This window comes from Enterococcus sp. AAFC-DPL-5182, from assembly GCF_058216605.1.
Genome location: NZ_CM177101.1, coordinates 1,384,115 through 1,441,785, shown reverse-complemented (window position 1 = coordinate 1,441,785; position 57,671 = coordinate 1,384,115). Strand labels below are relative to the sequence as shown.

Sequence of the window (57,671 nt, the reverse complement as noted above, 5' to 3'; positions counted from 1 at the left end):
CATTGAAAGAGCGTCAGCTCCATCACTTTCAGAAGTCATTCCCAAAATATCTTGATAAAAACAATGATGCTCTGTTTTGTCTTCTACACGTAGCTTAATACGATCAAATCGTACGCCTGACGACAAGCTTGAGTATAAAACTTTACTTCGTTGTATCAAGGGCTGTATATCAAGTAATTCAACTTTTTCTTCCCCTTGTTCTATAGAACCTTGATAACTAACTTCCAGTTCATTCCCCTCTGGATCTTCTAAAAACACACTCTTTCGTTGACCTTTTTGTACTGATTTATAGATAGGATAATTATGTGCTGTAATTCTTCTTAAAAGACTACCAAACTCTTCTTCTGTTGGAATCAACAAAGAAAAGCAGACCGATTTATCAGAGACTTCCAATCGATCTTCTTCAGAATCTATTTCTTCTAATATCAATAAACGACTCTCTTTTTCTTGCGAGCCGAAAATAGATAGATTATTCTCTTCCAACTTTAAAACAAACCCCAACACATTTTTGTAAAAGCTAACCATTTTCTCTACATCTTTTACTCGAAGTGCAACCGTTTTTATATATACATCTTCTGATAATTGAAACTTTTCCATTCGTCTTCCCCCTCCGAATGTCTCCCTACTTTTATTCTAAACATCTCCAGTGATTTCAGCAAGTAAATGCTCTTTTCAAAAAAATAACAAATATAGGAAATTTTTGAGAAATTGTATTTTTATTCTCCTATACCAATTCCAAAATTGAAAGGAGTTTTTACATGCCAAGATAATCTATATTACCTTATAAAAGGTATCTCGATTAGCATACAACTGATCCAGTTAATCATTGAAAACAAAAAAAGATGCAGAATATCTAATTCATACATCTTTTAGCGCTAATAATTAGAGATATTTCTTAGTTATAAATGGCCTTGATCGGATCCATTCTAGATGCACTAATTGCAGGAATAATCCCAAATATAACACCCGTAAGGATAGATACCACTGTTGATATAGCAAAGATTGCCGGTGTCATTACTGGTACAATATCGACGAAACCACCGACTAAAGTTGAAAGGAGATACCCTAATCCAACACCGATCAAACCTCCTAGCAAAGTAATAAACGCTGCTTCTAAAAGAAACTGCATTAAAATCATCCGAGGCTTTGCCCCAATCGCTCTGCGAATACCAATTTCGCGTTTTCTTTCAGTTACAGAAACATACATGATATTCATCACACCAATTCCACCAACTAAAAGAGAAATTGCCGTAACAGCCATTAAGAACATTGTCATACCACCAATTGCCTCTTCCATTTGCTTCTGATTTTTCTGTTCTTGATCATTTTCTTTAAAAATCCCTTTTACATCAGGATGTCTTTCATTTAAAATAGCAACAGCTTGGGCAATGACCGCTTGTTTATCAGTGCCTTCTTTTAATTTGAAATTAATACCACTGATTGATTTCGATGTTGCAAGTTTATTGTATGAACTTCTCGATACAAAACTACTAGACACTGTGTTCCAATCAATAGACATTGCTTCAGAATTATCCAGCGATTCATAATTAAACGGTTCTAAGATACCAATTACTTTGTACATGTATCCATTGATTGAAACAGCTTTTCCAATCAATTCACCTGGGTCATCCATCTTTAAACTCGTGTCAAATATTTCATGATTTAGAATAATCACATCTTTGTTGATATCACGTTCATCAAAATCTCGCCCATATTTCACGTTATTTTGTCCTCTATTCGATGTAACCATCAAATTTGCTTTGGCTCCAAAATAATCCAACTGAGTTGATAGATTATCGCCCATCACACCATCACCATATTGAGGATAAATAGATTCAATCCCCTCAATATCTCTGACTTTTTTCATATCCACTCTAGAAAAACTGTAGTCTGGTTCTTCATACGACATCATACCATTCGAGCTTTCATCTTGCATTGTATAATGCAACTTAACAACATCTGTATTCATCACACTGGTTGCCGACATTACTTGCTTTTTCATACCTTCACCTAATGTTGAAATCGTCACAACGGAGGCAATCCCAATAATGATGCCGATCATTGTTAAAAATACCCTCAGTTTGTGGGCTCGTAAGCTTAATAAAGTGCTAATCAGTAAATTTGAGATCATCGAATCACCTCTTCTTCAAGAAAACGTCCATCCTTCATATGAATGACTCGAGTAGCATATTTTTTCATGTCGCTATCATGGGTAACCATTACGATTGTTTTTCCTTGTCGATTCAACTGCGTCAATAACTCCATGATTTCCGTCCCTGTTTCACTATCCAATGCACCAGTAGGTTCATCAGCCATGATCAAAAGCGGATCATTTACTAAAGAACGCGCAATTGCTACACGCTGTTGTTGTCCACCAGATAATTCATTTACTTTTGCTTTTGTTTTTTCACCTAAACCAACTAACTCTAAATATTTTTCAGCAATCTTACGTTTTTCTTCATTGCTTTTTTTCCCTTCATAAACACAAGGTAATTGTACATTTTGGCTAACATTCAATGAATTGATCAGAAAGAATTGTTGAAAAATAAAACCAAGATACTCATTTCGAAACTCGGATTTTTTATTCTCTGAAAGCTTAGAAACATCTTCTCCTTTAAAAAGATAATTGCCATCGGAAACTCGGTCTAGAAAACCGATAATGTTCATCAAGGTAGTCTTTCCACTTCCTGATTTTCCCATGATCATAATAAATTCACCTTCATTGATAGTCAAATCCAATGATTTTAAAACGTGCAATTTTTCTTTTCCGACTGGAAAATATTTATTGATTGCTTGCATCTGAATGAGAGGTCGCGGGCTTTGTTCTTCTTGTATCATATGAGCTCCTCCTATTCTTTAGCTGCTGGTACTGTTTCTCCTGATTCTTCATTACTGTCACCGATCAAATCACCTTCTTTGACTTCTTTCTTAGAAGAAACAATGATTCTATCAGCAGACTCCAAACCAGAATTAACAACTGTTTGATCCCCTTTTTCTTCACCTATTTGAATATCGCGACGGATCACTGACCCAAAATCATTAACTAAAACATATTTTTTTCCGTCCTGATCATGAATTGCTTTTTTAGGAACTTCAATAGGTTTATTATCTCCTAGGTTAACAGTTGCTTGCATATGATAGCCATTTTTGATTCCTTCTAAGCTATCAAGAGATAGTTTTACATTATAAGTAGACATTGACGCATCCGCACTATTCCCTTCACTCTGGTTTTGATTGGCTTGTGCTTCCGGCGGATTATCGTCAATATATGAAATCTTCCCTGTAACAGTTGTTCCACTTGAAACCACTGAAAGATTTGCTTTTTGATCTACTGCTATTTTCATTAAGTCTTTTTCGTTTACTTTTCCAGCAACATATAAGCCGTCTGATGTCAGACGAAGAATTGGTGCATTCTCGTCTTTGACTTCTGGTATCGAAACCCGTCCTTTGAATTTTGCTTTTGTTGAAACAAACTGTTTTGCTGATAAATCAGCAATCGTTTCATTTGAAAAGAGAATTTCTTCATCTACACCATCAACTTCTGCTTGGTGTTGTTCATCGATAGCAGCGCCTGATGTCGTTCGCTCTTCTTCTTTTGTTTTATTAAAGTTATCAATCGCTCGATTCCATTTATTATAAATATTCTGTTTTTTTGTTGCAAGTTTGCTTAACGTATTATTTTGTGCTTCAATTTCCTTTGTTATTTCTTTATCTTCATACGTAAATAGTTCTGTTTCAGGTTCGACAACATCGCCATTTTTCACTTTGATTTCAGGAGTACTTGTCATTTTTGTATCTTTTGAAAATGCTTCAGCCTGTTCTGGCTGTACCACACCATTGATGTATACTTGTTCAATATCAGGAACTTCGAAATACTCGATTCCTAAATCTTCAGTTGCTGTTTTCTTTTCAGGTCCAGCCTCTTTTTTTCCTCCCAATAAACCTGGAAGAATAAAGATCCCAATAAGTACTACTACAACTATCCCTATAATGATCATTGTTCTTTTTTTCATCACTCTTCTCCTCATCTCCTTTTTTCGTTTCATAAAGCTACATCATTTTAATAACTTTAGATATCCTACTCTTTCATTTAACCATTATTCGCTATATCATACAACTTACATTTTTGTAATTAGCTGAAAAGTCTGAATTTTCGTTTTTTTTACAAATAAAAACACTGAATTAAAAAGAATAAATTCTTTTATTTCAGTGTTTTCATTTTTCTCTTATTACTATTTACAAATTCCATTCTTCAACCAACCTAATTTGGTCTTAAAATCATCAACTAGCTGTTCAATATTATATTTAGGATTTTCTTCAAGTTGGCGATATCCTTCTGCGATTGAAGAATAGACGGTATTCATAATCATCTGCATTAACATCTTGAATTCGTGTTCGTCCTGAATACATATTTCAGAACGATCAATCAGTTTATACAGTTCATGCCCATGACGTTTTTTTTGCCTGTATGCCCCTTTTTCATCATTCCTTGTAAATTGAGGAGAAACTCGATTAGTTGCCTGATAATCCATATTCATAAAAAAATTTTGATAGAATGACACATGTTCTCCAGTCAACACATCAAAAATTACTTTTGTAAAATATACTTCCATTCCCTTAAATAGATCGCCATCAGCTTCTTTAAGATATTTTTCAATATTTTTTTTACGTTTTTGTCGCAACAATTCAAAATAATAATAATATAGATCTTCTTTATCCTCAAAATATTGATAAAAACTACCACGGGGTATCTCGGCTAGTTTCACAATATTGGCGATTGATGCCCCTTTCAAAGAGGTTCTGGAAAATTCACTTGAGGCTGCCTCTAACAGTCTCTGCTGTTTCTCTTCTGTTAAATGAAAAAACGTCTTTTTTGGCATCTATTGCATCCCTTTCTTTTATATGACAAAGCGTCACATGACACCTTGTCATTATATCACTATGTTATGAAAAAACAATAGAAAAGATGAATTCTTTATTTTAATAATCTTTTTGAAACAAAAAAATAGTGAAAAAGCCGACTTTGTTTCAGGTCTTTTCCACTACCTCATTTACTGTCTGTTTTACATCTCTAACCACTTTTTCAAATGATTGATTTCCATCAATTATATAGTGATTTGAATAAGCAATCACTTTATTTATATTATATGAATCTTGATCATACAGCTCTCCTCGTTGTTTTAGAATCTCTGCATCATCTTGTCTACTTTGTAATCTTGATAATACATTTTTTTTAGATACATCTAAAAAAATCGGAATAACCATGCAGCCAAATTGTTTTTCGATTTCTTGGAATCCTTGAAATGTTAATACATCATACGCATAGTGATTGGATGTTTTTTGAATCAATTCCTCAATTCCTACACCGTACTGATTCCCGTGATACGTATCATATTCTGCTAAAGCTCCATCATTTAGTAGTTTCTCAAATTGTTCTTTCGTTTCAAAATAGTAATCAACACCATTTTTTTCGTCATTTCGGATTGGGCGAGTTGTATGAGATATCACTTTATAATCTGATGGAAAAACTGCTTCCGCTACTTTAGTTTTCCCTGAGCCGCTAGGACCAATAATAACAAAGAATGGATGTTTTAGTTCGCTTATCATCAATGATTATTCCCCCTCAATAAACTCACTATACAACAATCAGTATTTCGCTTCAATAAAAAAAAATAAGCAATCATGAGGATAAATCCAGTCATAATTGCCAGCAAAATCATTTATTTAACAATTTCCTCACTCAAATCAATGATCATCATAATTAAATCGCTTAAACTTAAAGTACACATCAACTTTAAGTCACTTACAATCGATTAAGCTTAATGATCACTCACTTTCACTACCGTGAGCGTTTTCTTTTATGATAGATGGTCCATCCTATTTCTAGTCATTCAAATTTATTTTTACAATTTCTAAAAATTAAAAACCTAATATAGTAAAAAATAGCTTTCAATTTGTTTTTTATATGATATAATTACATAAATAGTATTTTTTTTAATACTCTTCATGCATCTTCTAACAGCACTAAACTTCCCCAAGCTTTGATGTGTTAGAGGATGCATGTATTTTTAAGGGATAACGATAAAAGCATACAAACCAACTAATGCTGCTGCAACACCTAAAACCATTTTTCATTCCTCCAATCATTCAAATAGTTAAAAGTTATTCTATCAATAAGTAACTTCTACCACTCCATACTATCAAATGATTTGGCGGAAATAAACAACAATTTGATTATATTGCATAAAAAACATAAAAAAGGGCTTATTTTTTTAATAATCGAATTTTATCTAGTAATTCTTGATTTTTATATCATACGTGCAATTTTTAGGAGTGAAACATATGAATATAGGCGAAACATTACGTTTTTTTAGAAAAAAATTACACCTTACACAGAAAGAAATGTTGGACGATCATTTAGACCCTTCCTCCTATTCTCGAATTGAACATGGAAAACAAATCATCCGAATCGATACGTTAGCAGAAGTTTTAAAAAAATTATCTCTTTCTCCTGAAGAATTTTTTTCACGGGTTTCTTTAGATAAAGAACAAAAAAAGTTTAGAGAGCTATTTTATTATTGCGCTGAACATTTAGATAACCAAACTACGAAGCAAAAACTAATTGATTACTATCTCAAATTAGCCAAATTTCAACATAACTTAAAAGAATTTTCGAATTATATTGTTATCAAAGTTTATTTTTCCCAATATTGGAAAGAAATCCCTCCTCTCACTGGTGAAGAAGTTCAAAAAATTGTTGATTATCTGCTAAAGAAGGATTATTACCAACAATATGATTATCTAATCCTGGCAAATACAATTAGATTTTTTAGTATAAAACAACAAGATCTAGTTCTTTTTCGAGCCCTTCCCATTGCTGACGAATCTCTACGGGATCCGTTGACTATAAACTTTGCTTATAATATGCTAACTAACTTAATTTCGTCTAGAATTCATGCTAAGGACTACGAGGGCGCCACAAAATATTTAACCATGGCAAAAAAGCAAGACAAGGCAGGAAAAAACTATCATTTTCGGATGAATCTTCAGTATTTAAACAATTTACTTGAATATTTAGTAACCGGAGAACATCAATACATGGAATATATTTATGATTTTATTAAATTACTCGAAAACATTGGCGATATTCATCAAGCTGAAATCTTAAAAAAAGAGGTAACATACTTAACTCACAGTAACTTTGCCCTGATTAGTAAAAATGATTTTCCGAACGGCTTATTTAAATGTTGAGTTTACTAGTATCTCTTATACAATTATAAAACAGAGCTGTAATTTAGAAAAAGATTCTAAATTACAGCTCTGTTTCGATTTTTATTTCAAATTTTGTCCATTCGTTTCAATCACTTGTTTGTACCAGTTAAATGATTTTTTCTCATAGCGATTCATTGTACCTTCACCATTATCATCTAAATCAACATAGATAAAGCCATAGCGTTTACTCATTTCACCTGTTGAAGCACTCACTAAATCAATACAGCCCCACGGTGTGTAGCCCATTAAATCCACACCATCTTTGATTGCATCTGACATCGCTTCAATGTGACGACGTAAATAATCAATACGATAGTCATCTTCTACATAAAAATTTTCGTCTACTTTATCGATTGCACCTAAGCCATTTTCGACAATAAATAAAGGTTTTTGGTAACGATCGTACAATTCGTTTAAAGCAATTCTCAACCCTTCAGGATCGATCTGCCAGCCCCATTCACTTGCTTCTAAGAAGGGATTGCGAACGCCCCCTAATAGGTTTCCAACTACCGTATCTTCCTCTACAGCCGTTTCGTTGACTGCAGAAGACATGTAGTAACTAAATCCGATATAGTCTACTGCATATTTTTTCATTAATTCTAAATCATCTGCGCCCATCTCCAACTCAGACACACCATATTTATCAAACATGCGTTGTTGGTATGCAGGATACTCGCCACGAACTTGAGCATCTGTACAATAGAAATTGAATTCTTGATTTTGAGCCAGTGTTGCCATTTGATTGATTGGATTTGCATCAATACTATATGTTGTTGCATAAATGATCATACAGCCAATTTGCATATCAGGATTGATTTCATGCCCAATTTTAACAGCTTTAGCGCTAGCTACAAATTGATTATGCCATGCTTGGAAAATATTTTGATAATCTCCTGCACCTGTTGCTTTGACCATTCCTTGGCTTAACGCAGGAAAATGGAATGCAGAATTGATTTCGTTGAATGTCATCCAATATTTCACTTTTTTACCATAACGAGTTAAAACAACTGTGGCATAATTTTCAAAAAAGTCGATCATTTTACGATTTTTCCAACCACCGTATTCTTTTGCTAAGTGCAATGGCATTTCATAATGAGAAATCGTGATCACAGGCTCGATTCCATGTTTCAAACACTCATCAATCACTTGATCATAAAACTTTAAGCCTGCTTCATTTGGTGTCGCTTCATCACCTTTAGGGAAAATTCTAGCCCAAGCAATTGAGAAACGATAACATTTAAAGCCCATTTTTGCAAATAACGCAATATCTTCTTTGAAACGATGATAATGGTCGATCCCGCGATGGTTAGGATAAATAAATTTGTCCTCATCGATTTCCCAATTAAACGTATCACTACCTAAAATTTGAAAACGTTGTTTGCCACCTGGCATTGCATCTGCAACTGACAATCCTTTGCCATCTGAGCGATAAGCTCCTTCTAGTTGATTGGCTGCAGTCGCACCACCCCATAAAAATCCATCTGGAAATACTGTTGTTTTGTTTGACATATGTTTTTCCTCCTAAATTTAAAAGCGTAATGATTTGGTTTGTATTACTGAAATATAGGAAAATTAGTTTATGACGTTTTTGGTCACAAGCTGATTTTATCTTTTTTCCGAGATACGGCTCTTAAAGCTAGACAGCTTAAAAGCTTGTTGAGCTAAAATCAATTAACGTACGATTGCTAAGAAATCTTCTCCATGTAAAACATCTGCTTGATCCATATCTAATACATCTAAATAGTCACCACTATTTGTAACCACAACAGGTGTCACCACAGGATGCCCTGCCGCTTTGATTTTTTCAATATCAAATTTTACTAACAGATCTCCTTGCTTGACTTTATCCCCTTGTTTTACTGCGATTTCGAATCCATCCCCATCCATTTCAACTGTGTCCATACCAATATGCATTAATACTTCTGCACCATCTTCTGTTGTGATCCCAACTGCATGTCCAGTTGGAAATAGTGTTGTGATCTCTCCATTAGCTGGAGCATAAAGCTCACCTACTGTTGGTTCGATTGCAATACCTTTACCTAAAGCGCCTGAAGAAAATACTTGATCTTCAACTTTATCTAAAGGAACGATTGTACCTGTAATTGGGCTTGTTAAAACTATTTTATCATTTTTGTTGCCATTTTGTGCATCTAAATTAGAAACGTCGTCTTTAGTAGATGCTTGACTGCCATCTTCTGGTTTATCTTCAAATTTTAAAATAAATGTTAAGACAAAAGCAATCACAAATGCAATCACAGTTCCAATGACAGCTGCTATCAATCCTGAAGTATCTTTTGTATCTTGTGGAATAAAGCCTGGTAAACTCAACAAGCTAATTAAACCAAATACATAGTTTTGAACGTGACTGAAACCGATAAATGCTCCACCGACCGCTCCACCGATACAAGCAGCAATAAATGGTTTTTTAAGTGGTAAAGTGACACCATAAACAGTTGGTTCTGTAATACCAAAAACTGATGTGATTGTTGAAGATAGCGCTAAACCTTTTAATTTCACATTTTTTGTCATAAAGAAGACTGCTAATGCAGCTCCGCCTTGGGCTAATACAGCTGGTAAAAGCATTGGTGCCATTGTATCCACACCACCACCTGCTGCTGAAAGGTTTAACAACATGATTGGAACAAAGCCCCAATGCATGCCGAACATTACAAAGACTTGCCATAACCCACCCATAACTGCACCAGCAATAATTGGGCTGATACCGTAAATACTATCGTATCCTTTTCCTAGTAAATCACCTAAAATCGTTCCGATTGGACCAATTGCAATAAAAGTAACTGGTGCCATTACAAGGAATACAGCCAAAGGTACACAGATAATTTGTAAGAAAGAAGGAATTACTTTCTTAAAGAAACGCTCAACATGACTTTGAACATATACAGCTAGAATAATTGGAATAACAGATGATGTATATGCACTAGCACCAATGATCACTGGAATTCCAGCAAAGCTTAATGTTTGTCCAGCCAATGCAGTAATACTTGGATGAACAAGTGCCATTGCTAAACAGACTGCTAAAAACTCATTTGTTTTGAATTTCTTCGCAGCAGTAAATGCTAGAAGAATTGGTAGAAATGTAAAGATACCATCTGCAATAGCAAAAAGAACAACATAAACGCCAGATTCAGCTGTCAACCAATTTAATGTAACCGCTAAAGTTAAAAACCCTTTTAAAACTCCGGCTCCAGCCATTGCCCCTAAGAAAGGAGTAAATATAGAAGAAATGATGTCAATCAGTTGATTAAAAATGTTTCCTTTAGGACCTTCCTCTTTTTCTGAATCATCATCACCTAAACCACTATGAGCCATTAATTCTTTATAGACATCACTAACATGACTACCGATCACGACTTGATACTGACCGCCGCTTCGAACAACTTGGATCACATCTGGATCTTGATTTAGTTTGTCAGTATTCGCTTTTTCTTCGTCTTTTAATTTGAAACGTAAGCGAGTTGCACAATGAACTACACTATTAACATTTTCTTCTCCGCCGACTAGCGTCAAAACGCGTTCAGCTATTTCTTGATTTTTACTCATTTTATATGCCCCTTTTCCTTAATTTTTTATATAAAAAAACCTAAACTGAAAAAACAATGATTTTACTATACTTAAAAAAACATAAATATAGATAAATCCGTTGTTTTTTCAATCTAGGTTTTGCCTGCTAAACAGTAACAATCCGCTTCGATTGAAAGTTGAATTTTTTAATAAAAATAAATGCTACGCTTTTTTTTCTCCAGCTACTCGCTGAATATGAATCGTCAAATAAATTTGTTCTGCTTTATCGATGGGCTTTTGATATTTCTTGACTAGATAATCATTGATTCTTTGTACTGATTGAAATGCTTTTGGATACTTACTTTGAATCAACTCATAAAGAAAATCATCTTCTTCATCGTGTGCTTCATTTTGCAAATAGCGTTGAGCAAAATACTGTAAGTGCGTTACAATTCTTTGATAATTCAGTGAATCTTCATCAAACGGTTTGCCAAAATAACGGCTAATGATCGTAAGAATGTCTCTTACCATTTCGGTAGCTGACATTGTCACTTCCATATTTCCATTTGCCTGCTCACTGTTTACAATATGAAATGCAATAAATCCTGCTTCACTTTCCGAAAAATCAATATTTAATTTTTCTTTGATCAGTGCCACACCTTTTCTAGCAATAGCAAATTCTTTAGGATAAAACTTTTTTGTTTCAAACATCAGTGGATTAGGCATTTCAAGTCCTTCATTGGCCCTCATGATCGCATAATGAATGTGATCAGTCAGCGTCAAATAGATATTAGACGAAAGCTCGATCCCTAATTCCTCTTCTGCAATATCCACAATTTTTTTAACGATCTCCACTTCTTCTACAGGAATATCTGCAAACAACTGCTGAAACTGTCCTGAAGTGATCGAGTCTTTAAGAACAAACTCTTTTTCAATAAAAGTTGGATCGATTACATCACCGATTTTTTTTTGAAACGCTAGTCCTCGGCCCATACAGACGATTTCTTCACCTGATTCATTTTTTGTCATAACGACATTGTTGTTTAAAATTTTTTCAATATACATGATGAACCTCACTTTTACAAATACAAATGAAAAAAACCTAGAATCCGCCCAAACAAACTGATATGGAAGATTCTGGTTTTGCCTGCCGAACAGTAACAATCCTTATTACATGCACAGCATAACATTAATCTCATTCATTTGCAACCCTTTTCAAATAAAACAAATAAGAATTTTTTTTAGACAAACATTAAGAATTGTCAAAGCCAGATTGCAAACTCCCTTAAAAAGCGTTACAATCTATCCCATAGTTTTAAAAAAATACATATTTTCAAAGGATGAGCTACATGTTTGAATCAATTTCTACTCCTGATTTTGAAACACTTTACACTGAAAATCAACTTAATGTCATCGATATTCGTGAAACTGAAAGCTTTTTGCAAGGTCACTTAGCACATTCAATGTCACTCCCTGCTACTGTTTTACCAAATATGTTAAAACAGCTGAATAAAGAGAAAACTTATCATATTATTAGCTACACTGGTCGTCGTTCTGAAGTTATTGCATCATTTATGGCCTCTAAAGGTTTTCATGCTGTCCATGTAATTGGTGGAATGCAACAACTATCAACTGCATCTTAATAAAATAGAAGAAGGTAGTTCAACAATCTTTCGTTTCAAATAACCTTCTCTTTAGTATCATTTATTCTATAAGTGTGGATCAAAACTGTTTTTTTAGTTTTGATTCGCACTCTTTTTTATGAAATTTAGGAAAAATCATTGATTTTCTTACTTTTTATTAGTAAAATAGTTTTTGTTTATAAATAATGATACTTAGGTATTCAAAGGAGACTTTACATGTCAAAATTACTTGTTGTTAAAGCACACCCTCTTACAAAAGAAGAATCTCGCTCTGTTCGTGCATTGGAAACTTTTTTAGAAAGTTATCAATCTCAAAATCCAACTGATGAAATCGACGTTCTTGATGTCTACGCTGATTTCGTTCCAGAAATCGATGAAGAACTACTTTCTGGTTGGGGTGCATTGCGCACTGGTACTGAGTTTACTGCCCTAAATGAAAGTCAACAAACAAAAGTTGCACGTTTCAATGAACTAACAGATCAATTTCTTGGTGCTGATAAAGTTGTCATTGCCAATGCTTTATGGAATTTAAATGTACCCACTCGCTTAAAAGCTTGGGTCGATACAATCAATGTAGCTGGAAAAACGTTTAAGTATACCGAAGAAGGTCCTAAACCTTTGACAAGCGGCAAAAAAGCATTACACATTCAATCTAATGGCGGTTTCTATGAAGGACAAGATTTTGCTTCTCAATATGTAAAAGGAATTTTGAACTTCATCGGTGTTTCTGAGGTCGATCAATTATTTATTGAAGGAATCGATCATCATCCAGAAAAAGCTGAAGAGTTATTAGGTGCTGCAATGGACCAAGCAACGACATTAGGTAAAACATTTTAAGAAAAAAATCAAAGTGAGTGGGACATGACTTTACGAGTCATATCCCGCTCACTTTTCCTCTGTATAAACGTTGAGCTCAGAAACAACTCATTCGAAAATTTGCTTCTGTCTCATTCTTTCTATTCAAGTTTTTTTAGTTCTTCTTCCTCATGATACAAACTTGATACATCTTTATACCATTCAAATATATGCGTAATGATGACCTTAGCTGCAGCATAGACAGGTATTCCCAGAATAACCCCTACGACACCGAATAACTTTCCAGACGTCAATAGCACGACTAAAATCGTCACAGGATGAATGTCTAACTGACTTCCTAATACTAATGGTGAAATCACTCGACCTTCAATGGTTTGTTCGATAACAAAAACAACTAGAACCTTGGCTAATAAAACAGGACCTCCTACAATTCCTAAAAAGATAGCTGGTACCATTGCCAAAAATGAACCTAGGTATGGAATCAAATTAAGGAATCCTGCTGTAATACCCAGAGTGATCGCATAATCCAATCCAATAAATGAAAAACCTAAAATAAACATTACAGCTACAGCAAAAGCGACCGTTAATTGACCGCGAATATAAGAAGAAACTTGTGAATTCACTTCTCCTAATACTTTCAATGTAGGTTTCCGCATTTTATTCGGTAAAAATTTCATCAAATAAGGTGCCAATTGCTTTCCATCCTTTAAAAGATAGAATAAGATAAACGGCATTGTGATGATCGCCACCACAACTGTTGCAACCGCTCCAACAAAGCTTCCTAATCCTTGAACAGTGAAAGTGGAAATATTACGAATAATATCTCCCAAGGAACTAATCAATTTGTCCCCCATATCTTCTAATTGACTACGAAACTGAGCAAAAAAAGGATCGCTCAAAATCTCTTGCATCTTTTTATCGATCGTGTCAATATATTGAGGAAAATGATTCCCAAAACTAACCGTCTGTTCTTGAATTTTAGGAACGATTACGACAAGACCCCAAATGATCAACGCAATTACGATGATAAATAGTCCGATAATGCTCCAAATCCGAGGTACTCGTTTTTTCTCTAGATAATCAACCACCGGATTCATTAAATAATATAAAATTCCCGCCATAATCAGAGGCAAACCTACGACACCAATAAATTGCCAAACTGGTTTGAATAAATAGGACACTTTTGTAAAAACCAGTAAAATCAGCAAGATCAGTAAAATAATCAACAATGTCGTCACAACTTGATTATTCAAAAACCAACGCCAAAACCAAGAAAATCGTTTATCTTTCCCTTTTTCTTGTTCCATTTAATCACACTCCACGCGATACATATTCTATTATTGATCCAACTTTGATCGTTGGAAAGTCACTAGGAGTCAGATATAACCCATTAACGATGGCATCTTCTTGAGGTACATCTGCAAAGACTAGCGTTACATGGGCAATACTATTTAAATTATTGTTTGCGAATGATCCGACATAATTGATAGAATATTCTTTTGCATCGATCTTTAACAGATCACCTTTTTTTAATTCTAAAGATTGAGTTTCTTGAAATTTTTGAATCACAGAATACTCTTTTAACCCATCTGTGGCAGTTTCACCAAAAAGTATGACCATCGGCTCTTTTTCATCTAGTGCATGAGTACCAATCTCAGTAACTACAGCTTTCATAAACATATCGCTCCTTCTCCAATTAATCAATCTTTATTATAACATATAACTTTTTTTCTTATTCGATAATTTAGTCTTTCCGAATTACAAAAAAAGATGAACAAGAATTTAAATATCTTGTTCATCTTTAAGAGTCAAACCCTATTAATCTAGTTAAATAATTATGATAAAATCGTCACTGCAACTTGTCTCCTACCCCAATTGATGCATTGAGATACATCTGAAAAATGAAGATCGATAATATTGCCCTTGATTGCGCCACCAGTGTCACTCGCAACAGCTTCTCCATATCCTTCAACATACAGTTTCGTTCCCAAAGGGATTACACTAGGATCAACAGCAATAGCCATTGGGTCCACTCTTAAATCCTGTCCCATAGCAGTCAAGTTGCCTCCACCGATAAATCCTTCATTACAAGAATACGCTGTAGCTTCCATCATCATCGTTTGTCCATTAGGTTTAGCATTTTCAGCTTTTTCTTTTTCTAATTGTGCTTGTTTGTTATCAGCTTCTGCTTTTTGTTTTGCAGCTTGCTCTTTTTTTAGCGCCTCTGCTTTAGCTTTTGCAGCTTTTTCTTTTTCAATTTTATCTTTATTTAGAATATCTGCTTTTACTAATTGAAAAGCTTTGCCTTCTGTTAGTGAATAGATCATCGAGCTAGAAAAATTTTGAGCTGTTTGTTCCGACACAACTGTATAACTAGCTAAACTTTTAGTCTCACTTGTTTTATTTTCCGCTGCATATACTGGAATCATTGAGCCAGTGATAAAACAGGAAATGATAAATAAAATCGGTAACCATCTTTTCTTCATTAAATAGTTTCCTCCCTAAAATTCGTACGAGAGCAATCATAGCATGAGGCAAACCTTTAATGGTTACTATTTAATTAAAGCTAAGTTACAGTATATCCGAAAGCGTTTTAAAGGTTGTTACATTGGAAATATTTTCATTTTTCTATAGTAATACTCCATTTTATTACATTAAAGAATACTGACCTATCAAGCCTGATAATTTTTTTATCAGAAAATGAAAAAAAACATTAAATAAAGATTTTTGTTATATTTATACGTTTCAATCTAGATAAAATATTAAAAAATCTACTAAAATTGCCTTATATTACGAGTAGTTTACAAAAAATAGCAATCAAAATGATAAAAACAACTGTTATTTATTCCGAAACAAAAAGCCGATCCAAACTTAAAAACAGTTTGAACCAGCTTTGAACTTACACCTATTTAAAAAAGTCTAGAATATGAGTCCAAATTTCTTCTTTGAACACATCTTTTGGATTTCCTCCGCCGACTACTCCATAACCGATCATCGTACCGGCAACAAATAAAATAATCACTAAGGCAATCACTACTAAAACTTTCAACAAAGTCACTATAATATAGCGTGTCGAACTCATATCTATTTCCCCTCTTAATTAACTGTTGACATTTTCTTTTCTGTTGCTTTTTCGTCGTTTACTCGTTCCACTTTTGCTCCTAATTTTTGAAGTTTTTCATGGAATTTATAGTAGCCACGATCTAAATATTCTAAGTGTGATACACGTGTAATGCCTTCAGCACGTAATCCTACTAAGATCAGAGCAGCTGCTGCACGTAAATCAGTGGCTTCTACAGCAGCACCTTGTAATGCTTGAGTGCCATTGATAATGGCAATATTTCCGTCTATTTTTACATCAGCATTCATACGTTGCATTTCTTCTAGATGTTGGAAACGATTTTCAAACACAGTTTCAGTTACAACGCTTGAACCTTCTGCTACCATTTGCATTGCAGTCATTTGCGCTTGCATATCCGTTGGAAAACCAGGATGCGGTAATGTTTTGATATCTGTTGGTTTGATTACTTTAGGACCAATGACACGTAACCCGCCTCTTTCTTCACGGATAACAGCACCCATTTCAGTTAATTTAGAAATAAGTGGACGATTATGTTCAGGAATTGCTTCTTCAATCAGAACATCTCCTTCAGTCATCGCAGCTGCAACCATGAATGTTCCAGCTTCAATACGGTCTTGAACAATTGAATGTTCCACTGCATGAAGTTTCTCAACACCTTCGATACGCATCATTTCAGTTCCAGCACCGACGATTTTAGCACCCATCTTATTAAGGATATTCGCTAAATCTACGATTTCAGGTTCTCTAGCAACGTTTTCGATTACTGTCATACCTTTGGCCTTAACAGCTGCCATCATAATATTTTGAGTAGCACCTACACTTGGGAAATCTAAATAAATCGTATTTCCGATCAATTCATCCGCAATAGCTTCGATATACCCATTTTTTTGAATGATTTTAGCACCTAACGCTTGGAACCCTTTCAGATGTAAATCAATTGGTCTTTTACCAATTGCACATCCGCCAGGCATAGCAACTTTTGCATGACCATTACGAGCCAATAAAGGCCCCATAACGACGATTGATGCTCTCATTTGACTAACATACTCATAATTTGCTTCGATGCCTAAAGGCTGCGTTGCATCTATTGTGACTTGGTTCTCTTCTTCATTAAATTCAATGTCTACATTTAAGTGCTTGATTACTTGGTTCATTGTAAAGACATCAGAAAGAATTGGTACATTATTTAATGTTGTTGTTCCTTCTTCAGCTAAAAGAGTCGCTGCTAAAATTGGCAATACTGCATTTTTAGCCCCTTCGATTTTCACAGTTCCTTTTAATTGGTTACCACCATGAACAATAATCTGTTCCATTTTGTTCCCCCCAAAAAAGTTAGAATTGGATGCTTCGATCCAAAATCTTTTCTATTATACCACTATTTACCAACAAATAGTATCTTTTCTTTTTATTCGTCGATCCTTATGGAAAAAACACACTAAATAAGTTACGGCATAACGCTAGAAACTCTAGGAAAAACGAGCTCACAGTAAAGCCAATAACGATCGAAAATAAGACGATTAGTAAACGTACTTGAGTGGTTTGATGCGCTTTAAAAAACTGTTCTATTCTGATAGATTGCATCGCCCAAAAGCTAACATAGATAAACATCATATGGCAGATGATTCGAATCATTGCATCAATACCAAAAAACTGCATAAAACCTATCTCCTTTAAATATCATAGAGACAGTTTATCACACTTTTTCAAATTATTCATCCTATGGAATCCCATTTTCATTTCTTTAATCTGCAGCTTTTCTTACACCATCACTTAAAGTTACGTTCGTTATTGCAATCAGTACATTTACACACTCACTAAAACATAATAGTCACTATTTGATTTAAAAAAATTTAATGAGAAAAATCAAAGATATCTTAATTAAAATACTTCTTTCACACAAAAAAGTGCTTAACTCTTTTCTGCAAGTTAAGCACTTTTTTTACTACTATTATTAAATCCATCACGTTACATTGGTTAAATATGTTTTGACACATTGATCCGATTGATTGCTCGGTGAAGTGCAACTGTTGCACGGCGTAATTCATCCGTATTTGCATTTTCCTTCGCTTTTTCAATCATACGTTCAGCACGATGTTTTGCACGTTCTGCACGGCTTACATCAATATCTCTTTCACGTTCTGCACTATCTGCAATAATTGAAACAACGTTATCACGGACTTCCATGATACCGCCATTTACAGCGATCCAATCCACATGGGTATCAGAGTCAGTTCTTTTTACGCGAACCTCATCAATCGCTAAAGGAACGATGATTGGTGCATGTTTAGGCAAGATACCAATTTCGCCATCCGTTGTTTTTGCAACAACGATCGTTGCACGATGATCATAAACCAATCCATCAGGAGTCACCACATTGACAGTTAAACAATCCATTTCTGTGTCTCCTCCTTTTAGTAGTTCAACGTTTTAGCTTTTTCAATAACATCTTCAATTCTACCAACACTACGGAACGCTTCTTCTGGTAAGTCATCGTGTTTTCCATCAAGAATTTCTCTAAAGCCTTTGACTGTATCAGCAACAGGAACATACGAACCTGGTTGTCCGGTAAATTGTTCTGCGACGTTAAAGTTTTGTGATAAGAAGAACTGAATACGACGGGCACGGCCAACCAAGATTTTTTCTTGATCAGATAACTCGTCCATCCCTAAAATGGCAATGATATCTTGTAGCTCACGGTAACGTTGCAATACATGCTGTACTTCTGTTGCTACAGCATAATGTTCGTCTCCTACAACTTCTGGTGCTAAGGCGCTAGAAGATGAAGCTAAGGGATCAACCGCTGGATAAATACCCATTTCAGTTAAACGACGTTCCAAGTTTGTTGTTGCATCTAAATGGGCAAATGCTGTTGCTGGCGCCGGGTCAGTATAGTCATCAGCTGGTACATAGATCGCTTGGATCGATGTGATTGAGCCTTTTTTAGTAGACGTGATACGTTCTTGTAATTGACCCATTTCAGTGGCAAGAGTTGGCTGATAACCAACTGCAGAAGGCATCCGGCCTAATAAGGCAGAAACTTCTGATCCAGCTTGAGTGAAACGGAAGATATTATCGATAAATAACAGTACATCTTGACCTTCAACATCACGGAAATATTCTGCAATCGTTAAACCAGTCAAAGCCACACGCATACGCGCACCAGGAGGTTCATTCATTTGACCAAAAACCATGGCTGTTTTTTCGATAACACCAGAGTCTTTCATTTCAAAATAAAGGTCGTTTCCTTCACGAGTTCGTTCTCCTACACCCGTAAACACAGAAATACCGCCATGTTCTTGGGCAATATTATGAATCAATTCTTGGATCAACACAGTTTTACCAACACCGGCACCACCGAATAGTCCAACTTTACCACCTTTTAAATAAGGAGCTAATAAATCGATTACCTTGATTCCTGTTTCTAAAATTTCGTTACTTGTGCTTAAATCAGCAAAATCAGGAGCTTTTTTATGAATACCGCTGCGTATTGCATCTTCTGGGAATGGCTCCTCCAAGTCGATCGTATCGCCTAAAACGTTGAATACACGCCCCAACGTTTCTTTCCCAACTGGAACAGAAATTGGTTTTCCTGTATCAATAACTTCCATTCCGCGTTGTAATCCATCAGTGGACTCCATTGCGATAGAACGGATGACACCGTCCCCTAATTCTAAAGCTACTTCTAAAACAACTTTTTGTTTTTCTTCGCCGTTTTTGTAAACGACTAATGCATTATTTATATCTGGTAAGGATTGATCTAGTGAAAATTCCACGTCAACAACGGGACCGATTACTTCAACAATCTTTCCTGAACTCATGTGTCTTTCCTCCGTTTCGTTTGAAGAGGTCGCAACACTATTGAAAGTTCAACAGTGTTGTACCCTAACGAGGTCGTGATAAAAACCTGTCTTCTCTATTACTTAGTAAGAACTTCAAGCCTATCTGGCTCGAATCTTGATTGTTACTCTAGTGCAGCTGCACCGGCTACGATTTCAGTAATTTCTTGTGTAATCGCTCCTTGACGAGCCCGATTATAAGAAATCGTCAAATCACTAATGATATTTTGCGCGTTATCAGTAGCTGTTTTCATTGCTGTCATCCCAGCAGCATGTTCTGCTGTTTTGGCATCAATAATCGCACCATAAATCAAACTTTCAGCATATTGAGGTAGCAAATTATCTAAGATTGCTTCTTCTGAAGGCTCTAAAATATACTCTTGCTCATATGTTGTCGCTTCATCCGGATCTAAATCTGAAATCGGCAGCATTTTTTCTACACGAAATTGACTTGTCAATGAATTGATGTGGTGATTATAACAAACGTACAACTCATCAAACACTTCATTTTCATACATCGTAGTCGCTGTTGACACGATTTTTCTCACTTCGTCAAAACTAGGTTGATCACTTAGTCCACGAAGCTCATAGGCAACATTTATGCCGCGAGCTTTGAAAAAATCGGCACCAGTTCCACCGATTGCAACCAAGACATACTCATCTTGAGATTTATGGTCATCTGCCATCATTTTCATCGTTTGTTTTAAAATTGAACTGTTATACCCGCCAACTAATCCTTTATCGGAAGTAATGACGATATAACCTGTTTTTTTCACTGGACGTGATGTCAACATCATATGGTAGTTGCCACTTTCTGATGCTTCTTCATTGTCATATGAATCCAATTCTTCTAGATCACTTAATTGAGCCGCAACAAGATGTGTAACGATAGAACGGATTTTTGACGCATATTCTTGAAAGCTTCTAGAAGACGCTTCTGATTTTGTCAGTTTTGCACCCGAAACCATCTGCATAGCGTTAGTAATCTGACTGGTTTTTTTAGTTGAAGCAATGCGTTGTTTGATTTCATTTAATGAAGCACCCAATTCTTGTCACCTCTCTTACGCATTTTGAATTGATTCAAGTGTATCTTTTGCTGTCGATCCTTCTGAATTGGCAGCACTAAAAATTTCTTTGAATTCATTGATTGCCGCATCTAGATCTTCTGATTTTGGCAAGTCTTTTGTTGTACGGATCGTTTCAAATAATTCAGGATGTTTGCCGTCTAAAAAGTCAAACAGTTCTGATTCAAAATCTAGAATTTTTGCAACACTGATATTATCTAAAAATCCATGTGTTAAAGCGTATAAAATCACCACTTGTTTTTCGACTGCTAGCGGTGCATGTAATTTTTGTTTTAGAATTTCAACGGTACGACGACCACGGTTTAGCTTGGCTTGTGTTGCCGCGTCTAAATCAGAACCAAATTGAGTAAATGCTTCTAATTCACGGTAACTTGCTAAATCTAAACGAAGTGTACCTGCAACTTTTTTCATTGCTTTGATCTGAGCTGAACCACCAACACGTGATACTGAAAGACCGGCATCAACGGCTGGACGAGTACCTGCATAGAACAAATCACTTTCTAAGAAAATTTGTCCATCTGTGATTGAAATAACGTTTGTTGGGATGTAAGCAGAAATATCTCCGGCTTGTGTTTCAACAAATGGTAAGGCCGTCATTGAACCGCCACCTAATTCATCACTTAATTTTGCCGCACGTTCTAATAAACGTGAATGCAAATAGAACACATCTCCTGGATAAGCTTCCCGACCTGGAGGACGGCGTAATAGTAATGAAAGTTCACGATAGGCTACCGCTTGTTTTGATAAATCATCAAAGATGATCAAAACGTGTTTGCCGTTATACATGAATTCTTCACCCATCGCAGCTCCTGCATATGGCGCAATGTATAGTAATGGTGCTGGTTGAGATGCTCCTGCATTTACGATGATTGTATAGTCAAGTGCACCATAAGCTCTTAATGTTTCAACTTGGTTTCGGACAGTTGATTCTTTTTGACCGATCGCAACATAAATACAAATCACATCTTGCCCTTTTTGGTTGATGATCGTGTCGATAGCAATAGATGTTTTCCCTGTTTTACGGTCACCGATCACTAATTCACGTTGACCACGACCAATTGGTACAAGTGCGTCGATTGCTTTAAGACCAGTCTGCATTGGTTGATCGACTGATTTTCTTTGCATAACGCCTGGTGCTGCTGCTTCTACTGGACGTGTTTTATCTGTTTTGATTTCACCTAAGCCATCGATTGGTTGGCCTAATGGATTAACAACACGACCAATCATTGCTTCACCGACAGGAACTTCCATGATTTTACCAGTACGTTTTACTTTATCGCCTTCTCGAATGGTTTCAAAATCACCTAAGATGATAATACCGACATCATTGGTTTCTAAATTTTGCGCCATTCCGTATGAGCCATTAGAAAATTCAAGTAATTCTCCACTCATTGCGTTTTCTAATCCATGGGCACGAGCGATTCCATCCCCAACATATGTGACAGTCCCAATTTCTTCGACTGCTAATTCTTGTTGATAATTTTTGATCTGTTCCTTAATCAAGGCACTGATTTCTTCTGCTTTGATAGCCATTCAATTCACCTCTTTATTGTGCTGAACGTTATTTTAATAACAATTCTTGGATTCGTTCTAATTGCTTGTGGATACTACCGTCAATCACTTTATGATTGGCTTCGATAATTACACCGCCAACGATATCAGGATCGATTAGATTGATAAGATTAGCTTGTTCATAGCCTAAAAGTTTTGCTGCTTTTTCTTCCATTAACTGATGTTGTTCTTTCGTCAATGGAACGGCTGTCAATGCTGTTCCTAAAAGTAGACTTTTATGCTCGTCATAGCGTCTCTCGTATTCATCGATCATCAATAATAAATCATTCATACGTGAATAGTTATAAACGACATATAAAAAGTTTTCTATTGTTCCTTCAATACCGCTTACTAATTGCTTCATGATTTCGTCTTTTTCATACGGTTCAAGACGTACATCGCTTAAAATATCTCCTAATTCTGGAACTTCGTGGAAAATTTCTCTAAGTTTTAATAAGTCTTGGTAAATGCTGTCAGCTTCTTGCTTTTCAATCGCCAACTCAAACAAAGCTTTGCCATAGCGTTTACCCACTGTATACTTATCTAACTTCATTTGACTTACCTAAGCCTTCGATATAAGAATTGATCAATGAATCATGTGCATCTGGTGTCAATTCTTTGTTTAAAATTTTCTCTGCAATTTGTAGAGACAAGCTTGCCACTTCATCTTTGACAGATGCCAATGCTTCTTCATGCTCTTGAGAAATATCTTGACGTGCTTTTTCTCGTAAACGTGAAACTTCATCATTGGTTTCTGATAAGATTTTTTGACGGTTTTTATCTCCATTTTCTTTCGCATGTTTGATGATTTCTGCTGCTTCGGATTTAGAAGAAAGTAATTTTTGTTGACGTTCTTCTTGCATCTTAGCTGCCGCTATGCGAGATTGTTCTGCAGAATCTAAATCGTTGGCAATTTTATCTTCACGTTTTTTTAACATATCAGTGATTGCTTCCCAAGCGAATTTCTTGATTAGGAGCATCAAAATCAGAAAAGCGCCACTTACGACAATCATCGTGCCAATTGTTGTACTTGGTCCTGCTTCACCGATTACTAAATAATCTAGCATGAAGTTTCAACTTCCTTTCTCTGCAATACTTTGTGGTGATGTTGTTGATATGGTTCAGTCCACCTTATTTTTGGAGAAGCTTGATGTTTCTTTTAATAGGTTACTTCGCTCTCTTCGTTCGCCAAGTACTGCTCATCATCAGCTCTGCTATTTTGTAATAGCTACAAACTAAACTGGTTGTTTCTGGCGGTCTACCTTATTTTTGGAGAAGCTTGATGTTTCTTTTAATAGGTTACTTCTCTCTCTTCGTTCGCCAAGTACTGCTCATCATCAGCTCTGCTATTTTGTAATAGCTACAAACTAAACTGGTTGTTTCTGGCGGTCTACCTTATTTTTGGAGAAGCTTGATGTTTCTTTTAATAGGTTACTTCTCTCTCTTCGTTCGCCAAGTACTGCTCATCATCAGCTCTGCCGAAGGCAGTCGCTGTGATTCGCAGCAAAGAAAGCAGTAACGCGTGGCGTTTTAAAAACTCAGCGTCCTGCCTTCTAAAGGGATTATTTAAGCACTAATAACAATGCAATAACTACACCTAGAATAGGAACCGCTTCGATCAAGGCAACCCCGATAAACATTGTTGTTCTTAGTTGTCCAGCCATTTCTGGTTGGCGTGTCATTGATTCGATTGTTTTAGAGATAACTTTTCCGTTACCGTAAGCTGCTCCGATTGCTGCTCCGAAAACTGCGATTGCTGCTGCGATATAATTCATTATTGTTTTCCTCCTAAGAAATAGTTGTTTTTATTTATTGTTTATTCTTCGACTTCAACTTTATGAGCCATGTAAACCATTGATAATGTTACAAAAATAAATGCTTGAATTCCGCCGATAAACAATGAAAAGGCTAACCAGATCATCTCTAGCGGTATTGCTAATGGAATCGTCCAAAGCCCTACACTGGATACAAGTCCTGCAATGAGTCCAAGCAATACTTCACCGGCAAAAATATTTCCGTATAAACGTAACGCCAACGTAAGCAAGTTCGTAAATTCTTCCATCAACTTGATCGGCATTAGAAACGATACTGGACTTAAAAAGCTATTTTTAAAATACCCTTTTAATCCAAAGCGACTAACACTGAAGAAATGTGTTAAAGCAATCATGATCAATGCTAATGTCAAGGTAACCATTGGATCGGCTGTTGGGCTCTTCCAATACGTATAATCTCCAATTGCAACTTTGGTTACTAAACCAATAATATTCGCAACTAGAACGAACATAAACATCGTGAATGCTAGCAGGTGAAAATTTGTTACTTCTTTACTTGGCATATTGTCGGTAATGATACTCCGAACAAAATCAATGAGATACTCAATGACATTTTGTTTGCCTTTAGGTTTCATTTGTATATTCCTTGTGCAGTAATATACTATCCCAAAGACAATGACACATGTTAACAGAACCATTAAACAAATCGTTCCGTCAAACCAAATCGGCCCAATCTTGAAGAGTAGTGTCTTCTCTTCCAAATTATTTCACCTCTTTTCCAACAAACTTGCGAGAAGCTTACAAGGCTTCTATTTCTTAACCACACGTATCATACCACCAACGATGAATAATTTCAAAAGAATTTCATGAAAATTGGACACTTCTTTTAATGTGACAAAATATTAATAAAATAAGCGCCCATTAGTATTTGGCAGTACGAAGGTCGGTTATTGAAAAAACGATGAAAACTCATCAGTTTCCTTACACTCTACCAAATTTTTCACATAAGATAAAGCAAAGAAAACAAATATGCGAAAAAGAATAAAATAACCCTTAAATCGATTTATTTTGATGAATTATCGTAAATTATTTTTTAATGTCCGATCAATTTCACGATTGATTTCTTTACGTTTTAAATCTTCTCGTTTATCATATTGTTTTTTCCCTTTAGCTAAACCAATCAATACTTTAGCATAACCATTGCGGATATAAACTTTTAGCGGAATGATCGTGATTCCAGTATTTTTTGTCTCAGTAATCAGTTTAGCGATTTGTTTTTTGTGTAGTAATAGTTTTCTTGTTCTTAAAGGATCATGATTAAAAATATTGCCCTGCTCATATGGGCTGATATGCACATTGAGCAGGTAGGCTTCTCCATTTCTGATTCTAGCAAAACCATCTTTTAAGTTGATTCGTCCATTTCTGATCGATTTTATTTCAGTTCCTTGTAAAACGATTCCCGCTTCCATTGTATCAACAACAGTATAGTCATGCCTTGCCTTACGATTTTGGGCAATCAGTTTTCCTTCCCCTTTTGGCATACCCATTCCTCCATTTTCTATTTTTTCTTTTGTTTCTTCGTTTTTTTCTTCTTAGCTACTTCCTTATAAAATGGCTTTTTGCCCTTTTTCTTATTCTTCTTTTGGGAGAATGGTTTCTTATTTGTCTCTTTATTACGATCAGGTGTGCGTCTTTGACGGCTGTCTTGACGTTTTTTTTGTTTTGGTGCTTCAATTCTCTCTACTTCTTCCGCTTCAAGAAATTCAAAATCGATTTCTCTTGTTTCAGGATCGGCTTTGTCCACTTTGACTTTGACTTTTTGACCGATTTTCAGTGTCATACCTGTTCGTTCCCCTACTAAAGCCATGTGATTTTCAATAAAATGGAAGTAATCTTGCTTCAAGTTATTGACATGGATCAAGCCTTCAATCGTATTCGGTAATTCAACAAAAAGACCAAATCGAGTCACAGAACTAATGATACCATCATATTCTTCACCGATTTTATCTGCCATAAATTCAGCTTTCTTCATAGAATCAACTTCACGTTCTGTCTCAACAGCGCGACGTTCCATTCTTGAGCTGTGATCTGCAATATCAGGAAGATCCTGCTCCCATTTTTCTTTTAGCTTTTCTGAAACCTTTCCTTCATAGCTGCGGATCAATCGATGAACGATCAAATCCGGATAACGGCGGATTGGTGAAGTAAAGTGCGTATAATACTCAGCAGCCAACCCATAGTGACCATAGTTGTCTTCTGAGTAACGAGCTTGTTGCATGCTACGCAACAACATTGTGTTGATCACAGCTTCTTCAGGCTTATCCGCAACTTGTTCTAAAACTCTTTGTAAGTCTTTTGGCGTAATATCTGCCTTTGTCCCTTTAACTAGAATGCCTAGTACAGCTGCAAAATCAAAGAAACGCTGCATTTTTTCTTCTTTGGGTTGCTCGTGGATACGGTAAATAAATGGTAATTTCAAGTCATGGAAGTGCTTTGCTACGGTTTCATTGGCTGCTAGCATAAATGATTCGATCAACCGTTCACCCACACCTCTTGTACGAAGTAAAATATCATGAGGATGTCCTTCAGAGTCAACCAATACTTTAGCTTCACGATCTTCAAATGAAATTGCACCGCGATTCTCACGCATTTGTTCAAGAATATGGTGAAGTTCCCCCATTTCTTCAAACATCGTTAGTAATTTTTTGTAACGTTTCATTGTTTCTGGTTTTTGTTCTTCTAAAATTTCGTTGACTGCAGTATATGTCATTCGTTCGGTTGTTTTGATCACGCTTTGGAAAATATCATGTTTCACTACATGCCCTTCAGGCGTTATCTCCATCTCACAACTCATTGTAAGTCTTGGTACATTAGGGTTTAGTGAACAAATACCATTAGATAAACGTTGCGGAATCATTGGGACTACTCGATCAGTTAAGTAAACACTGGTACCACGTTCATACGCTTCTTGATCTAATTCACTGCCTTCAGTGACATAATAGGATACATCTGCAATATGCACGCCTAAGAAATAATTGCCGTTTTCTAGTTTGCGTACCGCCACTGCATCGTCTAAATCTTTGGCATCTTCCCCATCAATCGTGACGATCAATTGATCCCGCAAATCTCTACGGCCCTTGATATCGGCATCTGAAATTTCATCCGGCACTTTATCAGCTTCCGCAATTACTTCGTCAGGGAAGCTCGTTGGTATACCATGAGCCACGACGATCGATAAAATATCCATACCAGGATCATTTTTATGACCAACTACTTTTTTGACGATACCTTCTAGACTCTTTGGATATTCTTTTTCAGGATAATGCGTCACTTCTACGATGACAATACTGCCGTCAACGGGTTTGATTCCTTGTGCGGCAATATTAAAAGTTAAACCTGTCATTTTTTTATCTTTAGGAACGGCATAACCATAAAGATCGGTTTCACTCACTTCTTTTTCGTCGTAAGCAATAAATTCACCGACTACTTGTGTGATCGCACGAGTTTTGATTGATACGACTTTTCCTTCAGCTCCACGGTCTGAAAATGGATCAGCTGGCTGAACAATATCAATTACAACGATATCACCATCCATTGCAAAGTTCACTGCTTCCTTTGGAATATAAACATCTGCTTCTTCTGGATCAATAGTCACAAAACCAAACCCGCGTTCATTTGCACGAAAAGTACCTTCAATGTCGCCACTTTTTTGTGGTAAACGGATTTTTCCTTTTTTAGTGAATTCTATTGATTTTTCCCGTTCCATCGTTGCGACGGTTTGGACAAGTAATTTAAAATCTGAGCTTTTTTGCAGTTGTAAACCTTCTGCGATTTCTTCCATAGAAAAACTTTTTTTCGTATGATTTTCCATGAAAAATAGGATTTTCTCCTTGATTGTTTGTTTTGTCATTCTTTCTCCTCATTCCAAGATAATGTATTTAAAAATGCTAACACATCTTGTTCTAATTGTTTATGATCTGGTCCAATCGTCAGAACATGTCCGCTATTTGGATACCAGTTTAATGTAAATCGTGTTTGAGATAATGCTTTGGCGGTTTTATAAACACCCAGTGGATCAATCATTTCATCTTCGCCTGCTTGTCCCATAAAAACAGGAACAGTGATTTGTCCAAGGTTATTTGCGGTTCGTTCAGAAAAAGATTCAATATCTTTTAATTGAACGTAAGAGGCTTCTTTGATTTTCACCATACGCTGAGAACGTTCTTCTAATGAAACTCCTGCCATTTTTAAAACTTTATCAGCATAAAGAACAAAATTTTCTGGAACATTATTGTTTACAGGGAAAATCGGTGAGCAGAAAAAGCCACCGCCAATAATCCCTTCTAACCGATTGGTTAAAGCACTCATCGTAAAAATACCGCCCATCGAAAGACCAAACACAGCAATTTCTTGATAGCCTCGTTCTTTTAAAAATTGAACGGCCGCAATCGTATCGTCCCACCAATCCTTGGTTGATTTCTCTAAAATATCTTCTGGCGCAACAGTTGCATGACCAGAAAAATTAGGGGAATATACGGTATAATTTTCTTTTTCTAAATAACGGCTTAACATGCGAACATCATTACTACTTCCTGAATAAGCGTGCAAGAGTAACACTGCACGGGAACCATTTTGCGTAAATAATGGTTTAGGTAGACTTATTTTTTTCACTATCTAATTCACCTCATCCCCATTTTAGCACATTCTCTACTGAAAACCTTATGAAAAGAAAGATGTTCCATGAACTTTTCATAGATAATTATTCAATTTGTGTAATAAAAAAAGCCCCTCAGTATAATGAAGGACTTCAACGTTTTTACTTCGATGATAATAATACTAAAATAAATAATAGTAACATCCAAACAGCACCAATAATTGCTGTTGCGCGTTGCATAACAGCTTCAAATCCACGTGCTTTTTGTTTGCCGAACAATTTATCTGCACCACCAGTAAATGCACTTGCTGCACTGTTTTGTTTACTTGGTTGCATCATAACGGCAATAACCATCACAACTGAAAGGATGATTACAAGTGTTAAAATAAAATTATACATAGTCTATTTCTCCCTTATTCACAAAATACATCTATTATACTTTAGCATATTTTTGCTACAAATACCAGTTGTATTTGTATAACTGCGATAGTTTTCGTTTATTATTGTAAGAAAAAGAAAGCTGCGTTTTTCTTAAACTAACGCAGCTCTCTTTTTTCATGTCCTTAAAACGTCACCATATTCAGGTTTTGTATCAAATTCTTTTTTCGCAAAAGGACATAGTGGTATGATTTTTTTGTCCTCCCGTCGTGCCTTTTCTACGCCATTAAATACTAATTTTTCTGCCAATTTTTGACCTCTGTAGGTTGGATCAACAAATGTATGGTCAATGATCATCATTTTGTCTCCAGCATTTGACCAAGTCATTTCTCCTATCTCTTGATTCTCATCATTTAATAGTACAAAACGATTTTCTTCTTCTTTGATTTCCATAATTATTTTCCATCCTTCCGAATGTATTTTAAAGCTCCGCTCGGGCAAGTATTAATGACACGAATATCCTCTTCAAGCCCACCATTATCAGCAATGATCCACGGACGACGACCAACTTCAAAAACCTCTGGATTGCCAAGTACACAATTACCAATGTGCGCGCAAATCTCTTTACTATAGTAAATATCTAAATCCTCTCCAGAATATTTACGATACCCTTGTTCTAAAAGCACTTCTTCCGTCACTTGCTTATCATTTATTTTACTACCGTCCATCTTTTTTCCTCCTAATTTTAAAAGCTGAAAGAGCTCGTTTAGTCTCGAATGGAAAATAGGAAAAAATGACTGGGACGCTCTTTGTCTCATTCATTTTTTATCTTTTTCCCGAGAGACTAGCTCTTGAAGTTCGTCAGTCATAAAATTACATTCGTTTTTTATATTTTTAATATGTTGATTCTAACAATTTATATAAATAGTTGCAACTATCTTTTCTCTTAATATTACTGCTCACATCAATCATTTTTTGCCCGTAATGAAGAGAGGATCGAAACAGTATCTACTACTTCTTGTAAAACTGCACCAAACAAAGCAGGAATAATTCCCGTACTTGCAATCAGCATCAAGATCGTGCAAATCGCAATCCCGATCAGAACAGATTGTTTAGCAATTTTCATCGTGTCTTTAGAAATTTTTACTGCTGTACTAACTTTTTCTAAATCATCTTTTAAGATCACTGCATCCGCTGTCTCACTTGCCGCAGTAGCCCCATGAGCCCCCATAGCGATCCCTATATCTGCGATCGCTAAAGAAGGAGCATCATTCACACCATCCCCCACCATGATCACAGGACGCAAGGTATCTGGTATTTTCTTTAATACATCGATTTTATCTTGAGGCAAACATTCTGCATGAACCTCGGCAATTCCGACTTCTTTTGCAATATCCTCTGCGACTTTTTGATGGTCTCCAGTCAACATCAGTAAATGATTTACATGTCGTTTCCGTAACTGCTCCATTGTTTCCTTAGCTTCTGGACGTATGCTATCAGTAAACGTAATGTAACCCAAATAATGACCCTCTTTGGAAACATAGATAACCGTTTGATTTGCTTTTTCGCTCATTTTTTCTTCTGAAACAAACGCTTGCTTCCCGACGCGAATTACGCTTCCATCAATTGTCGCTTTGACGCCGGCTCCTGTTACTTCTTCTAAATTAGAAACTTTTTTCAATTTTTTTGAAGAAGTGATATGGGCTACGAGTGAGCGAGCTAAAATATGACTTGATTCTTGCTCCGCACTTGCTGCTAGTAGTAATAAATCTTCTGTTGAAATGTCACTTTCGGAGACAATTTTATCAACAGACAAAACTCCTCTTGTAATCGTCCCCGTCTTATCAAACGCAACTGATTTTGCATCTGCCATTTTTTCTAAAGTAGTCCCTGTTTTTACAACGATCCCATTTCTACTTGAACGGCTCATACCAGCAACCAAAGCAATTGGCGCTGCTAAAATTAATGGACATGGAGAAGCTACTACTAATACTTCTGCAAACCTAGTTGGATCTTTTGAAACAAACCATGCAACGCCTGCAATCACATAAGCTGTAATAGTAAATGGCACAGCATATCGATCTGCCATCCGTACAAAACGAGCAGGCTGTGCTTCTGATTCTTTTACTAGTTTTACAATCGTTTGATATTGACTATCTGCTGCGCTTTTTTCTGCTGTCATCGTTAGAGAGCTGTCACCATTGATCGAGCCAGACATCAATGAATCCCCTATTTTTTTATCCACGGGTCGTGATTCCCCTGTTAAAGAAGATTCATCTACTGCTGATGCTCCATTTGTTACATGGCCGTCAACGGGAATTATTTCTCCTGGTTTAACAACAAGATCATCATTTACAGCAACTTTTTCTACTGTAATATCCATTAATTCTCCATCGATCAACTTATGCGCTTTTTGAGGTGAATTATCCAATAGCGATTTTAATTCTCTATTGGCTTTTTTAGCCGCATAATCTTCAAGAGAATCTCCACCTGTCAACATAATTAAAATCATCAAACTTGCCCAATATTCTCCCACCGCCAAAGTTGCAATGATTGCTGTGATTGCTAAAATATCTACCCCATACCTTCCAGCTTTCAACGTTTTTATCATTTCCACTAACATTGAAAATGCCATTATAGAACCTGTGATGATGATCATACCATAAGCCCATGTTGACTGATGAAGAATAAATTCAAATATTAATGCCAAAACCCCTGTTACGATCGTAATGATCAACTTTGTTAGATGTTTCATTTTATACCACTCCTTTTGAACAGTTCCTCGCTCTTCATCAAGAGTACTCTCTGTCGAAGAAATAAAAAAGTCAAAGGGCTTAAATGAAAATGAATGTCATTCTTCATTAGGTTTTATTCTAATAAAAAAAGCTAGGACAATGTGCTGTCTTAGCTTTTCTCAGTTTAAATGACTCTTTTTTTCTTTTTGATTCGTCTATTTTCTTTTACTTTTTCAACTTCATAAATTGCTCTTGTCATAAATAATGAAATATAATTAAAAATGGAGCGACTACCAAGAATCAACGGTAGGTAGAAAAGGACATTTCGTGTAAATAATGATGTTAGCATAAAGAAATCACCAAAGAATAGGAAACAAACTAGAAAGGCAATCAACAACAAGCCAATCATGATCTGTTTTTTCAAATCTAATGGTCGCGCAGCTCTTAGTAGAACTTGGAATCCTACACAACCTGTAAGCAACACGCACATTGTAGAAACATCTTGGTGAGATAAATCAAACCAAATTCCAGCTAGCTGTAACACTAAAATATTAAAAACAACCGTTAACGCTCCTGGAACTGAAATTCTCAATATATTCGTCAAAAAATGCCCTTTGATTCGTTGATAATTCGGCTCTAATGCTAGAATAAAGGAAGGAATTCCTACTGTTAATGTATTAATTGGTGTTAATTGCAACGGAGCAAATGGATATGGTAAGAATAAAAAGATAAAGGTTACAGCAAGAATCGCTGAATAAATTGTTTTTACCATATACATCGACGCAACACGCTCAATATTATTGATCACTCTGCGTCCCTCATTCAATACTTGAATCATTGAACTAAAGTCAGAATTCAACAATACAACATCTGATACAGCACGCGCTGCATCGCTTCCACTAGCCATTGCTACACTGACATCCGCTTCTCTCAATGATAGAATATCATTTACACCATCCCCAGTCATACATGTGGTATGTCCATTTTGTTTCAGGGCTTGGATCAACTCTCTTTTTTGATAAGGTGTTACTCGACCAAAAACAGTCGTATTTTCTACTAGTTCGTTAAAATCCGCTGAATCAGAAATAGTGCTCATATCAACAAAGTTTTCTGCACCAGCTATTCCTGCCTGTCTCGCTATTTGCGATACCGTAATTGGGTTATCACCTGAGATAACTTTTAAGGTTACATCTTGTTTAGCAAAATAAGAGAATGTATCAATCGCATTCTCACGAATTGTATCCGCAATAATGAAAATTGCTACCGTTTCTTTGTGTTGCGGCAGTTTAGGGCTTGTTAATTCTTCAGAAAAATGAACTAAAATCAGGACGCGATCTCCTTGTTCGTTGTATGGAGCAAGTTTTTGACTTAATTCTTCAGGAACCTCAGAATAAATGAATTCTGGTGCCCCCATAACAAACGATCCTTTTTCTTCAAACGTGACACCGCTCCATTTCCGATCAGAAGAAAATGGAATCACCTCTTTAACTTTCCAAGCAGATTGAGATCTTGGAAATCTTGATCTTAGAACTTTCGCTGTTGCGTTTTGATCAGATAATCCTGCCATCATTTCACTCATAGCGCGCTCGATTTCACTTGCTGGAAAACCAGCTTGTGGAATCAGTTCTTTAAATGTTAAACTGCCATCTGTAATGGTTCCTGTTTTATCCAAGCAAATGGTATCCACACGTGCCAGTGTTTCAATACACGATAAGCGTTGAATCAAGGTTTGTTTTCTGGCTAAATTAGCTGCACCGACTGCAAACGCCACACTGGTCAACAGCATCAATCCTTCTGGAATCATACTGATCAGTGCACCAGAAACACCTAAAACAGTTTTAGGAAATGACTGGGTGGATTGGTACTGAGACCAAAATAACAGTAAACCGATCGGGACAATGGCAAATGTTAGTCCTTTGATCAAAAGATTCAGAGAATTCATTAGTTCAGAAGTCGAATGTTTCTCTGTTTTTGCTTCTTTTGATAATTTAGAAACAAAATTATCTTCCCCGACTGCAGTAATTTTGACAAAGCCTAATCCTGAGGTAATAAAACTTCCACTCATGATTTTGTCGCCATTTTGTTTTGTGATCTTATCTGATTCTCCAGTTAGTAAAGACTCGTCCACTTCCATTCCTTCCGCATGAAGAACGACTCCATCTGATGGAACTTGATTGCCCAATGTCAAAACTAAAACATCACCTAAGACAATTTCATCTTGAAAAATATTCGTCAGTTGGTTCTCTCTTAAAGCTGTTACTTCGGTTTTATTGACGATAGATAATTTATCGATCGTCTTTTTAGCATGTATTTCTTGAATTACACCAATCGCCGTGTTGATAATAATGATCCAAAAAAACAATGCATTTTTAGGATAACCGACAGCAAAGACTGCAACAGCTAAAAACAAGTTGATAAAGTTAAATAATGTTAGAGAGTTATCTAAAATGATCTGTTTTGTTGTTCTAGATAGATCCTCAACTTCTTTGTTGGTCTTCCCCTGAGCAAAAAGCTGTTCCACTTCTTGATTGGAAAGTCCTTTAATATCCGTAGGAATCCGAATATCAGCATTATTGATTTTTTGCACCTTTTCTTCAGATGAAAGAAACTCCTCACTATCTATATCTCTTTTTTTCCTAAACCATTTTTTCATATTTTCATTCACCTTCTTATTACTATTGTTAAATCAATTGTAGAGTACTTTATGCACTATTTCAGATAACTAGGTTAATTTTACACTTTTTTTAACCATTTGAACAAAATGAAGGTACATTAAAGTAAATTTTGGTGCAAAAAAAGAAAGGCTAAATTTTTAGTCTTTCTTTTTTATTAGATTGAATGTGATAACTTATATTGGGTTGACGCAAGAATACCTTTTCCAATCAAAATGGTTATACAAGGTTTCAACATGCTCACTCCATAACAGAGTGAGACAATTACAATGGATGATATTGTCGTTGTCATCTATATTTCAATCCACTCACTCCATAACAGAGTGAGACCTTTAGGCGAAGCTTCACCGACAGGCCCAGTCCCATTTCAATCCACTCACTCCATAACAGAGTGAGACGCAGTATCGGTTAACCTTAGGGATATCACAGAAAATTTCAATCCACTCACTCCATAACAGAGTGAGACCACAAAGCATTGACTGGACTTCTTACAAGCCTTAATTTCAATCCACTCACTCCATAACAGAGTGAGACTGTGAAAAATAATGTTTTTTCGCAAAAAAACTCTCATAATCACCAATTTCCCACATAAATCTCGAATAACATTAAAATATAATGAGGAAAAACGGAAAATTGAGACCTTTTCCTCTCTAATTTTGGTGCGGGTCTCCCAGAGATTTCATGGTCACTTGGGGTCCGCACCTGAAAATATCTATTCCCTTATTCAAGCCTTACTTCCAGAAATCATCAAAAATTGAAATTGGCATATGTCGCTTGTGTTGCGTTTTTTTATACCAGCCTTCGATCGTTTCTCTTGCCTTTTCCGATACTGCTTTTCCTTCAACATAATCATCAATATCGTCATAGGTCACCCCAAGCGCTACTTCATCTGCCACCAGCGGTTTGTCATCTTCTAAATCTGCAGTTGGAATCTTCGTATACAATTCCTCTGGTGAACCTAGTTCCTTCAATAAAGATTTGCCTTGACGTTTATTTAAACGAAATAATGGTAAAATGTCTGCACCGCCATCACCATATTTTGTATAAAAACCAGTAATATTTTCTGCTGCATGATCCGTCCCGATTACAGCACCTGCTTTTTCTCCAGCAATCGCATATTGAACAATCATCCGTTGACGTGCCTTCATATTTCCTTTATTGAAATCACTGATAGAAATGCCCGATTCTACAAGTGAAAGAACACAGGCATCAATTGCAGGTTTGATATTTACGCGCAAAGAAACATCGGGATGGATAAACTCTAATGCTTTTTTAGCATCGGCTTCATCTGCCTGTTCACCATAAGGCAAACGAACTGCGACAAACTGATACGCTTCATCTTTCGTTTCTGCACGCATCTCTTCCATTGCCAGTTGAGCCAGACGTCCAGCCAATGTGGAATCCTGACCTCCACTGATTCCTAAAACAAAAGTTTTCAAAAAAGGATATTTGTATAAATAGCTTTTCATAAATTCAATACTTTTTCGGATTTCTTCTTGCGGATCTATTTGAGGTTTTACACCTAACTCTTCAATAATTGCCTTTTGCAGTGACTCCATAGAAAATCCCTCCTAATTTTAAAAGCGTAGCGGGCTCGTCCATTTTTTTATAAAGACTGACCTGCACAACCAGATACGATTTATTTGCCTTCACTTAATGCTTTTACATCCACACGAACTTTCTCAAGCAAACGCATTTTATGATTCCAGCACTCAGTTGATAAATCGACTGGGTATTTTTGCGGATTAAGATCACGTTTGTACTCTTCCCATAATGAGTCTAGGTTCTCTTTTGCATAGCTTTTGATTTCTTCTAAAGTAGGCATTTCGTAGACACGTTTTCCTTCAACAAAAATGTCCTGTAGAACAGCTCTTGCTTCAAAGTCTCGAACAGTCTTATTAATGAATGTATGAACTGGATGAAACATATAAATCTCCTCTTGTTTACGAGGATCTTCATCCCAAAGTGTCACATAGTCTCCTTCTGATTTTTTGTCAGATTTGCGTGTGATCCGCCAGACTTGTTTTTTGCCAGGTGTTGTCACTTTTTCAGCATTACTTGAAAGCTTGATCGTATCTTCCATCTTGCCATTTTTATCTTCGATCGAAACCAATTTAAAAACGGCACCTAACGCTGGTTGATCGTATGCTGTGATCAACTTTGTTCCAACGCCCCAAACATCGATTTTTGCTTTTTGCATTTTTAAACTTAAAATGGTATTTTCATCCAGATCATTTGAAGCATAAATTTTAGCTTCTGTATAACCTGCTTCATCTAATTGTTCACGTACTCGTTTTGAAATATATGCCATATCTCCACTATCCAAACGAACACCTAAAAAATTGATTTTATCGCCCATTTCTTTGGCTACACGGATTGCGCTGGGAACGCCTGATTTCAAAGTATCATAAGTATCAACTAAAAAGACACACTCTTTGTGGGTTTGCGCGTATGCTGTAAAAGCATCGTAATCATTTCCGTAGGACTGTACTAGTGAATGCGCATGGGTTCCACTGACTGGAATTCCAAAAATTTTACCCGCTCGAACATTACTGGTTGCATCTGCTCCACCAATGTAAGCGGCACGTGTTCCCCAAACAGCTGCATCCAATTCTTGCGCACGGCGAGTACCAAATTCCATCAAAGGATCGTCTCCGATCACAGATTTGATTCGTGCTGCTTTAGTTGCGATCAACGTTTGGAAATTGACCATATTCAAAAGAGCTGTTTCGATCAATTGACATTGTGCTAAAGGTCCTTCGACTTGAATCAATGGTTCATTGTTAAACACTAAATCCCCTTCTAATGCGGAACGAACTGTACACTTAAATTCAAATTCTTTTAGATAAGTCAAAAAATCCTCTGGGTAATCTTCAACTTCTCTAAGATAGGCAATATCTGTATCTGTAAAAGTTAAATTCTCCAAATAATCGACTAAGCGTTCTAATCCAGCAAAAATAGCATAACCATGATTAAAAGGCATCTCCCGAAAATAACATTCAAAAACGGAATGTAAGTCTGCTCTTCCTAATTTCCAATACGTTTGCATCATGTTGATTTGATATAAATCTGTATGTAACGTTAAGCTATCATCATCGTAAACTTTTTTCATCTGACTGTGCCACCCTTTATTCTTTCTAGAATTTTAATTCCTATTATAACAAAAAACTGTCTTTTTAACTAAAAACTGATTTTAAGATGCCTTTTTCTTGAAGATAAAAAACTTGCTGAAAAAATAGTTCAATACAACCACTGCTACTTGCGTTACCATTTTTGCCCAAAAGTCTGAGATGTGCATCACTTCGATCATTAACACCATCAATGCCATATCAACGACGAAGGATAAAATACGGTACCAATAAAACAACAACATCTCTCTAATAAAAGAGCCGATATCTTCATGATTACTAGCAAAAACAAAATATTTATTTGTAAAAAATGCAAAAAGTACAGATAAAAACCAGCCGATTGCATTACTTATTTTATAGTCGATTCCTAAAAGATCTTTGCAGATAAAGAAAATAACTATATTCACAACTGTTGTTGCTACACCAAACACTAAATATGAAATCACTTCTTTATATTTATGAAATAATTCTTTCACCGTTCACGCTTCCTTTCATTACTCTTTTTATTTTATCAAAGATAGAATAGAAATCCTACTGATTTTCTAGTTTCTTATCATTCCTTTTCGTTGAGAAAAAACGTTGATTCTATTTTGCATAAATATTTTTGTAATAAAAGATGGCTAACTGCGTTCTGTCTCTGACCTCTAATTTTTCCAATAAATTACTGATATAATTTCTGATGGTTCCTTCACTTAAATAAAGTTTTTCAGAGATTTCTTTATTATTCAGCCCTTCAGCTATCAAAGAAATAATAGATAGATCTTTTTCGTTTAATTTAAGTTCTTCCAAACAAGTTGTTTTTTCTGTTTGTAGTAGATGAGGGAGACGATCCATGATCGTTCGACCAAATACCGATTGTCCATTTTTGACTGCTTTAATTGATGGGACGATAGCCTCTAAGTCCTGTTTTAACAAGTAACCTTTAACCCCGATCCTAAGTGCTTCAACGATATACTCATCATCTGAAAAAGTTGTTAAAAGTAAAATAGCCGCTTGTTCCTCTTTTGCTAAAATCTTAGTAGCTGCCTCTATTCCTGTCGACTCTTTCATCCGAATATCCATCAACAAAATATCAGGCTGTAACTCTTCATATAAAGTTACAGCTTGTGCCGCACTATTTCCTACTCCAATTACACTAATTTCACCAGTTGCTTCAACAATTGTTTTAAGTGAGGTCGTCACTAACAAATCATCATCTACAATCAATAATCGAATCACTTTTGATACTCCTTTATTTTGGCAAAATAGCTATTAACGAAAAACTTTTTTCTTTTTGTTGATAGCTTAATCTGCCTTTTAATTTTTCCATTCTTTCCTGCATACCAATCAGACCGATACCAATTTCACTTGGGGTCTTTTCTTTATTTTGTGTACCGTTATCTTCAATTGTTAATTTATAAAAACCTGGATGATTCATAAAGCCAATCGTTACTTTATCGGCATTACTATGTTTCATTACATTTGCCAAAGCTTCTTTAATCAACATAATACATGCCAGTTTGTATTCTTTACTAATAGATTCGGGGAAAACACCCGCTATTTCTACCTCGCAAAATGTAAAATTCAACAAGATATTTTGACAAGCTAAGGATAAACTTAATGATTCATCATACAAATCATGAACACTGTCTCGAATACTGTTCATTCCTTCTGTGATCGTTTCTTGAAGCTGATTTAAAGGAACAGCTAATTTTTCTTCTTGATTTATTGCTTTTAGAGCGCCTGTTTGAAGGAGAGCACTAGAAAGTAAATGCCCGACATTATCATGAATATCTCGTGCAATTCTATTCCGTTCGTTGGAAAGTTCCAGGTTCACTTTGATTTCTTGCTGTTTGATCAACTCCGAATTTTCTGTTTCAAAGGTAAAGTTATTCTCATCTTTTTCTTGCTCTAGCCAAAGATAGTCCTTGCGTAGCGAGTAATCTTTTACGGTTAGAAAAGCCAAATAACCAGCTAAAACACACAATAGTAAGATATAAAACTTCAAACTATTCGGATATGCACTACTGTATAAAAAAAAGACCAAGATCAAGCCACTATTTAAAATCGATACTTCTTTTCGTTCATCCATCATGCCATCATAAAGAAGGACAGGAACAAAATAAGCATACTCTTGCCACTTGACTGTTGCTATCATCAAAAATAAGATACCAAAAAATGAAAATTTAGGTTTTTTTGTAACCCAAAGCAGTACACTCAACACTATTGTAGCTAACACAAAAATAACCATTTCACTTTGATAGGCTTGATTTAAAAGAATCGTGAAACATAACCCTAACAAAATCGCTTTATCCAATAAATTCCGTATTAAAAATGTATTCATCGATTTTCTCCAACCTCTTCATTTATATGACAAATGTCACATGCATATAGGAAAATATTCACTTATATCTTAATATGCTTTGAGCTATAGTTCTATTATAAAGAAAAAAGGGAGAATTTCATATGATAATCGAAATAAATGATCTAGTAAAACGATACGGAAAATTAACAGCATTGAATCACTTTAATTTACAAGTAAAAAAAGGTGATATTCTTGGATTGCTTGGGCCTAACGGGTGTGGAAAATCAACAGCGATCAATTGTATGCTTTCACTGTTATCATACGACACTGGAGAAATCAAGCTCTTTGGTGAAAATATGACCCCTACTCGTTATGATATTAAAAAACGAATCGGTGTAGTTCCGCAAGAAGTCGCTGTTTTTGATGAATTGACGGTTATCGAGAATATCGATTATTACTGTGGGTTATACATTACTGATAAAGTAACTAGAAAACAATATGTTTCAGAAGTGATTTTGCTTGTCGGTCTAGAAGATTTTACTACTTTTTTACCTAAAAAACTTAGTGGAGGACTAAAGCGTAGACTTAATATCGCATGCGGTATCGTTCATAAACCCGAATTGATCTTTTTAGATGAACCTACCGTCGCGGTTGACCCTCAAAGTCGTAATAAGATTTTAGACAGTATTAAAGAACTTAATCGTCAAGGGGCGACTATTGTCTACACGACTCATTATATGGAAGAAGTAGAACAGCTATGTAACAATATTGTCATTGTTGAAAAGGGTCAAGTGATTGCAGAAGGAACAAAAGAGCAATTAAAAGGCCTGATCAAAGGAAATGAAAAAATTGTGATCGAAATACCTGATTTTCCTTCAGTCGTCAGAGAAGAATTACTGCAGATTCCTGGTATTATTGATATTACTTACGACAATATTTTTGTAACCTTGAATACTGAGAAAAATAAAACAGTCTTTACTCAAGTACTTCATATTATAGAAAAAAATCAACTTTCATTTGGTAATTTTTATACCCAACAACCTACTCTTAATGATGTTTTCCTAGAGATAACAGGAAGAGAATTAAGAGATTAGAGAGGAGACCGCATATGTTTTGGCATTTATATTACTATCGCTTAAAGATTCAATTGAACAATAAAATTTTACTATTTTGGTCATTGCTTTTCCCATTACTCTTAGGCTTGTTTTTTACTGCGGCTTTCAGTAATCTTGATACACTTGATTTAGTAAAAAAAATTCCTGTAGGTATCGTCACTGATGATAAAATTCCACCTAAAAGTACTGACTTTTTTTTGAATACTTTAAATGGAATCAAAGTGAATGATCAAAAAATGTTTATTCCAACTATACTTTCAAAAGAAACAGCAGATAAACAATTACGTAATGAAAAAATTGCTGGTTATTATACTATTAAACAAGATGATCTTTCACTTACTGTCAGCAAGCAAACGATTCAACAAAATATATTGGATTCTTTTATGAATCAATTTCTCCAAAGTAAAACAACCTTGGCTACTTTAGAAAATGAAGATCCTGCTCTTCTTGCTTCATCCATTACCGAAAAAATCGGGAAAACAACGAATTATATCTCGGTAAATAAAGCTACCGCTTCAAAAGGCAGCGTTAAAAGCTTTTATTTCTTCACGTTGATTGGAATGTGTTGTATGTTCGGTATGTTCTGGGGAATCGGTAACGCAAATGATGAACAAGCAAACCAGTCAGCAAATGGTATTCGTTTAAGTATGACGCCAAAAAATAAATTATTCATCGTATTAACAAATTTAGCTTCTTCATTTACGATATTCATTCTTGAAATTTTCTTTATCTTAGGATTTTTCCATTTTGTTTATAATGTCGACTTTGGTGATCGCTGGTCTTTGATTTTACTGACTTGTGCACTAGCTTCTCTTACAGCACTTTCGTTAGGTCTTTTATTCGGCAATCTTCTTAAAGTTCCTCTAAACCAGAAGATCTCACTTGCCGTGTCATTTCAAATGACCTGCAGCTTTTTAGCTGGAATGATGTCTCCTGATGTCAAACTTTTAGTCAATCAGCATCTTCCATGGCTAAATGCGATAAATCCAGTTAACTTGATCAGTGAGGCTTTGTATAAACTTTATTATTATCAAAATATCAGCAGCTTTTACACTAACTTGCTTAGTTTGGGACTATTGACAGCCATTTTTATCACAGCTAGTGTTATTTATGAAAGGAGAGTACAGTATGTCAGTCTTTAAAGCTACTCTTGGCATTCTAAAAAAGAATTTGGGAACATTGATTCTTGCATTAGCAATCAGCTTGGGCATTTCTTTTGCTTATTCAGGTTCAAATCCAGCAGCTACTGAACTTGAAAAGTTGAATGTTGTCATTTTTAATAAGGACGATGGCAATACAGCAAAACAGCTAGAAACTTACCTGAAACAGACAATGAATGTTGTCCCATTAGAGAATACGCAAGAAACAATCGATGACGCTTTATTTTTTGGAAAAGTTGATTATGTCCTAACTATCCCTTCGTCACTTTCTCAAGAAATTAAACTTGGAAAACAGCCTAATCTAACAATTCAGGTCAAACCAGATAGTTTTAATCAGGTTTATATTGATTCAATAATCAATAATTATTTATCTACTTATCAATTTTATCGAGAAGCATTTCCAGAGAAAACAGACACTGAAATCGGACAATTGACCACTAAAAATGTTGCAACTTCAGGGAAGATCCACTTTGCTTCTTCTTACGACCAATCAAAGAAAAATACCGCAACAGGAAAAGTTTTTGGTGTATTAGCCTATACTATGTTTATGACTATTTTCAGTTCGATCTCTTTAGTTAGTTTGGCTTTCAATCGTAAAGAAATCAAGCATAGAAACAACTGTTCTCCACTGTCCAAACGAACTTTTTCACGCCAACAATTTATAATTCAAATTGGCTTTTGCTTGGTATTTTGGCTAGTTTTTGTTAGCCTTGTTCTGTTCGTTACAAAAAGCAGATTTGATCAACACAGTGCTTACTTTATCTTGAACACATTCCTCCTGTTTCTCGTTGCGGTATCTTTTAGTAACCTAGTTGGTAGCATTATCAATAATCCTGATATGGTTTCCGGCATCAATAATGTGTTTATTTTAGGTAGTGCTTTTGTTAGTGGTGTGTTTGTACCTGCAGAAATTTTACCTGATATCGTAACGAAAGTCGCTTCTTTTACACCAAGTTATTGGTATATGCGAAATTGTACATTAATTGGAAATACGAGCCAGTTCAATAGTGAATTTTCTACGAAATTTCAATTTAACACAATAATTTTATTGATTTTTTCTTTTATCTTTTTCTTATTGACAATGCTAGTCAGAAAAGAACATGGCGGTTTGAAATTTTCTCTTGTAAAACCAGCTATTGAAAAATAAAAAAAACTAGAAAAAGCAACATAACTGCTTTTTCTAGTTTTCTATTTTTATGCTGGATCAACGTTTTTTTGAATCACTATAATATCTTTTCTAGGCGCGCTGAAAGAATAGCCTTTTTGCTGCATTTCATTTTTCACACCGATATGAACAGTCACTTCTTCTCTTGTCGTATTCAAAAGCCTTTTGATCACATAATCTACTTCTTTTTTAGTAATTTTCTTTTTAGTATTGATCATGATTATATCGATCTTATCAAATGCATCCGCATACACAATTTGAGTACGGTCTAATGCATAGAGTTTGAAAAACTTGATTGCTTTAGCACCAAAAACGAACTTCGTGATATTGGGATAAAAATACTCCAAATCTAGATTTCTGTTGATGGGTGTTTCGATTAATTTCATCGACTCAACTCCTTATTTTTTAAAATTTGTCTTGATAACTTTACATAAAAATTTTACTCTTTCATCGGCTCTTTGTAAATCAAAAAAGAAACATTCACCAAAAAATATGTTATTCTATAAAAAACACTTGACCTTCTCGTTAAGTAAAGGTTTATGCTAGGTTCATACAGGAGGGAAACAAATGGAATACACAATAAAAAAAATTGCTGAATTATCTGGAATCAGCACTCGAACATTGCGTTATTATGATGAAATCGATTTATTAAAACCAGCACGCATCAATTCTTCTGGCTATCGTATTTACGGGACAAAGGAAGTCGATAAGCTGCAGCAAATTCTTTTTTATCGTTCTTTAGATATGAAGTTAGAAGACATCCAAAAATTACTGACTACGCCGAGTTATGATCCTCAACACGCGTTACAGGATCATTACCAACAATTATTGGAAAAACGCCAACAAATCGATCATCTGATCCTAACTGTAGAAAAAACGTTACGTTATCAAAAAGGAGAAATAACTATGACTGACAAAGAAAAATTTCTAGGTTTCAAACAACAGAAACTACAAGAAAATGAACAAGCATACGGTGAAGAAATCCGTAAGAAATATGGTGAAGAAACAGTGGAACATTCCAATCAAAAGTGGCTTAACCTAAGTGAAACAGAATTTAGCGGAATGGAAACTGCTGAAAAAGAAATGTTTGAAGCCCTAAAAATCGTAATGACAACCAACGATTATCAATCTCAAGAAGCCAAAACAGTTTTCCAAAAACATAAAGAATGGCTAAGCTATACCTCTCCTGCATACTCAGCTGAGCTGCACAAGGGGCTTGGTCAAATGTATGTTGGCGATGAACGTTTTGCTTCTTATTACAACGAACGCGCAGGTGAATCTGCTGCAAAAACGCTAAATCAAATCATCCAAAACTTTGCAAAATAAGTCGTGATTTGTGATTTCACTGAATAAAAAAGAGCCTGGGACAAAACTAAAAATCAGTTTTGTCCCAGGCTCTAAATCCGAATAAACGGTGAGATCAGAAGCAACCCCTTCTGACCCAGCCTCTTACTTATTTAGATAACCGTTTCATCCGTTTCTACTACTATCGAGTGCAGTATTTCATTCACTTGTTGATCCAAATCAAGCTCAGTTTCTTCAGATGCACGATCGATTTCACATATGATCCATCCATAATTATGAGCTGTTTCAAAAAAATAAGTCGTATAATTGTTCGTTTCTGATTGCCCATTTTCACTTGTTTTAGTTGTTAAGATATATTCATTTTTAAACAAATCTGGATGCAACTTTTCAACACTTTTCTGATTATTTCTTTTCCCTTGATCTTCCATCACTTGGCCTACAAACTCAGATAAACTAGAGGCACTTGCTATTTCGCTCATGAATATAGAAACGTAAAGTGCATTACTCGTAAATGTTTTACTCGATTGTCCTTTGATTTCATCTACTGAAAATAAAGTTCCTTCTTCTTCATGGAAGTATTTTGGCAGCTGAATTTTCAGCGTTTCGTCTTCGTTTGTAACAGACAGCTCAGTGATCCTGACTTGAGCTTCCTGACCAATTTTATCGTGATAGTCTTTTTCAACTTGCTTTTCATATAACGTTCGGCCATCATCATCTAAATATTTTTTCGCACCAAAATAAACAAAAGTCCCAACTATCAAAAGTAGGAAAATAGTTAAAATAGCTGATCTAATTCTTCTTTTTTTCCGCTTGGCAATAAAATTAGTATTTTTCAGGATTTCCTTTTTATAATTTGCTGAATGTTTGATTTGTGTAATATCATAATAAAAAAATTGTAGCGGCTCTTCTAGCATTGTACTATCAATTTCATCTGTAAAACCAACCAATAACGTATACTGTCGGATTTTTGATGGAAAGTTTCTAGTATTTCTCTTTTTCAACTTCACAAACAGCTCTTGCTCTCCTAAAAAATAATAGGATTGATCATCTTCTTGAATTTCTAGCTTCTCCATTTTCTGAAAATCACTTGGCAATTGTGCTTTTATCCGCTGAAAATATGTTTCAAAGGCTTCCGCACGCAGATAGCGCAATAAATAAACCACCAGTCCTGACTCACTCAAAAACAAGGCTACTAATAACCATCTAACTATTGACTCTGATAAACCGATCCCAACAACCGTTATCAACATGATCGCAAGTAGGAAAAACAAATATTTTTGATAATGTTTCGTATACAATTGTTTGATTCCTGATTGATAATATTCTAAATCATGTTCGATATTTTCCTTTATTTCTTTCATCAATACTCCCCCAAATATGAAATATGAAAATAGATTATTTGATTCCATCTCTTATTTTTCCATAAACGACCTTTTTTGTCTAAAAAAATTTTTATTTGATGATTTCTTCAAAAATAAAATGTCCAACGCCGCCTTCTAAGCAATCAGCGACAATCAACTGACATTTCTCTTTGACAATGTCCTTGGCATTTCCTACTGCAACAGGGATATCAACAACATCTAACATTGGTAAATCGTTCTCACCATCACCGATACCATAACTTTTTGCATCTGGAAATTTTTTCATAAATTCTTGGATTGCATTTCCTTTACTGCTCTTTGGATCAACGATTTCCAGACATTGAATAAATGAAGAAAAGACCTCTGTAGCCTCACTACTCAATAAATCGCGTAATTTTTCATGTTCATAGTCACTTGCTTCCATCAATTCTATTTTCATCACTTTTAATTCAGGATGTTCAGCCAAATAAGCAAGTGGGTTCACAACATGCTGACACTGCTCTTTGAAAAAAGCTTCTTTGAAATCCATGATTTGTTTACCAGTTTCTCCCATTGGTTCAAGCTTTTCTCTTAATGCTAAAATATTAGACTCATAATTTTCAACTGCTTTTAAAATAATTCCCTCATTTGTATGAATATGATAAAAAATTTCACGTTCCTCTAAAATAGCGATGACTCGTCGACATTCATCCATCGATAAACAGTGATTATACTGAACAGGCTCTCCTACTAATTTATAGCCGCCACCGTTGCTAAAAATAACATCACACTCACTATCCAATTCATCCATCAGTTCTGTTAGCTGAGCATATCCTCGTCCACTAATAAAAACAAAATGATCTCCTTGTTTTTGGAGAGCATAAATCGCATCATAATTTATTTGAGGTACTGCTCCTCCAATGTCCTGAAATGTTCCATCTATATCACAAAAAACAACATTCATTTGTTACGCTCCTCTTTCATCTCAATCTATCGTCTACTCTTTTTGATTCTATTCAATTGAAATTTACTTTTTTATTTCAACCATTTGAGTATATCATAAATTTTCTAAGAAATTTCTTTTAATTCAGTATCAGATCTCTCAAATAGTTTAGTCGAATCTTCTATTTCATTTTAGTTAAATGAAAGACCTGTGTAAAGTGCTGATCCACAATCAACTCCTTACACAGGTCCTTCAAAGTATCTATTTTAAATGAGGCGCACACTATTCAATGGTTTTCTTATTTTGATTGTGCTAAACTCTTGAATACTATTTCAACTACTTATTTTTCAAAATATTCACCATATATCCAAGCAAGCCTAGCCAAGACAATAGGCTTAAAATAACCCCAAAGATAATTATCTTAGAACCAATATATCGCACTTCAATTTGATTCGCTCCCTTTGGAACTATAAATTGAATCGTACCTCTTTCACTTGATGTAATGTCTGTTTTTTTTCCATTGACTAAAACCGCACTGTTCTTATAACGAATAATCGGCAGATCTACTTCTGTACGACTTTTATCTGTTGAAAGTTCAAAAACGATTCGTTGCTTTTCCCCAATCGGTTCCATTTTTAATACTTTATTATCTACATACCCAATATGTTGATAGATGTCTTCTAAATAAAGTTGGGATTTTTCTGGAACATATTGATCGATCCACATAGAATAACGATTTTCTGGATCAGTGAAGAAAATCGATTCAGTATCAAAACCGAAGCGTGGTGCATTATCCAGCATCTTATTTACAGATAGTAACCACGGAGTCAAACAAAGTAAAATAGTACCCGCCAAAAGGACTAACTTGCGTTTAACAGAGAGCTTTTCACTCACTATTTTGATTATATTTGCACCTGTCAAACAAGCAAATAACGTAGGGAATATCATTAGTCTAAAGGGAAACTGAATAACAGATAGCGGTGTTTGCTGTAAAAGCTGCCATGGAAAAAGACTTGTAGTCAGCAAAAATGTGGCGATACTGATACCATAAATAAGTTGATAGTTCCTCGTCATTTTTTTTACGAAAAATACGCCGATAAAAAGAATCAATAGACAAATAAACCCAATATTGTAAACGCCGCCTAAGCTTGACTGCATCAAATCATTAGAAAAACTTCTTAAGACTAATTCCGAAATATCATCTGCAACAAGATTCATTGGTGAGGGTTGCAGGAAGGATTGAAAAAGTTGTTCTTCACCAAAACCGAACAAATATCCTGCAGAAGCAAAGACTGCAACGAGCCCTGAAAAAAAAAGTATCAGAGTTCTTTTAACCCGCTCTTTCATAAAAAACAAACTGCTTCCCCAAAATAAAAACAGATATAAACAAGCTAAAAAAGCTGAAAGAACATGCGTATAGACAATCAATGAAAACCCAATGGTAACAAATACCCAGTAACGTTTATCCCCAAATAAAACCTCGTAACTTCCTAATAGTACCAGTGGTAAAAAAGTCAACGCAATAAATTCGGCTAACGCAAACCGCGTGAATCCATCAATCGTCCGATAAATAGAAAATGTATACAATACTGAAAATGCCGCACTTGACACCCAAGAATGACTAAATCGCTTCATACAGCAATACGCTATCAAAGCCGTTAAAAATGTATACAGATAAAAGCTTATATATATCGCTATTACAGGATTTTTTATCAATAAACTAACACTAGAGAATAACGTCAATGTCAGCCATGGATAAAAAATGTTTACGCCATAACCAATCAGATAAAAAGACCGCGTACTTATCCCTGGAAAGTTCATACTGCCATCTTGAAGCCAACCTGTGATTTCTTTTATCCTACTCAACTGATAATGCAAATCATCTCCATAAACCAAATAACCTCGACTTACGAAGGGCATTATAAAAAAAACTGCAATTACTAAAGCGAATAAACAGACAAGTACATATTCATTATAAATTAAATTCTTTTTTCGTTTCATTCCTACCACCTCGATTCACTGAAAAATAATTCTTTTACTTAATCAAACGACTCCGAAAAACTCTCTTGCTCAATAATAAATCTAGGACGATGCTTTACTTCCATAAAAATTTTTCCTATGTAAAGTCCAATTATACTGATTGAAATCAGTTGTAGACCACCCAAAATCCATAATGAAATCATCATTGATGTCCAACCTGATACCGTTTCACCTATTATTTTTCTGCTAAGAGAATAAATCGTAATAATCGTTGCCACCACAAGTGAAATCATCCCTAAAGATAAAATAAATTTGATTGGTGCAATTGAAAAAGAGGTCAACCCTTCAATTGAAAAGCTGATCATTTTCTTTAGTGGATATTTAGATTCCCCTGCTTCCCTTTTTTTTCGATCATAGTAAACTTTTGTCGAAGAAAATCCTAAAAGCGGAACGATCCCTCTAACAAAGATGCTCGTTTCCTTGAAATTTACTAACTGTTTACAAGCTCGCTGGCTCAGCAGACGAAAGTCAGCATGATTTTGTACTAATTCTACCCCTAACAAATTCATCAGCTTATAAAAAAGCAGCGCTGTATATTTTTTGAAGAATGTATCAGTTTCTCTCTTTTTACGTACGCCATAAACTACCTCATAGCCATTATTAAAAGCCAAAATAAACTCTTTGATTACTGCAGGATCATCTTGCAGATCCGCATCAATGGTCACAATACAACTGCTTTTATCAAGAGCCAAATCAAGCCCTGCAAGGATAGCCGCCTGATGACCAAAATTTCGGCTAAGCTTTAACCCTGTCACACATTCCTCTTCTAATGAAAATTTTTGAATCATTGACCAAGTTTGATCCTGGCTTCCGTCATCCACATATAAAACTCTGGAATTATTTGCAATCTGTCGTGTTGCTATCATTTCCTTGATCAATTTAAGTAAAATTTTGTTGGTTTCTACCAGTACTGCTTCCTCATTATAACAAGGCACTACAATCGTCAGAATCGTCCGTTTCATAAACCGTGCAACCCTCCATTCTTTTTTAGATGCAAGTTACAAAGAGGCGTTTGCCCCTTCAGTATTCTTCAAAAAATTATTCCGTATAATCAACAATCGTCGCATAAATTTCTTTTAACTCTTGTTTATTGTCGAACCCACCCAAAAGGGCTTGGGAAACTTTCTTTTTTCCTACAGCTTCTTTATCATTGCTATAAACAACCGCTTTTGAAGACGTTGGACGTTTATCCAATTCCTTATAATCCTCATTAAAGTTTTGAATCGAGCGGGCTGTTAGTTTTTTGGGCAAATCGATGATTTCTGCACTTTTTGCCAATAATTCATCAAAATTATCTTTAGGATATGTGCTCTTGTCACCATACGTTGTCATTGCAAGACTTTGAGTAGCTAAACGTACTTCTTTTTTTTCTTTATCAAACGTATATTTTAAGTCGATCAATGCAAAAACTTTCAACTCAGTTCCTTCATTCAACGGGTAATAGCCACGTACTTTTAATTCATCTCCAGAAGCATACATTGTATATTCTGGGGCGCCTTCGACCATTCCTTGTATGGACACGTCATTTTTAAGCATCTCTTTTGTTTGCTCAATAAGACTTGGAACGCGTACTTTAAACTTATTTTCTAATGTAGTTAATGCTTCTTTTTCTGTGATTTTAGGATAATCAAAAGTTCCGAATGGCTTTTCTCGTGCTTCATGCCATGTTAGTTTTTGATGCTCAACTTTAGTTGCTTGTTTCTTTGAGGAACAAGCGCTAATTATGGATAGACCTAGTAGGATAGTCAAAGTAAATAGAAAAGCTTTTTTTTTCATTATTTCCCTTCTCCTTGCACAGCTTCATTGGATACCACAATTGGGATGTCCTTGGCATTGTTAAAAACAGTTTTTTCAGGAATCAATAAAACATCGCTATCATCTTTTAATTCATATAACGTCACGCCTTCTAGAGATCCTTCTCGGGGAATTATTTCATTTTTTTGTTCGATCAATTTAGGAATATCTAAAATTGTATTATCTTGCGCTATTTTTCCCTGCGTCAATGTTTTTCCGTTTTGTGTTACCTTGATCGTGGTATCCCATTTATCTGCTTTGATCGATTGCTCTTTTGATTTATTTGTTATTGTATACCTTAGTGCCACAAGCTTTTGCTCCGCTTCTCCTACCACATTCATAACACCTGTCAATGATAACGTCAGCTCATCATTTTCAAAAACAATTTCTTCGTCTTCTGTATCAGCTTTAGATCCATTATCTTTTACCTCTTTTACAGAGCGAGCTGACTCATCGATGATTTCAGCTCTTTTTTCATAATTACCATCTTTTGCTGAATAATAATTTAACTGAACCATTCCGTGTGCCGTTTCAATATAATATAGATGTAACCAAGTAGCACGCTTATCGAAAAGTGTATCCAAGGTATACTTATAGCCTTTATATTTTCCAACCTTAAACTCTTTCATAAAAATATCTGACTCATTTTTGTAATTATATTGTTTTTTTAATTCTTTTCGGATTCTTTTGCCAAAGTCAGTTAAATCGATTGATTCTTTTCTTTCAGACATTACAACCAAAGTTGAATTACTTTTCATATCTTTTGCACCAAAAATGGCTTCATTGCTATAGGCCACCTTATAATCTAAGGATTTTTCCCATGTGCTTGGTAATTGAAACGTATAATCGATTCCTTTCCCGTCAAATGATTCTTTTTTTTCTGATAGTTTCGCAGAACAACCGCTTAAAACGAGCAGTAGTATGAATCCTAGCCCAATAATTTTTTTTTGCATCTTAAACTCCTTTTCCCTTCCCACTCTTATAACCACTTCATCTTTTTTCTACCATCTTTAATGATCCACCTATTAAAAAAGATAAATAGAGTAACACAGCCGATAAATAAACTAAAACCGATTTTAAATCCTTGCGGTAAAAAAACAAATTTAATGGTATGTATTCCTTTAGGTACAGGCAGTGCCAAAAAGGCATCTTTAAAGGTGGGGATCCTTACTTTTTTTCCATCAATATAAGCACTCCAACCTTTATCATAGGGAATTGTTGTCAACACAACTTGCTCCTTATCAAGGTCAACATCCGCTTGTGCTACTCTTCCACTGGTCTCAAAAGAAACACCGTTTTTTTGAATCGCTTGAACAGATTTTTCAAAAACATCAACATTCATAAACATAGCTGTTGGTTTCACTAAATGAACCACACCTTCTCCAGTAAAGCTTACTTCAACTTGGATTTTTTCGGCTTTTTCATAGTAACCAAGATTATAATATTGACCATTTTCTTCAAGACCTGAACGTTGTTCGAGTCCATTGACTTTAGTGATTGCTTCAACTTCCATTCCTCTTCCATATAAACTTAAATAGGCTTGTGAACGCGCTGGAACATTTATTGAATAGGTCATTTTTCGTAATTTATTTGGCACTGTTTTGGAATAATAAAGAAAAGAACCCTTGTCTTCGATTTGAACATTTTCCTCTTTGATCATTTCTGCTTCAGAAAAATAAAACAACTGCTCTTTTTGATCCGCTAAATATTGTATCAACTCTGACTGATTTTTTACTGCATTTTTTTTATAGATTCCTTGATCAGTCAAAATACCTAAAGGCAATGTTAAATGATTTTCATATAGCTTTTGTTTGCCAGATGTTTCTTTTAATGTAAAACCATATTTTTGTGGATCTTTTTCAGAAATGTTGTATTTGATTCCCAGTAAAGCATCCATCACTAAGGTATTATTTGCATATTGTATCGTTAAATTTGTACCATTAGAGCGAAAACCCAATTCATCTAGATACATAGACGAATGACGATTTCGGATAGATGAAAACATTGAAACTCCGCTATAGCCATATAAAAAACTTTCGTTTCTAGAACTACTATTTAAGTTGGCTAAACGATACAATGTATTATTTTCTTTCCGTGTCGCTTCAACCAACTGATTTACATCATAGTAGTTTCGATCATACGCTACCCGTTCTGGATAGTGCCATTCTTCATTGATTCCTGAAACTAATCGCTGTGTATTGATCGTTATCTCACCAACGAAACTTATAGATAAAACCATTAGCCAAAGCATTTTATTTTTAGGCCATTTTACGTTGATAAACCAGATTGAAAGGTATATAAGTAAAAAGAAAACTGTTGCTGAAATCGATGTTTTATCTAAAAAATCATACCGTTTTCGATTCGCTAAAAAAATAATTGCCACGTATAGTAAAATCAAGCCCATCACAATATTGACTAAGTGATTGGTATCTTCTTTCGTAACCTTTTCCCAAGCAAATCCTGCTAACAATAAACCTAAAAACGAAAACAGAAAACTAAATCGAAATAAAAACATATTTGGTGAATGAAATCCGTGCCAAAATAAATTCAACGGCTCAATATATACACTTCCTACTAGTAACAGAAACAGACTTCCATACAACACTTTATTTTTCAAAGGAAATTTAGGACTAACAAAATAAAACAAACAAAAAACCAAACCGATCAACCCGAAATAAAGAAACGGGGCACTACCGTATTTACTTGTGTCATAAACACCCACCATCGTCTTAACAGGTATATCCCAAATATCTGTACCTTTTGTAAAAAACTGCTTCAATTCAGTTAAGCTTTCACCATTATTTTTTAAATCAAACAACGTTGGCAAAATCGTAACCATCGAAGCACCACCTGCCAACAATGACGTAATCAAATAAGGAATCAAACTTTTCTTGTATGCTTGAGGTTTAGTCAAAAAGCGACAAAAAACATAAAGAAAAGAAAATACTCCAATCATAAATGCCATATAAAAGTTGGATAAAAATAATAAAAGATAACTGATAAATAAAACGGTTGGTTTGCCCTGATCCATCAAGCGATGAATCCCTAAAATCACTAAAGGTAAATAAATCAACCCATCCAACCACATTTGCTGAGGAGAATACGCAATTGCAAAACCACTAAGCGCATAACTAACACTCAGTATGACCTTACTCCATTGAGGCAACTTAAAAAGTTGCTCACTCATCACCCAAAATGAGCTGCCGATTGCACCAAATTTCAACAAAATAATGAAGTAAAGTGCATCAGGCACTTGGCTATTATCAAAAAAATAAACCAACGGACTAAAAATACCATTTAAGTAATAGGCCATAAAAGACCAATAATTCAGACCTAAAGAACCATACCAAGAGTAAAAGAAACTCTGTTTCCCATGTAGTGTATTATTCAAGCTTGCAAAGAAATTAGACGTTTGTGACAATGCATCACTCGCTAAAATCGTTTTCTCACTTCCTGGATAAATACCTAGAAGAAAATAAACAAAACACATGATTCCCATAGGCAAAAGCATGCTTAAAAGTAAAGCCCAGCCTTTCTGTTTTATCCAATCAGTTCTTTTCATATGGTCATTCCTCCTATAAATTCACGCTTTATTTTCTTACTTTACTTGACCGATTTTATCCAGTGGATAATAGCGATAGGTCACCACTCCTTCAATTTGCTTTTCCTTGATCAATCCCATGGTTCGGCTATCTTTTGAAGCACTTCGATTATCTCCTAAGACAAAGTAGCTTCCTTCTGGAATCTTGTGGATATCTCGAAGTTCTTGAAACACTTCATCACTGACCATGACTTTTAATGTACTATCTGGTAAATCCTCCGCTGGAATTGGATTTGCCGTATTCAATGTCCACTTGCCTGCTTTTTGAGGTCTAAGGTAAATCGCCTGTTTATCTGCCCATAACTGATCCCCTGGAATACCGATAACACGTTTCACATAACTGGAGGCATCCGGCATTTTCGGATCAAATGTAATCAAATCATAACGAGCTGGAATGCGCCCTTTTCTTACAATAATGCGGTCTTTATTTTCCAAAGTAGGGAACATCGATGATCCAGATACTTGATGCGTCTTATTCTGGAATAAAAAGAAAAAACAAAAGATCAAGATCAGTAAGAAAAAAATATCACGTTGTTTTACGGTTCGTTTAGTTTTAATCTGTTGCTCTTTTAATAATTTCTCTCTTTTTTCTTTTGAGTAATTTCGTCGTTTTTTTTTCGTTAAAACTCTTTGTTTTGTTGGTTGGAAACGTGTATTATATGTAGACACTCAATGCCCTCCCACTATGTAGTCCATTCACGATTTTCGTTTAAAATTGAGTCATATGATGAAATGGCATTATTCTCGCCTTAACAACTCCCAAAATATCTTTTTTTTCGATCCAGCCAAATTCACGACTATCAGCTGCATAATGTCGATTATCTCCTAATACAAAATAGCTGTTTTCGGGCAATGTTCTGGCATTTGTTAAGCCAGTCAATGTAAAGTTTTCAGTCAATAAACGGTTTTCTTTGACCGCCTCATTGATTTCAGCTTTCAAGTAACGCTCTATCACAGGTTTTTTATCGATCAATAATTGGTCATTTTCATAAGCAACCTCTTCATTTGGAAGACCGATTACTCTTCTGACCATGACTTGTTTTGTATCTGGTTGTCTCAAATAAACCAAGTCGAATCGCTTAATTTGGCTGCGCTTGCTGACAAATAGACGATCACCATCATCCAAGGTCGTGGTCATTCCATAGCCATTCACTTTTGGTAGACTAAAAAATACCCATTGAAAGAGAACAAAAAACAACAGTAGCAGAAAAAAACTGACACCGATTTCCTGATAAAATTGGCGTCGTTGCTTTTTTCGTCTTTTCACCATTCTTTTTTTCTTTTTAGATAATACAGTCTTTGATGGCTTACGTCTTTTTTTCTTCGAAGTGGATTGGTCATCTCTGCTTGTAATAGCAGGACTTTTTTTTCTTCTCTTTTGCTGTTCTTGATTTGTTTGATTACTTTTTACTTTTCTTTTTTTATTCGATAATTCCTTTTTAGAAGTCGTAATCCTTTGTTTCATCGTGAGTCTCCTAATTTTTCTGTTTCAGCGCTGACTCGTTGACTTTGAAGTACTTGAAAACTGCTTTTTGTCGTTCATTTATTCTTTCGATATCTTTCAAATAGGCATCGATCGTCTCATGTTTTTCGATTTGTTCTTGGCTTAAAGTAGACAAGTTTAACCCGACATTTTTCATAGATACATAATAGCGTGTTAATAATTTTGCACCTTCCGTCGACAAACCACCTGAAACTGGACGATTTCCGTATGAGACTAATAGCGCGCTTACTTCTTGAAATTGTGGATAGACCTTTTCAACACTACCGCCTGCTTTGATCGTTGCCATTTGCTCCTTTAAATCTTCTGTTAACAAATACCCCTGAACAACCACTTTTGCATCTTCTGACGTTAGATTGGTCAGTTGGTAATATCGTGCATAAAAGGCACTGCCTGTTGAAATGACCATTACAACTAGCAAAATAAAACTATTGCCGGCATAGCGCTTCTTTCGCCTTTCCAAAGTTTTTCTTGCTTGCAGCCATTTTTTTCTTTTGGCTTTGGTTTTAGGACGCTTATGCCATTGCTTCTTTGTTAATTCTTTTTTGATTGCTAAAAAATAGAAGAAACAAAAAAGCAACAGTAGAAAACAAAGTATTGCCAAAGAAAGCAAACCAATAAAAAACCAATCTAATAAAACCACTACTTTGATCTCCTCTCTTATTTACGCTTTTTCTTTCCTCTCTTTTTGACTTTCTTTTTCTTGTTAAGAGTTCGAACGGTAAAGAAAATAGCTAAGAAAGCAACAAAAACACCACCTGCAATCAACGCAATCAATTTCCAATCAATTCCTCTTTCTTGAATCAATGTAACATCTTGTGCATTGTATTTATCTGCCTCTTCATTCGTGATTTTAAAAGACTTATCCCAAGTCCATTTTTCTTCACCACTCGTAACAACAATGTGTGCCTTGTAATCACCAGCTTCCATCTGATCACCATTCATTTCTAATGGAAAATCGATCATCGAGTTTGGCGCCATCCGCATGTCAGCTCGTTTTATATCATATAAAACCGCTTCTGATCCTTTTTTTGTTACTTCCATCTCTACCGTCATATTATTGACAAAATCAGCACTAGTATTTGAAAAATCGGCAAAAATACTATTCCGGTAATTAGCTAAACCGGCGTAAACGCTATTCAACTTTAGCTCTGGTTTTATCACAGTGTCAGATTCGCTCAGTACCATGCCGATTACAAAGGCATATTCATTGATAACTCCTGTAGCTTTTTTATTTTCTTCCTCTTCTTTTTTAGATGCTTTAGATTTTAGATGGA

55 protein-coding genes and 1 CRISPR repeat array (2 of these 56 running past the window's edge) are annotated in these 57,671 nt (G+C 35.3%); of the genes, 7 read left to right on the top strand and 48 right to left on the bottom strand.

Features of this window, described 5'->3' with window-relative positions:
• From AC4BB7_RS06650 to AC4BB7_RS06625, 6 genes are all read right to left on the bottom strand, one after another.
• Positions 1-597 carry the 5' portion of a VOC family protein gene (locus AC4BB7_RS06650; RefSeq protein WP_490484818.1) on the bottom strand. The gene continues 240 nt to the left of window position 1, outside the view, so 597 of the gene's 837 nt are visible here — the first part of the coding sequence; the start codon lies at positions 595-597; the stop codon falls past the left edge of the window.
• 298 nt (positions 598-895) lie between these two features.
• Positions 896-2,131: an ABC transporter permease gene (locus AC4BB7_RS06645; RefSeq protein WP_086312535.1), complete on the bottom strand. Its 1,236-nt coding sequence runs from the start codon at positions 2,129-2,131 to the stop codon at positions 896-898.
• A complete protein-coding gene (locus AC4BB7_RS06640; RefSeq protein WP_086312533.1) occupies positions 2,128-2,838 on the bottom strand; it encodes an ABC transporter ATP-binding protein in 711 nt (236 codons plus the stop codon). The genes AC4BB7_RS06645 and AC4BB7_RS06640 overlap by 4 nt, the downstream gene beginning before the upstream one ends.
• An 11-nt stretch (positions 2,839-2,849) precedes the next feature.
• A complete protein-coding gene (locus AC4BB7_RS06635) occupies positions 2,850-4,013 on the bottom strand; it encodes an efflux RND transporter periplasmic adaptor subunit (RefSeq protein WP_490484817.1) in 1,164 nt (387 codons plus the stop codon).
• Between the two features lie 219 nt (positions 4,014-4,232).
• Positions 4,233-4,880, bottom strand: coding sequence for a TetR/AcrR family transcriptional regulator (locus AC4BB7_RS06630; RefSeq protein WP_490484816.1), 648 nt, complete (start codon positions 4,878-4,880; stop codon positions 4,233-4,235).
• A gap of 148 nt (positions 4,881-5,028) precedes the next feature.
• Positions 5,029-5,607: a guanylate kinase gene (locus AC4BB7_RS06625; RefSeq protein ID WP_490485126.1), complete on the bottom strand. Its 579-nt coding sequence runs from the start codon at positions 5,605-5,607 to the stop codon at positions 5,029-5,031.
• 735 nt (positions 5,608-6,342) lie between these two features.
• Here AC4BB7_RS06625 and AC4BB7_RS06620 point away from each other — a divergent pair.
• Entirely contained in the window at positions 6,343-7,251 is a 909-nt protein-coding gene (locus AC4BB7_RS06620) for a helix-turn-helix domain-containing protein (protein ID WP_490484815.1), read from the top strand.
• A gap of 81 nt (positions 7,252-7,332) precedes the next feature.
• Here the strand turns inward: AC4BB7_RS06620 and AC4BB7_RS06615 are convergent, their stop codons facing one another.
• The 3 genes from AC4BB7_RS06615 to licT all read right to left on the bottom strand — a co-directional run bounded on the left by AC4BB7_RS06615 (position 7,333) and on the right by licT (position 11,859).
• Complete coding sequence (locus AC4BB7_RS06615; protein WP_490484814.1) at positions 7,333-8,781, bottom strand: glycoside hydrolase family 1 protein; 1,449 nt, start codon at positions 8,779-8,781, stop codon at positions 7,333-7,335.
• A 162-nt stretch (positions 8,782-8,943) separates the two neighbouring features.
• A complete protein-coding gene (locus AC4BB7_RS06610; RefSeq protein ID WP_490484813.1) occupies positions 8,944-10,833 on the bottom strand; it encodes a beta-glucoside-specific PTS transporter subunit IIABC in 1,890 nt (629 codons plus the stop codon).
• A gap of 183 nt (positions 10,834-11,016) precedes the next feature.
• The gene (gene licT, locus AC4BB7_RS06605; protein WP_490484812.1) at positions 11,017-11,859 is read right to left on the bottom strand and encodes a BglG family transcription antiterminator LicT; all 843 of its coding nucleotides are present in this window, start codon (positions 11,857-11,859) and stop codon (positions 11,017-11,019) included.
• Positions 11,860-12,143: 284 nt separating this feature from the next.
• Between licT and AC4BB7_RS06600 the strand changes: the two genes are divergently transcribed.
• Positions 12,144-12,437 carry a rhodanese-like domain-containing protein gene (locus tag AC4BB7_RS06600; RefSeq protein WP_086312517.1) on the top strand — a complete coding sequence of 98 codons (294 nt, stop codon included), beginning with the start codon at positions 12,144-12,146 and terminating at the stop codon, positions 12,435-12,437.
• A 216-nt stretch (positions 12,438-12,653) separates the two neighbouring features.
• Positions 12,654-13,274: an FMN-dependent NADH-azoreductase gene (locus AC4BB7_RS06595; protein WP_086312515.1), complete on the top strand. Its 621-nt coding sequence runs from the start codon at positions 12,654-12,656 to the stop codon at positions 13,272-13,274.
• 119 nt (positions 13,275-13,393) lie between these two features.
• Here the strand turns inward: AC4BB7_RS06595 and AC4BB7_RS06590 are convergent, their stop codons facing one another.
• The 27 genes from AC4BB7_RS06590 to AC4BB7_RS06460 form a co-directional block, all read right to left on the bottom strand.
• A complete protein-coding gene (locus AC4BB7_RS06590; protein ID WP_086312513.1) occupies positions 13,394-14,560 on the bottom strand; it encodes an AI-2E family transporter in 1,167 nt (388 codons plus the stop codon).
• 4 nt (positions 14,561-14,564) lie between these two features.
• Positions 14,565-14,927: a PTS glucitol/sorbitol transporter subunit IIA gene (locus tag AC4BB7_RS06585; protein WP_086312511.1), complete on the bottom strand. Its 363-nt coding sequence runs from the start codon at positions 14,925-14,927 to the stop codon at positions 14,565-14,567.
• Positions 14,928-15,088: 161 nt separating this feature from the next.
• Positions 15,089-15,739, bottom strand: a complete 651-nt coding sequence (locus AC4BB7_RS06580) for a 3D domain-containing protein (RefSeq protein WP_490484811.1) — start codon at positions 15,737-15,739, stop codon at positions 15,089-15,091.
• A gap of 419 nt (positions 15,740-16,158) precedes the next feature.
• A complete protein-coding gene (locus tag AC4BB7_RS06575) occupies positions 16,159-16,335 on the bottom strand; it encodes a DNA-directed RNA polymerase subunit beta (RefSeq protein WP_010763298.1) in 177 nt (58 codons plus the stop codon).
• A gap of 14 nt (positions 16,336-16,349) precedes the next feature.
• Complete coding sequence (gene murA / locus AC4BB7_RS06570; RefSeq protein WP_086312507.1) at positions 16,350-17,648, bottom strand: UDP-N-acetylglucosamine 1-carboxyvinyltransferase; 1,299 nt, start codon at positions 17,646-17,648, stop codon at positions 16,350-16,352.
• Between the two features lie 106 nt (positions 17,649-17,754).
• Positions 17,755-17,991 (bottom strand): DUF1146 family protein, encoded by a 237-nt coding sequence (locus AC4BB7_RS06565; protein ID WP_086312505.1) that lies wholly within the window; start codon positions 17,989-17,991, stop codon positions 17,755-17,757.
• A gap of 318 nt (positions 17,992-18,309) precedes the next feature.
• Positions 18,310-18,729, bottom strand: a complete 420-nt coding sequence (locus tag AC4BB7_RS06560; protein WP_086312503.1) for a F0F1 ATP synthase subunit epsilon — start codon at positions 18,727-18,729, stop codon at positions 18,310-18,312.
• A 17-nt stretch (positions 18,730-18,746) separates the two neighbouring features.
• Complete coding sequence (gene atpD, locus AC4BB7_RS06555) at positions 18,747-20,153, bottom strand: F0F1 ATP synthase subunit beta (RefSeq protein WP_490484810.1); 1,407 nt, start codon at positions 20,151-20,153, stop codon at positions 18,747-18,749.
• 143 nt (positions 20,154-20,296) lie between these two features.
• A complete protein-coding gene (locus AC4BB7_RS06550) occupies positions 20,297-21,217 on the bottom strand; it encodes a F0F1 ATP synthase subunit gamma (RefSeq protein ID WP_490484809.1) in 921 nt (306 codons plus the stop codon).
• Positions 21,218-21,232: 15 nt separating this feature from the next.
• Positions 21,233-22,789: a F0F1 ATP synthase subunit alpha gene (gene atpA, locus AC4BB7_RS06545; RefSeq protein WP_086312499.1), complete on the bottom strand. Its 1,557-nt coding sequence runs from the start codon at positions 22,787-22,789 to the stop codon at positions 21,233-21,235.
• Positions 22,790-22,817: 28 nt separating this feature from the next.
• The gene (atpH, locus tag AC4BB7_RS06540) at positions 22,818-23,360 is read right to left on the bottom strand and encodes an ATP synthase F1 subunit delta (protein WP_086312497.1); all 543 of its coding nucleotides are present in this window, start codon (positions 23,358-23,360) and stop codon (positions 22,818-22,820) included.
• Positions 23,347-23,874, bottom strand: a complete 528-nt coding sequence (atpF, locus tag AC4BB7_RS06535) for a F0F1 ATP synthase subunit B (RefSeq protein WP_086312495.1) — start codon at positions 23,872-23,874, stop codon at positions 23,347-23,349. The genes atpH and atpF overlap by 14 nt, the downstream gene beginning before the upstream one ends.
• A 495-nt stretch (positions 23,875-24,369) precedes the next feature.
• On the bottom strand, positions 24,370-24,582 hold the full coding sequence (gene atpE / locus AC4BB7_RS06530) for a F0F1 ATP synthase subunit C (RefSeq protein WP_010763289.1): 213 nt from the start codon (positions 24,580-24,582) through the stop codon (positions 24,370-24,372).
• A 41-nt stretch (positions 24,583-24,623) separates the two neighbouring features.
• Positions 24,624-25,340: a F0F1 ATP synthase subunit A gene (gene atpB / locus AC4BB7_RS06525; protein ID WP_034860381.1), complete on the bottom strand. Its 717-nt coding sequence runs from the start codon at positions 25,338-25,340 to the stop codon at positions 24,624-24,626.
• A 315-nt stretch (positions 25,341-25,655) separates the two neighbouring features.
• Positions 25,656-26,120: an SsrA-binding protein SmpB gene (gene smpB / locus AC4BB7_RS06520; protein ID WP_025868494.1), complete on the bottom strand. Its 465-nt coding sequence runs from the start codon at positions 26,118-26,120 to the stop codon at positions 25,656-25,658.
• A 17-nt stretch (positions 26,121-26,137) separates the two neighbouring features.
• Positions 26,138-28,489: a ribonuclease R gene (gene rnr, locus AC4BB7_RS06515; RefSeq protein WP_490484808.1), complete on the bottom strand. Its 2,352-nt coding sequence runs from the start codon at positions 28,487-28,489 to the stop codon at positions 26,138-26,140.
• A complete protein-coding gene (locus AC4BB7_RS06510; protein ID WP_490485125.1) occupies positions 28,486-29,253 on the bottom strand; it encodes an alpha/beta hydrolase in 768 nt (255 codons plus the stop codon). Before AC4BB7_RS06510 ends, rnr begins: the two co-directional genes overlap by 4 nt.
• A gap of 142 nt (positions 29,254-29,395) precedes the next feature.
• Positions 29,396-29,632, bottom strand: coding sequence for a preprotein translocase subunit SecG (gene secG, locus AC4BB7_RS06505; protein ID WP_010765524.1), 237 nt, complete (start codon positions 29,630-29,632; stop codon positions 29,396-29,398).
• Positions 29,633-29,788: 156 nt separating this feature from the next.
• A complete protein-coding gene (locus AC4BB7_RS06500) occupies positions 29,789-30,064 on the bottom strand; it encodes a GNAT family N-acetyltransferase (protein ID WP_086312489.1) in 276 nt (91 codons plus the stop codon).
• Between the two features lie 2 nt (positions 30,065-30,066).
• Positions 30,067-30,339, bottom strand: a complete 273-nt coding sequence (locus AC4BB7_RS06495; protein WP_086312487.1) for a (4Fe-4S)-binding protein — start codon at positions 30,337-30,339, stop codon at positions 30,067-30,069.
• 236 nt (positions 30,340-30,575) lie between these two features.
• Entirely contained in the window at positions 30,576-32,366 is a 1,791-nt protein-coding gene (locus AC4BB7_RS06490) for a heavy metal translocating P-type ATPase (RefSeq protein ID WP_490484807.1), read from the bottom strand.
• A gap of 164 nt (positions 32,367-32,530) precedes the next feature.
• Positions 32,531-34,999, bottom strand: a complete 2,469-nt coding sequence (locus tag AC4BB7_RS06485) for a cation-translocating P-type ATPase (RefSeq protein WP_490484806.1) — start codon at positions 34,997-34,999, stop codon at positions 32,531-32,533.
• Between the two features lie 247 nt (positions 35,000-35,246).
• A CRISPR array of direct repeats spans positions 35,247-35,552; the repeat unit is 34 nt; unit sequence ATTTCAATCCACTCACTCCATAACAGAGTGAGAC.
• 197 nt (positions 35,553-35,749) lie between these two features.
• Positions 35,750-36,577, bottom strand: a complete 828-nt coding sequence (gene nadE, locus AC4BB7_RS06480; protein WP_490484805.1) for an NAD(+) synthase — start codon at positions 36,575-36,577, stop codon at positions 35,750-35,752.
• A gap of 80 nt (positions 36,578-36,657) precedes the next feature.
• A complete protein-coding gene (locus tag AC4BB7_RS06475) occupies positions 36,658-38,130 on the bottom strand; it encodes a nicotinate phosphoribosyltransferase (RefSeq protein WP_086312479.1) in 1,473 nt (490 codons plus the stop codon).
• An 81-nt stretch (positions 38,131-38,211) separates the two neighbouring features.
• A complete protein-coding gene (locus AC4BB7_RS06470) occupies positions 38,212-38,622 on the bottom strand; it encodes a GtrA family protein (RefSeq protein ID WP_086312477.1) in 411 nt (136 codons plus the stop codon).
• Positions 38,623-38,731: 109 nt separating this feature from the next.
• Positions 38,732-39,364, bottom strand: a complete 633-nt coding sequence (locus AC4BB7_RS06465; protein ID WP_490484804.1) for a response regulator — start codon at positions 39,362-39,364, stop codon at positions 38,732-38,734.
• Between the two features lie 13 nt (positions 39,365-39,377).
• Entirely contained in the window at positions 39,378-40,469 is a 1,092-nt protein-coding gene (locus tag AC4BB7_RS06460) for a sensor histidine kinase (protein WP_490484803.1), read from the bottom strand.
• Between the two features lie 122 nt (positions 40,470-40,591).
• On the opposite strand from AC4BB7_RS06460, the gene AC4BB7_RS06455 reads away from it, so the two are divergent.
• From AC4BB7_RS06455 to AC4BB7_RS06445, 3 genes are read left to right on the top strand one after another with little or no spacing between them, the layout of a single operon-like run.
• Positions 40,592-41,524, top strand: coding sequence for an ABC transporter ATP-binding protein (locus AC4BB7_RS06455; RefSeq protein WP_490484802.1), 933 nt, complete (start codon positions 40,592-40,594; stop codon positions 41,522-41,524).
• Positions 41,525-41,538: 14 nt separating this feature from the next.
• Entirely contained in the window at positions 41,539-42,687 is a 1,149-nt protein-coding gene (locus AC4BB7_RS06450; RefSeq protein ID WP_490484801.1) for an ABC transporter permease, read from the top strand.
• The gene (locus AC4BB7_RS06445; protein ID WP_490484800.1) at positions 42,674-43,852 is read left to right on the top strand and encodes an ABC transporter permease; all 1,179 of its coding nucleotides are present in this window, start codon (positions 42,674-42,676) and stop codon (positions 43,850-43,852) included. Before AC4BB7_RS06450 ends, AC4BB7_RS06445 begins: the two co-directional genes overlap by 14 nt.
• A 47-nt stretch (positions 43,853-43,899) precedes the next feature.
• Here AC4BB7_RS06445 and AC4BB7_RS06440 read toward each other — a convergent pair whose 3' ends face one another.
• Positions 43,900-44,256, bottom strand: a complete 357-nt coding sequence (locus AC4BB7_RS06440; protein ID WP_086312465.1) for a DUF1827 family protein — start codon at positions 44,254-44,256, stop codon at positions 43,900-43,902.
• A gap of 181 nt (positions 44,257-44,437) precedes the next feature.
• On the opposite strand from AC4BB7_RS06440, the gene AC4BB7_RS06435 reads away from it, so the two are divergent.
• Complete coding sequence (locus AC4BB7_RS06435; protein WP_490484799.1) at positions 44,438-45,196, top strand: MerR family transcriptional regulator; 759 nt, start codon at positions 44,438-44,440, stop codon at positions 45,194-45,196.
• A gap of 131 nt (positions 45,197-45,327) precedes the next feature.
• On the opposite strand, the gene AC4BB7_RS06430 is transcribed toward AC4BB7_RS06435, so the two are convergent.
• The 11 genes from AC4BB7_RS06430 to AC4BB7_RS06380 all read right to left on the bottom strand — a co-directional run.
• The gene (locus AC4BB7_RS06430; RefSeq protein WP_490484798.1) at positions 45,328-46,536 is read right to left on the bottom strand and encodes a hypothetical protein; all 1,209 of its coding nucleotides are present in this window, start codon (positions 46,534-46,536) and stop codon (positions 45,328-45,330) included.
• Positions 46,537-46,627: 91 nt separating this feature from the next.
• Positions 46,628-47,479 carry an HAD-IIB family hydrolase gene (locus tag AC4BB7_RS06425; protein ID WP_490484797.1) on the bottom strand — a complete coding sequence of 284 codons (852 nt, stop codon included), beginning with the start codon at positions 47,477-47,479 and terminating at the stop codon, positions 46,628-46,630.
• Positions 47,480-47,794: 315 nt separating this feature from the next.
• Positions 47,795-49,459 carry a 6-pyruvoyl-tetrahydropterin synthase-related protein gene (locus AC4BB7_RS06420; protein ID WP_490484796.1) on the bottom strand — a complete coding sequence of 555 codons (1,665 nt, stop codon included), beginning with the start codon at positions 49,457-49,459 and terminating at the stop codon, positions 47,795-47,797.
• 38 nt (positions 49,460-49,497) lie between these two features.
• On the bottom strand, positions 49,498-50,460 hold the full coding sequence (locus AC4BB7_RS06415; RefSeq protein WP_490484795.1) for a glycosyltransferase family 2 protein: 963 nt from the start codon (positions 50,458-50,460) through the stop codon (positions 49,498-49,500).
• 76 nt (positions 50,461-50,536) lie between these two features.
• Positions 50,537-51,274 (bottom strand): hypothetical protein, encoded by a 738-nt coding sequence (locus AC4BB7_RS06410; protein WP_490484794.1) that lies wholly within the window; start codon positions 51,272-51,274, stop codon positions 50,537-50,539.
• Complete coding sequence (locus tag AC4BB7_RS06405) at positions 51,274-52,245, bottom strand: DUF5067 domain-containing protein (RefSeq protein WP_490484793.1); 972 nt, start codon at positions 52,243-52,245, stop codon at positions 51,274-51,276. Before AC4BB7_RS06405 ends, AC4BB7_RS06410 begins: the two co-directional genes overlap by 1 nt.
• 26 nt (positions 52,246-52,271) lie before the next feature.
• Positions 52,272-54,854, bottom strand: coding sequence for a YfhO family protein (locus AC4BB7_RS06400; protein WP_490484792.1), 2,583 nt, complete (start codon positions 54,852-54,854; stop codon positions 52,272-52,274).
• 36 nt (positions 54,855-54,890) lie between these two features.
• A complete protein-coding gene (gene lepB / locus AC4BB7_RS06395) occupies positions 54,891-55,562 on the bottom strand; it encodes a signal peptidase I (RefSeq protein ID WP_490484791.1) in 672 nt (223 codons plus the stop codon).
• A gap of 40 nt (positions 55,563-55,602) precedes the next feature.
• The gene (lepB, locus tag AC4BB7_RS06390) at positions 55,603-56,358 is read right to left on the bottom strand and encodes a signal peptidase I (protein ID WP_490484790.1); all 756 of its coding nucleotides are present in this window, start codon (positions 56,356-56,358) and stop codon (positions 55,603-55,605) included.
• Positions 56,359-56,368: 10 nt separating this feature from the next.
• Complete coding sequence (locus AC4BB7_RS06385; RefSeq protein WP_490484789.1) at positions 56,369-57,037, bottom strand: hypothetical protein; 669 nt, start codon at positions 57,035-57,037, stop codon at positions 56,369-56,371.
• 17 nt (positions 57,038-57,054) lie between these two features.
• A protein-coding gene (locus tag AC4BB7_RS06380) for a WxLIP family cell surface protein (RefSeq protein WP_490484788.1) crosses the window boundary here: on the bottom strand, positions 57,055-57,671 show its 3' portion. 433 nt of this gene lie beyond the right edge of the window; only the last 617 of its 1,050 coding nucleotides appear in the window; its start codon lies off the right edge, out of view — the gene reads right to left on this strand; its stop codon occupies positions 57,055-57,057.

Coding starts and splice junctions, on each gene's coding strand:
- AC4BB7_RS06490 (WP_490484807.1), bottom strand. CDS start 32,366: ATGAAACATCTAACAAAGTTGATCATTACGATCGTAACAGGGGTTTTG.
- AC4BB7_RS06420 (WP_490484796.1), bottom strand. CDS start 49,459: ATGAAACGAAAAAAGAATTTAATTTATAATGAATATGTACTTGTCTGT.
- nadE (WP_490484805.1), bottom strand. CDS start 36,577: ATGGAGTCACTGCAAAAGGCAATTATTGAAGAGTTAGGTGTAAAACCT.
- AC4BB7_RS06450 (WP_490484801.1), top strand. CDS start 41,539: ATGTTTTGGCATTTATATTACTATCGCTTAAAGATTCAATTGAACAAT.
- AC4BB7_RS06495 (WP_086312487.1), bottom strand. CDS start 30,339: ATGGACGGTAGTAAAATAAATGATAAGCAAGTGACGGAAGAAGTGCTT.
- AC4BB7_RS06425 (WP_490484797.1), bottom strand. CDS start 47,479: ATGAATGTTGTTTTTTGTGATATAGATGGAACATTTCAGGACATTGGA.
- murA (WP_086312507.1), bottom strand. CDS start 17,648: ATGGAACAGATTATTGTTCATGGTGGTAACCAATTAAAAGGAACTGTG.
- AC4BB7_RS06445 (WP_490484800.1), top strand. CDS start 42,674: ATGTCAGTCTTTAAAGCTACTCTTGGCATTCTAAAAAAGAATTTGGGA.
- AC4BB7_RS06560 (WP_086312503.1), bottom strand. CDS start 18,729: ATGGATTGTTTAACTGTCAATGTGGTGACTCCTGATGGATTGGTTTAT.
- atpE (WP_010763289.1), bottom strand. CDS start 24,582: ATGAATTATATCGCAGCAGCAATCGCAGTTTTCGGAGCAGCAATCGGA.
- licT (WP_490484812.1), bottom strand. CDS start 11,859: ATGTATATTGAAAAAATTTTAAACAACAATGTCGTTATGACAAAAAAT.
- AC4BB7_RS06485 (WP_490484806.1), bottom strand. CDS start 34,999: ATGAAAAAATGGTTTAGGAAAAAAAGAGATATAGATAGTGAGGAGTTT.
- lepB (WP_490484790.1), bottom strand. CDS start 56,358: ATGAAACAAAGGATTACGACTTCTAAAAAGGAATTATCGAATAAAAAA.
- AC4BB7_RS06645 (WP_086312535.1), bottom strand. CDS start 2,131: ATGATCTCAAATTTACTGATTAGCACTTTATTAAGCTTACGAGCCCAC.
- atpH (WP_086312497.1), bottom strand. CDS start 23,360: ATGAAGTTAGATAAGTATACAGTGGGTAAACGCTATGGCAAAGCTTTG.
- AC4BB7_RS06460 (WP_490484803.1), bottom strand. CDS start 40,469: ATGAATACATTTTTAATACGGAATTTATTGGATAAAGCGATTTTGTTA.
- AC4BB7_RS06640 (WP_086312533.1), bottom strand. CDS start 2,838: ATGATACAAGAAGAACAAAGCCCGCGACCTCTCATTCAGATGCAAGCA.
- smpB (WP_025868494.1), bottom strand. CDS start 26,120: ATGCCAAAAGGGGAAGGAAAACTGATTGCCCAAAATCGTAAGGCAAGG.
- AC4BB7_RS06400 (WP_490484792.1), bottom strand. CDS start 54,854: ATGAAAAGAACTGATTGGATAAAACAGAAAGGCTGGGCTTTACTTTTA.
- atpD (WP_490484810.1), bottom strand. CDS start 20,153: ATGAGTTCAGGAAAGATTGTTGAAGTAATCGGTCCCGTTGTTGACGTG.
- rnr (WP_490484808.1), bottom strand. CDS start 28,489: ATGACAAAACAAACAATCAAGGAGAAAATCCTATTTTTCATGGAAAAT.
- AC4BB7_RS06575 (WP_010763298.1), bottom strand. CDS start 16,335: ATGAGTTCGACACGCTATATTATAGTGACTTTGTTGAAAGTTTTAGTA.
- AC4BB7_RS06635 (WP_490484817.1), bottom strand. CDS start 4,013: ATGAAAAAAAGAACAATGATCATTATAGGGATAGTTGTAGTAGTACTT.
- AC4BB7_RS06630 (WP_490484816.1), bottom strand. CDS start 4,880: ATGCCAAAAAAGACGTTTTTTCATTTAACAGAAGAGAAACAGCAGAGA.
- atpF (WP_086312495.1), bottom strand. CDS start 23,874: ATGCTAGATTATTTAGTAATCGGTGAAGCAGGACCAAGTACAACAATT.
- AC4BB7_RS06585 (WP_086312511.1), bottom strand. CDS start 14,927: ATGAAAGCTGTAGTTACTGAGATTGGTACTCATGCACTAGATGAAAAA.
- AC4BB7_RS06580 (WP_490484811.1), bottom strand. CDS start 15,739: ATGAAGAAAAGATGGTTACCGATTTTATTTATCATTTCCTGTTTTATC.
- AC4BB7_RS06435 (WP_490484799.1), top strand. CDS start 44,438: ATGGAATACACAATAAAAAAAATTGCTGAATTATCTGGAATCAGCACT.
- atpA (WP_086312499.1), bottom strand. CDS start 22,789: ATGGCTATCAAAGCAGAAGAAATCAGTGCCTTGATTAAGGAACAGATC.
- AC4BB7_RS06610 (WP_490484813.1), bottom strand. CDS start 10,833: ATGAGTAAAAATCAAGAAATAGCTGAACGCGTTTTGACGCTAGTCGGC.
- AC4BB7_RS06430 (WP_490484798.1), bottom strand. CDS start 46,536: ATGAAAGAAATAAAGGAAAATATCGAACATGATTTAGAATATTATCAA.
- AC4BB7_RS06595 (WP_086312515.1), top strand. CDS start 12,654: ATGTCAAAATTACTTGTTGTTAAAGCACACCCTCTTACAAAAGAAGAA.
- AC4BB7_RS06415 (WP_490484795.1), bottom strand. CDS start 50,460: ATGAAACGGACGATTCTGACGATTGTAGTGCCTTGTTATAATGAGGAA.
- AC4BB7_RS06475 (WP_086312479.1), bottom strand. CDS start 38,130: ATGAAAAAAGTTTACGATGATGATAGCTTAACGTTACATACAGATTTA.
- AC4BB7_RS06615 (WP_490484814.1), bottom strand. CDS start 8,781: ATGTCAAACAAAACAACAGTATTTCCAGATGGATTTTTATGGGGTGGT.
- secG (WP_010765524.1), bottom strand. CDS start 29,632: ATGTATAATTTTATTTTAACACTTGTAATCATCCTTTCAGTTGTGATG.
- AC4BB7_RS06620 (WP_490484815.1), top strand. CDS start 6,343: ATGAATATAGGCGAAACATTACGTTTTTTTAGAAAAAAATTACACCTT.
- AC4BB7_RS06500 (WP_086312489.1), bottom strand. CDS start 30,064: ATGGAAATCAAAGAAGAAGAAAATCGTTTTGTACTATTAAATGATGAG.
- AC4BB7_RS06625 (WP_490485126.1), bottom strand. CDS start 5,607: ATGATAAGCGAACTAAAACATCCATTCTTTGTTATTATTGGTCCTAGC.
- AC4BB7_RS06405 (WP_490484793.1), bottom strand. CDS start 52,245: ATGCAAAAAAAAATTATTGGGCTAGGATTCATACTACTGCTCGTTTTA.
- AC4BB7_RS06455 (WP_490484802.1), top strand. CDS start 40,592: ATGATAATCGAAATAAATGATCTAGTAAAACGATACGGAAAATTAACA.
- AC4BB7_RS06410 (WP_490484794.1), bottom strand. CDS start 51,274: ATGAAAAAAAAAGCTTTTCTATTTACTTTGACTATCCTACTAGGTCTA.
- AC4BB7_RS06600 (WP_086312517.1), top strand. CDS start 12,144: ATGTTTGAATCAATTTCTACTCCTGATTTTGAAACACTTTACACTGAA.
- AC4BB7_RS06590 (WP_086312513.1), bottom strand. CDS start 14,560: ATGGAACAAGAAAAAGGGAAAGATAAACGATTTTCTTGGTTTTGGCGT.
- AC4BB7_RS06440 (WP_086312465.1), bottom strand. CDS start 44,256: ATGAAATTAATCGAAACACCCATCAACAGAAATCTAGATTTGGAGTAT.
- AC4BB7_RS06565 (WP_086312505.1), bottom strand. CDS start 17,991: ATGCAGTTTTTTGGTATTGATGCAATGATTCGAATCATCTGCCATATG.